Below are 54257 nucleotides of genomic sequence, written 5' to 3'. Positions count from 1 at the left end.
ACATAAAGTACTTCGAGGCCGGTAATGGCGGTGTGAAACGACGTATGGGCGAGTTGATCGGCCCTAACATCGATGGCCGTCCCGGTCCCCTGCGCAACGCCGTTAACGACCCAATGACCGCTCTTCGATCCCGGCGTCGAATCCCACAACTGGTACTTGGTGATGGCATCGCCGTCCGCATCAGATGCAGCGAACAATTGAGTAGCCGCAACCGACGAATCGAACCTGGCCATGACCGGCTGGGCGGTCACGACGGGCGCATGGTCAACGTGCGGGCTGATGCCGATGGCCTGCCAGCCTCCCCAGACCAGAGCAACCTGGCCGCTGACTTGGAGCGTTCCGGCTAGCGAGCCAAACACGTAGCTGGCCTGCCATAACTGCGCGCCGGTAATATGGATCTGGCTGTTGACCGCCTGGATTGCCCCGTTGATGACCCAGTGCCCATCGCCGTGGGTATTCCAGAGCGTGTATGCGGTTACGAAATTGCCATCGACATCCGTCGCCCCGAACAGATCAAAAGCGCTGACCGAGATTTGGCCGCGCTTTGCCGTCACATGCGATTTGACTGCCAGAACTGGCGCAAAACCGATCATAGGAAACAGGGGCCCCACGCAATTCAGGAATGATTATGCATAACGGGATGGCAATAAACGCGATTAACAAACTATCAACTATTGGGAACAATTGAAGCCCTGCAGCGCGCCGGTCGGACTTATTGCAGCGTTTACAGTTAATTGCGAAAATTCATTCACATCCGGCACGAACTGCCGGCAACGTTACTGCGCCGCCGCCCAGGCCTCGCGCAGCTGCCGCTTCAGCACCTTGCCATTGGCGTTGCGCGGCAGTGGCTCGGTGGTGACGTCGATGGTTTCCGGCACCTTGTAGTCCGACAAGCGCTCGGCGCACCAGGCGCGCAGATCGGCGACACTGGCCTCGCCCCTCGTCACCACGACGGCGTGGACGCGTTCGCCCAGCACCGGGCACGGCTTGGCGATAATCGCGCTCTCGAGCACGTCGGGGTGGCCTGACAACACAGACTCGACCTCGGCGGAATAGATCTTCAGGCCGCCGCGATTAATCATGTCCTTCTGGCGGTCGAACACGCGCACGAAATTTGCCTCATCGATCGAACCGAGATCGCCGGAATGCCAGAAACCGGCGGTAAAACTTTCCACCGTGGCCTTCGGGTTGTTCCAGTAGCCCTTGATGACCGAGCCGCCGTGAATCCAGATTTCGCCGACCTCGCCGCGCGGCAGTTCGTGGCCGTCCGGGTCGACGACGATGATCTGCGCGCCCGGACAGGGCAATCCGACGCTGTCGATATGCTGCGCGGTCAACTCGCCCGGCATCATGGTCGACGGCGAAGTGGTCTCGGTCGCGCCGTAGCAATTCGCCAGCCTGAGGCCCGGTATCTTGGCCGCCAGCCGTTCGATCGTCGCGATCGGCATCGGCGCGCCGCCAAAGCCGCCGATCCGCCAGCTCGACAGATCGGTGCTGTCGAAATCCGGCTGCAGCAGGCAGAGATTGTACATCGCCGGCACCATCACGGTGTAGGTGACGCGCTCGCGCGCCGCGAGCTTCAGATACTCCGCGGCCTTGAACTCCGGCATCACGATCAGCGTGCCCGCGCAGCGAACCATGGTCATGATATTGGCGACCACGCCGGTGACATGCCCGAGCGGCACCGCGGCAATCGAGCGATCCGCCGCGGTCAACTGCAGGCAGGACACGAAGACCATCGACGAATGGATGATATTGCAGTGCGCGAGCATCGCACCCTTCGGCTTTCCCGTGGTGCCCGACGTGTAGAGGATCATCGCGGTATCTTCTTCGCCGACCTCGGCAGGCGTTGCCGAGGCTGCGTGATCCAGCAGAGCGGCAAACTGCGAGGTGCTGCCGTCGTCGACCGACATCCGATGCTTGAGATCAGGCACATCACGCGCATCGGGCAGGCGATCGGCGAGCGTCGCCTCGTGAATCAGGAGCTTGGCGCCGGAATCGGTCAGCACATAGGCGATCTCGGGCTTTTGCTGGCGGGTCGACAGCAGCACCGTCACCAGCCCGGCATGGGCGGCGGCGAACATCGTCAGTACGAATTCGGTGCGGTTGCCGAGCAACACCGCGATGCGGTCTCCCGGCTGCAATCCGAGCCGCTGGAACCCGGCCGCAATCCGTGCCGATTGGGAGGCGACGTCGCGCCAGTTCATGCGGCGATCACCGCAGATCAACGCCTCGCCGTCAGGATTCCGCTCCGCGGCCTGCGATATCATTGCCCAGATCGTGGCGGGCCGATCGCAGAACGCCGGCACCACGCGATCGCCGAAGCGGGTCTCGAGCCGCATCGCCGGAATAGGATGTTGCGACCAGTCCAACGCTAGACTCCAACCACGGGGACGCCGATCACGACCGGATGGAACGCGAATGCGAGCGCGAGGTAGGCGACGACCCCGACTGCGATCGCGATCATATCGTTGCCGGGACCGCCGACCGGGATCGGTGGCCCGCCGGCGTCCGCACGGCGTTTCAGCGAGATGCGGTCGAACACCGCCCACGCCAGGAACGAGCCGAACAAAATGATCGAGCCGAGATCGCCGTTGGCGAGCAGGTGCGCGGCCGCCCATAATTTGACGCCGGTCAGCATCGGATGCTTCAGCGTGGTGTAGATCCGGCCGCGCATGTAGGCGGCGACGACGAGAATGATCGCGGGCAGCATCAGGGCTACGGCGATGTGCTTGAACGCGGTCGGCGGGCTCCAGACCTCGATCCAGCCCGTGGCGCGGTAACTGGCAAAGCCCCAAATGACCAGCGCCAGACCCGCGACCGAGGCCAGCGCATAGCCGATCTTGTAGCCGCCCTCGCCCACCGAGCCGATGATCCGTGCGCGCAATTCGCGTTGCGTGGTCAGCGTGTGGACGCCGAGAAACAGCACCAGGCCCAGGATCATCACCAGCAGTCCCATGATGTCGCTCTCCCTGCGCGCCTTGGCTGAACCCCTCGCCTATCATTTATAAGGCTCGGAGCGCAATGCGCTACCCGCCGCCGCGTCTCACGGCTTCTCGGCTTGCTTGCCCAAATCGCGATTATCGACATAGCGGATCGCGATCGGGCGCCCGGCCAGTGCGCCGCCGAGTTCGTCGGTGAATTTCAGCGGCTTGCAGGCATCGAGCGAGGCGTTGATCGCTTTTAAGTAGGTGGCGCGGGTATCAGCCGATACGCCGGCGGTGGCGAAGGTCAGCCGGGGTGCTGCGATGATTTCGCCGGATCGCTTGAAGCTGAAGCGCACCGAGATCTGCATGCCCTCGCGCGCGCTGTCGGCCGGCGGCGGGGTCCAGCAGGATCGCAGCGCCGCAAAGAGATCGCCGATGTTGTCGAGGTCGTGGTCAGGCTTTTGGTATTTCGCCGCCTGGTCCTTTGGCGGCACGCTTTCGATCGTCAGTTGCAGGTTCTGGCCGTAGGGATAATCGATCTCGGGAATGCACGGGCCATCGTTGAACACGCTGCAGAACGACGGCGTGCAGGGCTGGCCGTCGAGCACCCTGCAGGGCGCATGCGAAAACGGCGTGGCATCAATCTGACGCCGTGACTGGGCGTCGGCGGCGCTGATTGCCGCGAACGCCAAGACAAACGTCAAGGTCAGGCAGAGGATGATGCGCCGGAGCATGCACCGGTTTACCTAAAGAGCGGTCCAATCAAGTTGGTCCGCGCTTTGGTCGGGTTCAAGCCGGTCCGCGTTCACATCCCCGCGTTCATTTCCCTGATATCATCGCCGAAAGTTCCGCGATCAGCGCTTTTTCGCTGGGTTGGTCGAGGATACCGGTCGCATACAGCGAAATACCGCCATAGAGCGTGATGTAGATCTTCATCACGGCGCGGCGCCGCGCGGCCGGGGTTTCGATATCCTGGCAGAATATCCGCATCGCCTGCGTGATGACCCCGTGGACGGCGGTCTGCAGCTGCGGGTTATGCTTCATCGTCGCATGCGGGCGGCTGGTCATCAGCGCATAGAGCGCGCGGTTGGCCAGTGCGAAGCGGACGTATTTCGCGGTGTAGTCCTCCGGCGTGTTCGCCTTGACCAGAATCGCGGCCAGCCGGTTGTAGGCCTCGGTGGCGACCGCATCGAGCAGCGCCTCGCGGTCCCTGAAATGGTTATACAGCGAGCGGTGCGCGACGCCGACGGCGTCGGCGACCGCGCGCAGGCTCAACTGCTCATGGCCGGCTCTGGCCACCAGACGGGTGGCGGCTTTCAGCGTGGCTGATTTCAGGTTGCCGTGGCGATAGGTCGCCCGGCGCGGCACAGCGGTCATGCCCCTTCATACAAAGGCGTTGGCCGCGACGCCACTGTCGCGGCGCACGATTTTCCTCGCTTACGCCGATGCACGGTTCTTGACGCGATCCTCGCCATATTGCGCGGTGATGTCCTCGTCGATCATGCCGCGGATCATCTTGATCACAGCGCCGCGTGCCCGGGCCTTGGTGGCGGCATGGGCGGCCATGTTGAGCGTCGTAAGCTTCTCGGCCGCCTCCTCCGCGCTGCGCTCCAGCGCGTCAGCCGGCACCATGCGGTCGAAGAAGCCGGCGGTGACGGCTTCCGCCGGCCCGAACATTTCCGCCGTCATCACGACGCGGCTGAAATAGGCCGGCGTCAGCCGCTGCCGGGCGATCTCGATGGCAAACCGCGGCACCGTGAGCCCGATCGCGACCTCGTTCATGCCGATCTTGTAATTGCCCTCGGCGGCGATGCGATGGTCGCTGGACATGATCAGGAACGCCCCCATCGGATAGGCGTTGCCCTGGCAGGCCGCGACCACCGGGGTCGGAAACGACAGGATCCGCAGTGCCAGTTCGGCGCCGGCCTTCAGCATCAAATACTGCTCCTCGGCGCTGCCCCTGGCGAAGACGTTGAGGTCGAAACCACCGGAAAAGTGCTTGCCGCGCGCCTTCAGGATCACGACGGTTTTGTCGTTTTCCGCCTGGTCGAACGCCGCATGCAGCGCGTTCAGCATCGCCAGCGACATCACATTGGCCTTGCCGTCGTCCATCACGATGGTGCCGACGGAGCCTATGCGGGAATAGGTCGCAAGATCAGTCATGTTGGCCTCCCTGGTTTATAAGCATCCATTGGATACTTTAGCTGACAGACGCGCAAGACCGGCCTGGTGCAGCTAGACTAAATGCATACGGGCATCCACTGGATGCATAAGTGGTGAAGTAGAGCCACAACACAGGTGTCATCACCCGCGAAAGCGGGTGATCCAGTATTCCAGAGACGATCGTTGATTGATCGAGAGGCCGCGGCGTACTGGGTCCCCGGTCAAGCCGGGGACGACAAGAATGGGGCCGCGCGGCCCCTCACCCCTTCTTCTTCACATCCTTGATGTGGGAAAACACGACGCCCTCGGCGCGTTCTTTGGTATAGCCCAAATAGAACTCGTTCTTGGCGAGGAACACCGGATCGCCATCGACGTCGTCGGCGACGCCGGAACCGTTGGCCGAGATGAACGCGTCGAGCTTCTTGCGGTCGTCGGAAGAGATCCAGCGCGCCAGCTGGAATTCCGAGACTTCGAATTCGACCGGCAACGAATATTCGGCATCGAGCCGCGCTTTGAGCACGTCGAGCTGCAGCGGACCGACCACGCCGACCAGCGCCGGCGCGCCGTCGCGCGGGCGGAACACCTGCACGACGCCCTCCTCCGACATCTGCTGCAAGGCTTCCTTCAGCTTCTTGGCCTTCATCGCATCGGTCAGCCGGACGCGGCGGACGATTTCCGGCGCAAAGCTCGGCACGCCGACGAAAGTGAGGTCCTCGCCCTCGGTCAGTGTGTCGCCGATCCGCAAGGTGCCGTGATTGGGAATGCCGACGACGTCGCCGGCAAAGGCTTCGTCCGCCACCGAGCGGTCCTGGGCAAAGAAGAACTGCGGCGAGGACAGCGACATGTTCTTGCCGGTGCGCACCAGTTTCGCCTTCATGCCGCGGCTGAGCTTACCGGAGCACAGCCGCGCGAACGCGATGCGGTCGCGGTGGTTCGGATCCATGTTGGCCTGGATCTTGAACACGAAGGCGCTCATGCGCGGCTCTGATGCCTCGACCTTGCGCAAATTGCTTTCCTGCGCGCGCGGCTCCGGCGCGAAGCGCCCGAGGCCTTCGAGGAGATCGCCGACGCCGAAATTGCGCAGCGCGCTGCCGAAATAGACCGGCGTCAGATGGCCCTCGCGGAACGCCTCCAGCTCAAACGGCTTGCAGGCCTCCGAGACCAGCGCGAGCTCGTCCTTGACCTCGGCAACGTCGAGATTGGCGCTGCGGCCGGCGAGATCAGCGATGTCGATCTGCTGCGCCGCGCCGGTCTTGGCGCCGCCGCCCTCCAGCAGGCGCACGCCGCCGGTAGCGATATCGTAGGTGCCGAGGAAATCGCGGCCGCGGCCGACCGGCCAGGTCATCGGCGTGGTGTCGAGCGCCAGCGTCTTCTCGATTTCATCGAGCAATTCGAAGGTGTCGCGGCTCTCGCGGTCCATCTTGTTGATGAAGGTGATGATCGGAATATCGCGCAGGCGACAGACTTCGAACAGCTTTCGCGTCCGCGCCTCGATGCCCTTGGCGGCGTCGATCACCATGACCGCGGAATCGACCGCCGTCAGCGTACGATAAGTGTCTTCCGAAAAGTCCTCGTGGCCCGGCGTATCCAGCAAGTTGAACACGAGTCCATCGAATTCGAAGGTCATCACCGAGGTCACGACCGAGATGCCGCGTTCGCGCTCGATCTTCATCCAGTCGGAACGGGTGTTGCGGCGTTCGCCCTTGGCCTTGACCTGGCCGGCAAGGTTGATGGCGCCACCGAACAGCAGCAGCTTTTCGGTCAGCGTGGTCTTGCCGGCGTCCGGGTGGGAAATGATGGCAAAGGTCCGCCGCCGCGCCACTTCATCTGAAAGCGGCGACCGGGACGGCGATTCGGCTGGAACGGCAATGTCGGACATGAATCGAGCGTTTGGCAGGGAAAACGGGCGCAATCAAGGGCGAATTGGCAATTGCCGAAGCCGGATGCAAGCCCCATATCGAGCCCGGAAGGACGGCCTTCCGATCAACACCATGCGCGGGGACGACCCTGCCTTATCTGGAGGGTTTGTCATGGCTTGGGCTGTGTTGTTCACCGCCGGTCTCCTGGAAATCGGCTGGGCCATCGGCCTCAAATACACCGAAGGTTTTACCCGGCTGGTGCCGTCGGCGCTGACCTTGGCGGCGATGGCCGGGAGCATCCTCCTGCTCGGGCTGGCACTGAAGACCCTGCCGATTGGAACGGCGTATGCGGTCTGGACCGGCATCGGGGCCGTCGGCACGGCCATCCTTGGCATCGCGCTGTTCGGCGAACCCGCCACCGCCGCCCGCCTCGCCAGCATTGGGCTGATCGTTGCCGGTATCGTCGGGCTCAAGCTGGTCACCTGATCAGCGCAGCAGCACCACCGCCCAATAGGTGGCCGCCGCCACGATTCCCGAGGCCGGGATGGTGATGACCCAGGCATAGACGATCGAACTTGCCACGTTCCAGCGCACCGCCGAGACCCGCCGCGCGGCGCCGACGCCGACAATGGAGCCGGTGATGGTATGGGTGGTGGAAACGGGAACCCCGAGCCAGGTCGCCATGAACAGGGTCGCGGCGCCGCCGGTTTCCGCGCAAAAACCCTGCATCGGCGTCAGCTTGGTGATCCGCAATCCCATGGTGCGAACAATGCGCCAGCCGCCCATCAGCGTGCCGAGACCCATGGCCGCCTGGCACGCGAGCACCACCCAGAACGGGATCGAGAAGGTGGTGCCAAGATGCCCCTGCGAATAGAGCAGCACCGCGATGATGCCCATGGTCTTCTGCGCGTCGTTGCCGCCATGGCCGAGCGAATACAGCGAAGCCGAGACGAATTGCAGGATGCGAAAAGCACGGTCGACCGCGAACGGCGTCGAGCGCACCGAGAGCCAGGACACGATCGCGACCAGCACCAGTGCCAGCAGGAATCCGACCAGCGGCGACAGCACGATCGCCAGCAGCGTCTTGGAGAGCCCGCTCCAGACCGCCGCGGACAGGCCTGCCTTGGCGATCCCGCCGCCGAGCAGGCCGCCGATCAGCGCATGCGAACTGGACGAGGGAATGCCGAGCCCCCAGGTGATCAGGTTCCAGACGATGGCGCCGACCAGCGCGGCAAAGATCACCGTCGCATCGACAATGCTGGGCTCGATGATGCCGGTTCCGATGGTGTTGGCGACGTGAAGGCCGAAAAAGAGAAAGGCGATGAAGTTGAAGAACGCGGCCCACAACACCGCATATTGCGGGCGCAGCACGCGGGTCGATACGATCGTGGCGATCGAATTGGCGGCGTCGTGCAATCCGTTGAGGAAGTCGAACAGCAGCGCGACCGCAATCAATGCGAACAGAATGGGCAGGCCAAGCGCAGCATCCACGTGTTGGCCCTGCCTATACTTGTTCGATCACGATCGAGTTGATCTCATTGGCGACGTCGTCGAAGCGGTCTGAAACCTTTTCAAGATGCTTGTAGATCTCGGCGCCCACGATGAAATCCATGGTGTTGGCGTCGCGATGCTTGAGAAACAGTTCCTTCAGCCCGATATCGTGGAGATCGTCGATACGGCCCTCCAGCTTGCCGATCTCCTCGGTGATCGCGGTCAGCATCGCGACGTTCTGGCCGATCGATTGCATCAACGGCAAAGCACGGCCGACGAGATTGGCGCACTCGACGATCAGCGTTCCGATTTCGCGCATCGGCGGCTCGAAGGTGCGGACCTCGAACAGAATGACGGCCTTGGCGGTCTGCTGCATCTGGTCGATGGCATCGTCCATCGAGGTGATCAGGTTCTTGATGTCGCCGCGGTCGAACGGGGTGATGAAGGTGCGGCGGACCGCGGTCAGCACCTCGCGGGTGATGTTGTCGGCGTCGTTTTCGAACTGATTGACGCGCTGGCAGAACACCGGCGTCTCGTCGCCGCCGCGCAGCATGTCCTGCAGCGCCAGCGCGCCCTGCGCGACGGTCTGGGAATGGCGGGCAAACAGTTCGAAAAACCGCTCTTCCTTGGGCAGGAAATAGCGAAACCAGCGCAGCATCGGTCTATCCATCGTTTCGGAACGGCCGGGTCCCCGGCCTGTCACAAAACTGTCATAGACCATTCACACCGGAAGCGCGCGACGACGGACCCCGGAAAAGCGGTCATCCACCGCTTTGTGGGGCTGAAAATCGGCCGGAAAACGCCCCGCTTACAGCGAACGGCGGAAATAATGCGCGATCTCGCCCACCACGCCGCGACGGAACGTCAGCACGCAGGCGACGAAGATGACGCCCTGAATCACCGTGACCCACTGACCGAAGCCGGCCAGGTATTGCTGCATGGCGATGATCACGAAGGCGCCGACTACCGGGCCGAAGATAGTGCCGAGACCGCCGACCAGCGTCATCAGCACGATTTCACCCGACATCGTCCAGTGCACGTCGGTGAGCGAGGCGTTCTGCGCCACGAACACTTTCAGCGAGCCGGCAAAACCGGCGATCGTTCCCGACAGGATATAGGCCATCAGCTTGTACTGATCGGTCTTGTAGCCGAGCGAGATCGCGCGCGGCTCGTTCTCGCGGATCGCTTTCAGGACCTCACCGAACGGCGAGTTGATGGTGCGATAGATCAGGAGGAAGCCGCCGAGGAAGCCGACGAGGATGACGTAGTAGAGCACCGTCGGCTTGGCGAGATTGAAGAGGCCGAACAGATGGCCCTGCGGGATGCCCTGGATACCGTCTTCACCATGGGTGAACGGCGTCTGCAGATAGATGAAATAGAGCAACTGCGACAGCGCCAGCGTGATCATCGAGAAGTAGATGCCCTGGCGGCGAATCGCGACGACGCCGGTAATGACGCCAAGCCCGGCCGCGCCTGCAGTGCCGACCACAATTCCAAGCTCCGGCGACAGCCCCCAGACCTTCAGCGCATGCGCGGTGAAGTAACCGGCTGTACCAAGAAACATCGCGTGGCCGAACGACAAAAGCCCGCCATAGCCGATCAAGAGATTGAACGCGCAGGCCAGCAGCGCAAAGCACAGCGCCTGCATCACGAAGAACGGATAGATCCCGGTCAGCGGCACGATCGCCAGCAGCGCTGCCATCAGGGCGAATACGATCATCTCGTCGCGCACGGCGCGCGGTGATACCGGCAGTGTATCGTCAGTCAATGCGCTCATATCAGGCCGCCCGTCCGGTCAGACCCGTTGGCTTCACCAGCAACACCAGCACCATCAGGACGAATACCACGGTGTTTGAAGCTTCGGGATAGAAGTATTTGGTCAGGCCTTCGATCACACCGAGCGAAAAGCCGGTGATGATCGATCCCATGATGGATCCCATACCGCCGATCACCACCACCGCGAACACGACGATGATCAGGTCGGCGCCCATCAGCGGCCGGACCTGGTTGATCGGAGCCGACAGCACGCCGGCCAGCGCAGCGAGACCCACGCCGAGCCCGTAGGTCAGCGTGATCATCCGGGGAACGTTGATGCCGAAAGCACGTACCAGCGTCGGGTTCTCGGTCGCGGCGCGCAGATTGGCGCCAAGCCGCGTCTTTTCGATCAGGTACCAGGTGGCGAGGCAAACGATCAGTGAGAACACCACGACCCAGCCGCGGTAGATCGGCAGGAACATGAAGCCGAGGTTCATGCCGCCCTTCAGTTCATCGGGGATCGCGTACGGCAGACCCGAGGAGCCGAAATAATTCTGGAACACCCCCTGCACGATCAGCGCGATGCCGAACGTCAGCAGCAGCCCGTAGAGATGATCGAGGCCGGCAAGCCACTGCAGCATGGTCCGTTCCAGGATCATGCCGAAGATGCCGACCACGATCGGCGCGACGATCAACGCCGGCCAGTATCCGATGCCCGCCAGGTTGAGCAGGAAATAGGCGCAGAAAGCGCCCATCATGTAGAGCGCGCCATGGGCGAAATTGATGATGTTGAGCATGCCGAAGATAACGGCCAACCCCAGACTGAGCAGCGCATAGAACGAGCCGTTGATCAGTCCCACCAAGAGCTGCGCGTAGAGAGCTTGCATCGGTTTCGCACTCGAGTTCGTTGTGACGCGGTAACGCGAAAGCAGGCCCGCCGGCACAGTGCCGGCGGGCGATCGTCGTTACTTCTTTACCAGCGGACAGGCGCTTTCCGAAAGCGGCCGGAAAGCCTGGTCGCCCGGGGTGGTCCCGACCAGCTTGTAGTAGTCCCACGGCCCCTTGGATTCGGACGGCTTCTTGACCTCGAACAGGTAGGCCGGATGCAGCTTGCGGCCGTCGGCGCGGATGGTGCCCTTGCCGAACAGCGGATCGTCGGTCGGCGCCGCCTTCATTTTCTCGACGACCTTGATGCCGTCATGCGGATTGCCGCCCATCGCATCGACCGTCTTGAAGTAGTGGATCAGACCGGAATAGACGCCGGCCTGCACCATGGACGGCATCGCCTTGTTCTTCATGCGCTCGGAGAAGCGCTTGGAAAACGCGCGGGTGCCGTCGTTGAGATCCCAGTAGAAGGTCTCGGTGAAGTTCAGGCCCTGCGCCACTTTCAGACCAAGCGAGTGGACGTCGTTGATGAACAGCAGCAGGCCTGCGAGTTTCTGACCGCCTGCGACGATGCCGAATTCCGACGCCTGCTTGATCGTGTTGGTGGTATCGCCACCGGCATTGGCCATGCCGACGATCTTGGCCTTGGAAGCCTGCGCCTGCAGCAGGAACGAGGAGAAGTCCGACGAATTCAGGGGATGCCTGACGGTGCCGATAACCTTGCCACCCGATTTGACCACGACCGCGGCAGTATCGCGCTCCAGCGCGTGGCCGAAGGCGTAGTCCGCGGTCAGGAAGTACCAGGTATCGCCGCCGGCCTTCACCAGCGCCTGCCCGGTGCTGTTCGCCAGCATGTAGGTGTCGTAAACCCAGTGAATTGTATTCGGCGAGCACTGCGCATTGGTGAGGTCCGACGAGGCCGCGCCGGTATTGATCATGACGGCGTTCTTTTCCTTCACCAGGTTGTTGACCGCCAGCGCCACACCGGAATTGAGCACGTCCACGAAGACGTCGACTTTCTCGACGTCGATCCATTGACGCGCAATGGTGGTGCCGATGTCGGGCTTGTTCTGATGGTCGGCCGAGACCACATCGATCTTCCAGCCCTTGGCCGCAAGCCCGGAATCCTCGATCGCCATCTGGGCGGCGAGCGTGGAACCGGCGCCGCCGAGGTCGGAATAAAGACCGGAATTGTCGGTGAGTACGCCGACCTTGACGGTTTTGTCCTGCGCCAGCGCGCCGCTCGCGGCGAGTGTCAACGCCGTGCCGAAAAGAAGTGCAGAAATATTCTGTTTCATATTTTTCTCCCTGAATTTTCGCTTGCAGAAACGATGCCGATCAGACGCCGAGGTAGGTGTGAAGCTTGTCCATGTTGGCCTGCAGTTCCGAATTCGCGAAACCGTCGATGACCTTGCCGTGCTCGACGATGTAGTAGCGATCCGCGACGGTCGCGGCGAAGCGGAAATTCTGTTCGACCAGCAGGATGGTGAAACCTTCCGACTTCAGCCGCGCGATGGTGTGTCCGATCTGCTGGATGATGACCGGCGCCAGACCTTCGGTCGGCTCATCCAGCATCAGAAACCGCGCCCCGGTGCGCAGAATTCTGGCGATCGCGAGCATCTGCTGCTCGCCGCCCGAAAGCTTGGTGCCCTGGCTGTTAAGCCGTTCCTTCAGATTCGGAAACAGCTCGAAGATCTGATCGAGCGACAGGCCGCCTGGCTGCACGATCGGCGGCAGCAACAGGTTTTCGCGCACATCGAGACTTGCGAAAATGCCGCGCTCCTCCGGGCAGAAGGCAACGCCCATCCGCGCAATCCTGTCGGACGAGGCGCGCGTGATGTCCTGACCGTTGAAGCGAATCGATCCGGTGCGCTTGCCGATGATGCCCATCACCGATTTCAGCGTCGTGGTCTTGCCGGCGCCATTGCGGCCGAGCAGCGTGACCACCTCGCCGGCATTCACGTTGAAGTTGATGCCGTGAAGGATGTGGGATTCGCCGTACCAGGCCTCCAGATCCTGAACCGAGAGCACCTGGGTGCCCGCCGGCTTGGTGGTGGCTTCGGCCATTTTCAGATCAGCCATGACCGGCCCCCAGATAGGCTTCCTTGACGCGCTCGTCCTTGGACAGATCGGCATAATTGCCTTCCGCCAGCACCTGACCGCGCGTCAGCACCGTGATGATATCGGAAAGATTGGCGACCACGGAGAGATTATGTTCGACCATCAGAATGGTGTATTTCGCCGAGATACGCTTGATCAGCGCCGCGATCTTGTCGATGTCCTCATGGCCCATGCCGGCCATCGGTTCGTCGAGCAGCATCATCTCCGGATCGAGCGCCAGCGTCGTCGCGATCTCGAGCGCGCGCTTGCGCCCATAGGGCATCTCGACCGCCGGCGTGGTGGCGAATTCGCTCAAGCCCACATCGTTCAACAGCTCATGGGCGCGGCCGTTGAAGCGATCGAGGACGCTTTTGGAGCGCCAGAAATCGAATGAACTGCCGTGCTGGCGCTGCAGCGCGACCCGAACATTCTCCAGCGCCGTAAGGTGCGGAAACACCGCCGAGATCTGGAACGAACGCACCAGCCCGAGGCGAGCCACATCGGCTGGCGCCATCGCGGTGATGTCCCGCCCCTTGTACAGAATCTGGCCAGCCGAAGGCCTCAGAAACTTGGTCAAGAGGTTGAAGCATGTCGTCTTGCCGGCGCCGTTCGGCCCGATCAACGCATGAATGCTGCCACGACGCACCTTGAGAGCAACGTCGCGAACGGCAAAGAAACCCGCAAATTCCTTGGTCAATCCGTGGGTTTCGAGAATGAACTCATCGGCCAAACAAACTTCCCCCATCAGCCAGCTGCGAATGTCCCTCGCGCGGCCAATTATTTCCCTGTTCGGGCAGGGCTCTCCCGGACGTCTTGGAAACCGTCCCGGACCTGCCGCCTCCGGGCGGAATATGCCGTCAACGGCATGGATTAGGCAAGGCGGAAAGCTCGGCACGGCCAAAGCATTAGTGCCGGTTCCAAATCCGCCCTTAGTCGAATGGCGCGACTTGCGCGAAAGGCAGCTTGCCGCAGCGTCTTTCGCCGTACCAGCACACCGGAAAGCCGGCGTTAACGGTGTTTTGCTGCAATCAGGCCGTTTCATAGAATATTACCGCCCGGGGGCGGATCATCGCGCGATTTAGTCAGGCAGGGATCGCGGCCGTGGATTTTGCAAGCGCCGACCCATCAATCGTCAAATCGATCAAGCAGCGCGATTTGCTGAACACCTGGCTGCGGCTTTTTGCCCGCGACCGGTCGATACCCAGCTTGGAGGAATATCGGCCCGAGCGGATCGAGGACGAACTGCCCGACCTGGTTTTTTACACCGTCGATACCAGCGCACAGTTGCCCCGCCTCACGATTCAGAGCGACGGCACACGGATGTCGAGCGCCTATGGCCACAGCGGCAAGGGTCGCTATCTCGACGAGTATCTCGGTGCAAGGCTCGCGCCGATCGTGATGCCGGTCTATTACGAAAGCATCGCCCGCCGCCTCCCCGCCTACACCATCGCCAACATCGATGACATCTACGGGCGAATCGTTGCCTATGAGCGGCTGTTGCTGCCGTTCTCCGACAGCGGCAACGTGAGCCACATCATCGCGTCGCTGAAGACCATCTGCGAGGATGGCGGCTTCGAGATCAAAAATCTGATGCGCGGAAGCGACAAGCTGCCCGCGCCGATCGTTCGCACCATCATCGACCGCGATCTCTATCATCGCGCCCCCGGCCGCATTCCGTCCGGCGACGTGCTCGAATTCGGCTAGCGCTTGGCTTTCGACGCTACTTCCCTGGCGTAAATATCCGCCTTGAAGCCAACCAGCAATTTGCCGCCGAGGTCGAGCACCGGACGCTTGATCATCGACGGCTGCGCCAGCATCAGCGCCAGCGCCTTGCGTTCGTTCAGCCCTTCCCGATCGCTGTCCGGCAGTTTGCGGAACGTGGTGCCGGCGCGGTTGAGCAGGGTTTCCCAGCCGAGTTCGTCGGCCCATTGCTTGAGCTTGTCCTTCGCGATTCCCGCGGTCTTGTAGTCGTGAAAGTCGTAAGCGACGCCATGGCTGTCGAGCCAGCTGCGGGCCTTCTTCATGGTGTCGCAGTTCTTGATGCCGTAGATCGTGATGGGCATTTCAATGCATTCCGGATTGGGCGCTATTCGCTTCTGGCAGGGTCGCGGGGCTGGTTTTTACACACTACAGACCGCCGAATCCATCATAGACTGACGCGTCATTTGCAGGCTCGGGTCGTCGCATGGAATTCACCTTTTTGTTTCTGGCAGCAAGCATCGTCATGCTGGTCGCCTGGCGCGGCTCGCGCGCGCTTGCGCTGGGCCTATATGCCGCCACCATGATCGCCTGCGTCGCGACCTATCTGCACCACGCCACCGATACGCTCAAACTGTCGTTCTGAGCCGCGCATGACCCAGAGCCGCGCCATCACCCTGAACGCGCTCGGCCTCTACGCCGTGGCACTGGTGCTGGCGGCGGCGTTTGCGGCGCAACTGCTGCTGCACGAACTGCCCTGCCCGCTGTGCCTGCTGCAGCGCATCCTGTTTGCGATGCTCGCGATCGGCCCGATCCTCAACATCCGCTTCGGCCCGCGCCCCAGCCACTATGCGCTGTCATTGCTGGCAGCGGTTGCCGGCGCGGTCGCTTCGACGCGACAGGTGCTGCTGCACATCATGCCGGGAGACCCCGGCTACGGTTCGGCGTTGCTTGGCTATCACTATTACACCTGGGCCCTGATCGGCTTCATCGCCGCCATCGTTCTTCTCGCGGCGGTGCTGCTGTTCGACCGGCAGTTTGAAGATGATGGCGCAGCGTTGCCGCCAACCGGCGGCCTGTTCGCGCAGGCCGCCGTCTGGCTCGTGATCGGGTTGACTTCGCTCAACGTGATCTCGACACTGCTGGAATGCGGCTTCGGCGCCTGCGCCGATAATCCGGTCGTCTACGAACTACTCAGGCGGTTCTCCTAACCACGTTTCGGAATGTCGAGCCCGCGCTGAACCGCCGGCCGCGCGAGGCCGCGTTCCAGCCACACCGGTACGTGTTTCAGCGTATCAAACTCCACGAGTTCGCGCGCGCCGTAAAAGCCGATCAGATTGCGCACCCAGCCCAGCATCGAAATATCGGCTATGGTATATTCGTCGTCCATCACCCATTGCCGGCCGTTGAGGTGCATCTCCAGCACATCAAGCAAGCGTCTGGATTCGGCGACATAGCGCTCGAGCGGCCGCTTGTCGGGAAACTCCTTGCCGGCGAATTTGTGGAAGAAGCCGACCTGGCCGAACATCGGCCCGATCCCGCCCATCTGGAAGTGCACCCATTGAATGGTCTGCCAGCGGCGCGCAGCGTCCGCCGGCAGCAGCTTGCCGGTCTTCTCGGCGAGGTATTGCAGGATCGCGCCGGACTCGAACAGCGGAAGCGGCTTGCCGCCGGGCCCGTCGGGATCGAGGATCGCGGGGATCTTGCCGTTCGGATTCAGGGAGAGAAACTCTGACGTCTTCTGGTCGTCCTTGTTGAAGTCGACGAGATGCACTTCATAAGGCAGCCCGATCTCTTCCAGCATGATCGAGACCTTGACGCCGTTCGGCGTCGGCAGCGAATAGAGCTGAAGTTTTTCGGGATGTTTTGCCGGCCAGCGTTTGGTGATCGGAAAGGCGGAGAGATCGGACATTGAACTTGTTCTTTTCGTGGTTGTCGTTACGGCGGTAATGTACGAACCTTGCCGCGCATAACAAGGGTCGGCACCGCCAATGACGGATCATCCAATACCAGAGAAGCTGGGGCTGACCGACGCGGAGCTCGCGGTTCATCCGACCGTGTTCGCGGCCGACGCGCTAAGGGACCAGGTGGTGCTGGTGTCGGGCGGCGCCGGCGGCATCGGCCGCGCAATCGCCTGGCTGTTTGCGCGATTGGGCGCGCATGTCGCCGTGGTCGGGCGCGACCAACCCAAGCTCGATGCGCTGGTGGCCGAAATGGCCGGACGTGGCCTGAAAGCCTCGGCCCACACGACCGACATCCGGGAGCCCGATGCAGTCAGCGCGCTATTCGACACGGTCTGGTCCATCAATGGCCGGCTCGACATTCTCGTCAACAGCGCCGGCGGGCAGTTTCCACAAGCCGCGATCGACTTTTCCGTGAAAGGCTGGAACACCGTCATCAATACCAACCTCAACGGCACCTGGTACATGATGCAGGCGGCAGCCCAACGCTGGCGCGACCGCAAGCATCCCGGCAGCATCGTCAACATCGTGGTGGTGACCACGCATGGCCTCTACGGCATCGCGCATTCGATCGCGGCGCGATCCGGCGTGATCGGGTTGTCGCGCGCGGTCGCCGTCGAATGGGCGCCGCTGAACATCCGCGTCAATTGCGTGGCACCCGGCGCGATCGAGACCGAGGGCTGGAACGTCTACACGCCGGAGGCCCGTGCGGCCTATCCGCGCTCGAACCCGATGATGCGTGCGGGCTCGCCATGGGACATCGCCGAAGCCAGCGTCTTCCTTTGCGCCCCATCCGGCAAATTCATCACCGGTGAAACGCTGACGGTCGACGGCGGCGGCCAGCTCTGGGGTGAGACCTGGACCACCGGCAAGCCGGACTATTTCGGCGGTGACAAGTGAAAACGCGATAGCCGAACCCGCATGCCCCGCTATCGTCTCGCCATCTTCGACTATGACGGCACGCTCGCCGACTCGATTCCCTGGTTTCGATCGGTTTTTCAGGACCTGATCGCGCGGTTCGGGCTCGCACCCGTCAGCGCCGAGGAGCTGGAGGGATTGCGCGGGCTGTCGGGCCGCGAAATTATGACCCGCCTCAAAATGCCGATGTGGAAACTGCCGGCCATCTCGCGCGACATGCGGCGGCGCAAGCTTGCGGCGGCCAGCGAGATTTCCCTGTTCGGCGGTGTGCCAAAACTGCTCGCCGACCTGCAGGACCTCGGCATCAAGACCGCGATCGTCAGTTCGGACAGTGAAGCCTCGGTCCGGCTCGGGCTGGGCCCCGCCACCGCCCTGATCAGCCGCTTCGACTGCGGCGCCTCGGTGTTCGGCAAGCACCATAAGTTCCGCCGCGTCGCACGCCGGCTCCAGATCGACCCTTCCAACACCATCTGTATCGGCGACGAACTCCGCGACATCGAAGCCGCCAGCGCCGCCGGTATGAATTCGGGCGCGGTCGCGTGGGGCTATGCCCTGCCCGTCGCATTGCAGGCAGCGCGGCCGACGCATTTCTTTGGCTCGATCGAGGAGATGACGCAGAGGCTCTCCAATCCCTGACGTGGTGCCGTTCCTCCGCTCGGCGTCACGCCATCCTGCCCCGCAAGCTGTCCGCGAGCGCGGAAAGCATATTTGCAAGTTGTCCAGCGGCTTCCGGTGACGGCAGCGGCATCTTCAGGTTTTGCACGCCGGTGGCAGGATCGCGCTCAATCCACGGATGCGGCGCAGCGTCGGGATTTTTTGCAGATGCCAGAGCGGCAATAAACTGACCACCAATCTGGGCCAAGGCTTGCCATGGATCGGGCTTCGGACTGCGCGGCGGTGCCGCGGACCCGTCGACACGCGCGATCGCCGTTTCACCCGCGTCAACGCTTGCATCCGCGCCTGCTTCGCGCGCGACGCCTGCGTCGTAGACCGCAGCATCACTAGTCACTTCCTCGGCCGATGTCACGGCCTCGCCTTCGCCCATGCTCCCGGTAACGCCTTCCACCTCCTTCATGAAGCGGTTGAGGCGCGAACCACCGAGCGAAATCTCACTACCCCCGCCGTCGAGAATTCCGGCCGACAAGGAGCGCTTGAACGCCAGCACCGAAAGCATGCCCTCCTCGATGGTGCCCTTTGAGACGAAATTGATGACCTGCACCGGCCGCGCCTGACCGATGCGGTGGATGCGGGCGATACGTTGTTCGAGCACCGCCGGATTCCACGGCAAGTCCATGTTCACCAAGGTCGAAGCATTCTGCAGGTTGAGTCCGGTGCTGCCTGCATCAGTCGACAAAAACACGCGGCAGGCAGGGTCGTCACGAAACCGCTCGATCAATGCCGGCCGTTTCTCCGACGGGATGCCGCCGTGGAAGCTGACGTAGCCCACGTTCCGCGCTTCGAGCCGGCGAATGACGATATCATGGGTCCGCGTCCATTGCGAAAACACCACCGCCTTGGCCTCGGGGTCGGCGAACAATTTATCGAACAGCGCCGCCAATTCATCAGCCTTCACGCCATGGTCGGTTTCCTGGTCCAGCAGATAGCTGCTGTTGCACGACATGCGCATGTTCTGCAGCGCGCACGTCAGCCGCCGCTGGTCCTTGTCCGACAGAAACTTGGTCTTGCGCCAGCGCTGAACGATTTTCGCGACCACATCGGCGTTTTGCTGGTGTAGACCCATTTGCATTTCGGTCATCGGCACCAACAGGTTCTGGTCGGTCCTGCTGGGCAGTTGCCGTAGCACTTCGGACTTGCGCCGGCGGATCATGACCGGGGCCAACGATTGGCCGATCTTCTGCAACTCCTTATAGCCGGTGACGCGCCCGGCTTCGTCCTTGACCTGATGCTCGTGCAGCAGCTTCCAGGTTGGCCCGAGCCGGTGCTGGTCGACGAACTGAACGATGGAAATGAGTTCTTCTAGTTTGTTCTCCAGCGGCGTCCCGGTCAGTACGATGGCGTAGGAACTATCGATCCGCTTCAGGGCGCGGGCCGCGATGGTATTCCAGTTCTTCACCCGCTGCGCTTCATCGACAATGACCAGTTCGGGTGCCCAGGCATCTATTAGGTCGAGATCGGCCTTGAGTTTCTCGTAGTTCGTGATCTTGCAGAAGTCGTCCAGGGCGTAGTCCTTCTGCCGCTGCGGCCGGCCACCGTTGATGACCCGAGCCGCGTTTTTACCTTGTCGTCCCGAAAACCGCGCTATCTCGCTTTGCCACTGGTACTTAAGCGAGGTCGGGCAGATCACCAGCACTTTCGTAAGGCCAAAGTGCCGCGCCAGTATTTCGGTGGCGGCGATCGCCTGTATGGTCTTGCCCAATCCCATATCGTCGCCGATCAATGCGCGGCCGGCGCGTACCGCAAACAGGGCGCCCTCGGCCTGGTAAGGATAGAGCGGTACCTTTAGCAGTGACCGCAGCTTGGGATCGGCAGCGCCGCGCGGAAACAGCTGATCGAGTTTCGCGGCTCGCCGGACGGCATCCCGCCTTCCCGCGACAAAATCGAGCGCATCGTCATAGGCACGTAATTCATGACCGCTGTTCGACGCGATCGCCATGAAACGTTCGAGTTCGTCAAATCGGTCGTCCGGCAACATCCCGCTGTGTTCGACATCGAACAAGCCGGCGGCGGCTTCGCGCACCGTCGTTGGGCAGTCCGTTCCGGCGCGAAAATGCACACGGCGCATACCTTCATTGCGCAAATACAGCTCGGAGAATGCAGGCTGATAGCCGCGCGCGAACGCGCTGCGCGCGCCGCGCTTTTTCTCCAGCCGATCAAGCGTGAATTCGATGTGCTTGCAAGTTCCCAACTCGCTAGTGGCATAATCGGGGCATGAACAGAAATTACCACCCGGGCCCCGCCCCCTGATTGCCACACGATAGCTGGATTTCGAAACGGGATTGCTGACCCGAAACTCAGAGAAAAACGGCTCGCTGGTCAGATTCTCAAGCCCGAAAGCCTGCTCGCGGCCGAACTGACGGCGCAAGCCTCGTTGCCAGTCGACGGGCGATAGATCGGTGGGCGCAGCGGTGCGCGAGAGTTTGAGTTCCTTACTCGGCCTTGGTGTGGAATTCGGGTTTTGGCGTGCGGATTTCATGGCAAAGCGATCCGTTCGGGGAGCAGTTGGTCGCGAGACGCTAAGAGTAGGCCTGGACGACGGCAATAGCCGGAAGTCCAGCATCCCATTCGTATTGTTTTCGGGAAAGTTCTACCGAGGAAACTTCAACAGATTTCATCACGCCCGCTTCTGCAGCACCGTCACATGCAGCCCGCGACGGATTTCCATGCCTTGCCGGCGATACAGCGCGATCGCGGATTCATTGTTCGAAAACACGTGCAGGAACGGGATTTCCCCCCGCGCCACGATTCCGCGGGCGACGGCGCCGAGCAGCGCCTGCGCGTAGCCTCGGCCGCGGTGGGATGGGTGCACGCACACCGCGGTCATCTCGGTGTAATTGCCGGGCTTCATCCGCTCGCCGGTCATCGCGACGAGTTGGCCATCGACCCTGATCCCGAGGAACGTTCCGAGTTCATGGGTGCGCGTACTGAACGGACCGGGTTTTGTCAGTTCGACCAGCGCGATCATCTCTGGTACATCGGCGGCGCCGAGCGTGACGATCTCCACGCCGGGAAGCGAGCTTTCCATTGGTGTGCCGACCATCTGCTCTCCGGTTTCGGCGAGCAGGATTTTGAATTCATCCGGCGCGGCGACCGCGTCCGGTGTAAACAGCACGGCGATCTCGGATCCGGACATCAGCGCGCCAAGTGCGGCAAAACTCTCGGGCGACATGTCGGTCATGTCAGCGAACGGCGCGATCGTCGGCGGGAAGCGCCGCGCCACAGTGCCGCCTTCCGCCAACGCCTGCTGCCGGGTCGTCAGAGCGCTCCAGACGGGCTGATCGAGCGGATGGGTCATGGCGTTGTCGATCCACTCAGAGCACACATCCGTAATGCGCCGATGACACCAGCCGGATGTATTTGTCGTGCACCGAGCCACGCCGCACCTGCGCCGCATCAGGCGCGCGCCAGTCGGCCATGCGCCTTGCGATCTCCTCCGGCGGCACATCAAGGGTCACGGTCCGCGCGCCGGGATCGATCACAATCGCATCGCCGTCGCGCACCGCGGCGATGGGACCGCCGCGCGCCGCCTCCGGCGAGACGTGGCCAATCAGGATGCCGTGCGAGACGCCGGAGAAGCGCCCGTCGGTGATCAGCGCGACATCCTCGCCGAGGCCCTGCCCCTGCAACTGGATCGTCAGCATCACCATTTCCGGCATGCCGGGCCCGCCGACCGGGCCGACATTGCGCACCACGATCACATTGCCGGCCACGATCTCGCCTGATCGAATCGCGGCCATGGTGGCGGCCTCGGATTCGAACACCCGCGCCGTGCCGCGGAATTGTCCGTTGTCGAGCGTCTTGCCCGACAGTTTGAGCAGGCAGCTTTCCGGCGCGAGATTGCCCTTCAGGACGGTGATGTGATTGTTCGGCGGGGCGACCGGACGGGACACCGGGGACACGATCTGCTGCGGGCCGATCTGCTCCAGGGTCGGGACATCGGCGAGATTTTCCGCCAGCGTCTTGCCGGTCACCGTCATGACGTCGCCATGCAGCAGGCCGTTGCGCAAGAGTTCCTTCATCACGACGGGCACGCCGCCGATCGCATGCAGGCTTCCCATCGCAAACGGTCCATGCGGCTGCAGATCGGCCAACAGCGGCACCCGCTCCCCGACCGCCTGAATGCGCTCGATGCCGACCGGCACCTGCGCCTCGCGCGCGACCGCGAGCAGATGCAAATACATGTTGGTCGAACCGCCCATCGCGTAGACAGTGGCGATCGCGTTCTCGAACGCGCGCTCGGTCATGATGTCGCGCGGCCGGATGCCGGCTTCCATCAGGCGGTACAGCGCATCGACCGAAGCGCTCGCCTGCGCCCGGACGTCGGCATGGATATCGCTGCCGGCGTGGTAATCGGCGGGATGCGAGGCGCCGCGTGGCAACATCATGCCGATGGCTTCGGCGATCGTGCTCATGGTGTTGGCGGTGAACATCGCGCCGCAGGTGCCGCTGCCCGGCATCACGTTGCGCTCGATCTCGGTCAATTCTTCCGACGAAATGCGGCCGGAATCGTTGGCCGCGCGCGCCTCCGCGTAATCCATGATGGTCAGGTTGTTGCCCTTGCCGGCCCAGGCCCCGAACGACACCCGTCCCGGCGAACTGGTGCCGGGATAGAGCACCAGCCCGAAGGCGTTGGTCCGCGCCAGCGGCATCAAGGCGGCAGCGCCGGTCTTGTCGCAGCCGGAGATCACGATCATGGCGTCGCCATGGTGCGCGTAGTGCCCGATCTCGAAGCAGTCGGCGACCACGTCGCGCGACGCCAGGCTATAGCCCGCCGTCGGCGTGCCCTGCGTCAGCGCATCCGAAACCGCGGGCGCCCCCACGATCAGGCCCTGCCCGCCGCGCTCGGCGAGGAGTTCGACCAAGAGATCCGTGATGGCGCGCACGCGGTTGTTGCAGCGATGCGCATTGGTGTAGGCGCTGGCGATGGTCACCACCGCGCTGGATATTGCCGCGCGGTCCGGCTCGAAGCCGGCGGCGCGCAATTCGACGCGGGCGTTCTTCCAATAGGTGCTGCTGTCCTCAACCATTATTGCTCATTTGCCCCTTGCGTGCTGATCGAACGTGCTGAGCACGGCGAGCGTCAGCGCCGTGATCCCGGTCTGGATGGTCGGCTTCGGCACCGGTGCAAACAGCGGCGAATGATTGCCCGGCAGCGGCGTTCCGCTCTTGTTGGCCGTCGTCCACTTTTCCGGCTCGTAGACCCCGATATTGAACATCATCGACGGCACGCCGGCGCCGGCAAACTCGGAAAAATCCTCGCTTGTCGTGTTCGCGGGCGTCAGCCTCAGCCGGTCGCCGAACGCCGCCTTCAGCGCCTTCTCGGCGGTCGCGACCACCGCAGGATCGTTGATGACGGCCTTGGTGCCCTCGCCGATCCTGATTTCAGGTGCCGGCGCATCCGACATCGCGGCCACCGCCTTCGCCGTCCGTTCGATCCCCGCCAGCATTTTGGCGCGCACCTCCGGCTTGAAGGAGCGGATGGTGCCGAGCAGCTGCGCATCGTCAGGAATGATGTTTCCGGCGGTGCCGGAATGGATCGAGCCGATGCTTATCAGGCCGAATTCGGTCGGGTCCTTTTCGCGGCTGATCACGCTCTGCACGTCGACGATGAAGCGTGCGGCTATCATCACGGGATCGATGGTCCGGTGCGGCATCGCACCGTGACCGCCGCGGCCGTGGAATTTGATGTAGAGGCCATCGACATTCGATGAGCCGACGCCGACGCGATAGCTGACATTCCCGTATGGACCGCCGCCGGCATGCAGGGCGAACGCGAAATCGGGCTTCTTGAATCGCGTGAACAGGCCATCGGCCAGCATCGCCTTGGCGCCCTGCACGATTTCTTCGGCCGGTTGCGCGATGAACATCAGCGTGCCCTTCCACTGATCCTTCAGCCCGACCAGTGTTTTCGCCGTGCCGACCCAGTTCGCCATGTGAATGTCGTGGCCGCAGCTGTGCGCCACGAACGTCTCCCGGCCGTTCCATGTGGTCTTGGCCTTGCTCGCGTAGTCGAGGCCGGTTTTCTCTTCCATCGGCAGCGCGTCGAGTTCGGTGCGCACCATGATGGTGGGACCGTCGCCGTTGTTGTAGATCGCGACCAATCCGGTCTTGCCGACCTTCTCGGTGACCTCAAAACCGAGCGCGCGCATCTCGGCGGCGAGCTTTGCGGCGGTATTCACCTCCTGGAAGGCGAGTTCGGGATGGGCGTGGAGATCCTTGTAGAGCGCGTCGAGTTTTGGGTAGTCGGTCTCGAATGATTTTTCGATTGCAGCCTTGAGCGCGGGGACGTCGATCTCGGCATGAACAGGCCAGAGCATGAGGGTGCAGAGCGCGGCGGACAGGAGTAAGGATTTGGCAACGTGTTTCATGGCGACGCTCCCTGGTTATCCCGGCGCTGTTCTTATCGGCAGCTTGGACGACGGCTTCTCGGGTGTCTAGCCGGTTTTGCCATCGTCAAAGCTCACGATCACGGCAGCGTTGGCCATGATGATGGAGTCGCCACCCTGCTCGGCTGGAATCTCGAGTCCGCCCTTGACCGCGGTTACCGTCACGGTGCCGTAAGGAAGTTCTTTTGCGACCGCCGCGGTGTCGACCGTGCCGGGATCCGGCACGGCGATCGTGACATCGACGAACATGTCACTTGCGGTCTTGCCGAGCATCCGGAAAAAGCCGAGGCTGGAATGGCGGATCGCGTCGGAGACCGCGCGCCTGGCGGCCTTGGTGGAATCCTTGCCATGAACATCAACGCCCATGCCCATTTCGGTAATACAGCGCACGCGTGCCATTGGATTTTTTGCTTTCGTTGGAGTGCGAGGGATATCAGTCGTGGCGGAGAGTTTCGCGCCATGGCGGTCCGAAGGCAAGCAGCCGACCGAAAGCGACGAAGCAACCCGCTCTTTCTTGACGCGGCGAGACGAGCAAACCGATCACTGGCGATCCCTGAGCGTCCGAATAGCCGTCGTCAGGCGATCGATCTCGTCCTCGGTATTGTAATAATGCGGCGAGGCGCGCACGATCGAGGGTAACGCGCGCCGCGTCGCGTCGAGTAGCGTGCTCGCAGGGTCCGACGTGCTGACATTGATTCCCGCGCCGGCCAGATGCGTCTTCACCGCATCGGCCTCAAAGCCCAGGACAGAGAATGTGACGATCGCCGCCGCATGCGGTCCGAGGTCATGGATCGTCACGCCCGGAATCTGGCCAAGCCCGGTGCGCAGCCAGCCGGCCAACGTGCGGCAACGCGCGGCAATCAGCTCGATTCCGATCGCCCGCGCGTAGTCCACCGCGACACCAAGCCCTAATCTTGCGGCGTAGTTGTTCTCCCAAGTCTCGAAGCGACGGGCGTCGGGCCGAAGCTGGTAGCGATCGGGCGCCACCCACGGCGCGCCGAAATGATCGATCATCGGTGGCTCGAGCTCGTCCAGCAGCTCGCGACGCACATAAAGGAATCCGGTCCCGCGCGGACCGCGCAAGAATTTGCGTCCCGTCGCTGAAAGCATGTCGCAGCCAAGCGCCGCGACGTTGACTGGCATCTGTCCGACGGCCTGACACGCGTCGAGCAGATAGGGAATCCCGTGCGCCCGTGCAATGCGGCCGACGGCAGCCGCAGGATTCACCAGGCCGCCATTGGTGGGCACCCAAGTGATCGCGATCAGACGCACGCGATCGTCGAGCATCCGCTCCAGCGCTTCCGGATTCAGCACGCCATTTGCGTCATCAGGGATGATCTCGATCACCGCCCCCGTGCGCCTGGCGACCTGCAGAAACGCAACGTAGTTCGCCGCGTATTCGGCCCGCGCGGTCAGGATGCGATCGCCGGCGCGCAGTGGCAGGGCGTAAAAGGCCATTTGCCAAGCCACCGTGGCATTTTCGGTCAGCGCAATCTCATCCCTGGCGGCGCCGATCAGACCGGCCACACTGTCGTAAACGCCGTCAAGGCGTGCTGCAGCCTCGGCGGCCGCCTCGTAGCCCCCGATCTCGGCCTCTCGCCTGAGGTAGTCTGTCATCACCTGCAGCACCGGCAAGGGCATCAGGCCGGCGCCGGCATTGTTGAGGTGGACACGGCTGACAACACCGGGCGTCTCAGCGCGAAGGCGTTCAAGATCAATCGACATGAGCGATCCGGTTTCAGACGAACTGAGAAAGCCTACCAGACCAGCCCCCGGAGGGGTGGATTTGGCATAGCGAAAAAAAGAAACAGACCGTGTCGGATTTCCGCCCACTCGTTCGTCCTGCCAATGAGCCCACGCCCACGCCGGCCGATAATCCTCGCTAATCTGCCTGTCGACCCCGCCCGGACCACCGCCTGCCTCCAGCCTGCCCATTCAACCCAACCCCTAAGGAAATCCGTCATGACTTCCATCACGCCGTTCCTCTGGCTCGATAACAACGTCCCCGAGGCGGTCGCCTTCTACAAGTCGGTGTTTCCCAACGCCAAGGTCGAAATCGTCAATGATTTCATGGCGAGTTTCGAACTCGAGGGGCAGAAGTTCAACGCTCTCAATGGCGGCCCCAAGTATAAATTCAACGAGGCAATCTCCTTCTTCATCAGCGTCGAGACCCAGGAACAGGTGGACTATTTCTGGAGCAGGCTGACCGCCGACGGCGGCGAGCAATCGCAATGCGGATGGCTCAAGGACAAATTCGGCCTGTCCTGGCAGGTGATCCCCACGGCGCTGGGCCGTTACCTCGGCGATCCCGATCGCAAAAAGGCCGATCGCGCCATGCAGGCCATGATGAAGATGCAAAAGATCGTCATCGCCGACCTCGACGCCGCTTTTGCCGGCTAATCCGAAAAAGGAAACCGAATGGGCAAGCTTCAGCTCGCGTATCGCTGCAGCGAGCACACCAACAGCGAGGCCGCCATGCATGTCGTCGTCACGAAATCCTGAGCGGGATCGACAGCGCCGAGGAGTTGCGTTCGCTTCGCGACAGGCCGCGAACGCACGGCCGATTACCAGGGCGAGGAAATACTAGTCTCTCGGGCCGCGAGGCTACCGCCCTGTCTGCTCGATCCCGGGAATGCCGGCAATCCGCTCGGCGAGAAAATCGACCAGCAGCCGGACCCGGGCTATGCCGGTGCGCTCCGGGACAATCAGCATGCTCAAGGGCACCGGTGGCGGTGAGTAGTCAGGCAGGATCACCTTAAGCCGGCCGGCCGCCAAGAGATCATCGACCAGCCATCGATGGGTGGGCGCGATGCCGCGTCCCGCGACCATGGCCTCGCGCGCGGCTAGTCCATGATCGACCCGAAAACGACCGGCGATCGGCACCAAATGATGCTCGCCATTCGGCCCTTGCAAAGAGAGCGTGGCGCTGCCTGCGATGTTCGACATCCGGATGCCGTCGTGGCCGATCAGGTCCTGTGCAACCGACGGGGTGCCGCGCGCCGCCAAATAGTCCGGTGACGCCACCATGAGACGCCGGCTCTGGCCGAGCGACCGCAGCTTCATCGAACTGTCGGTGAGCGGGCCCAGCCGAAGCGCGATATCGACGCCCTCCCGCACCAGGTCGATGCGCTCGTCGGTGAGGCTAAGGTCTATTCCGATGTCGGGGTATCGGTCCTGAAAGGCGAAGACCATGTGGCTTACGTGGAGGACGCCGAAAGCCGCCGTGCAGGATATCCGGATCATACCGGCCGACGCGCCGCGGGTGCCGCGGGCCTCATCGCCGGCCTGCTCGAGCAGGCGCAGGATCTGGACGCAGTTGGCGTAATAACGGGCGCCCTCGTCGGTCATCGTGACGCGCCGTGTGGTTCGGCTGAGCAAGGGCACGCCGACGGCTTCCTCCAGTTCACGCAGATGCCGCGTGATGGTCGACTGCCCAATTCCGAACTCGCGCGCCACCGCCGACAGATTGCCGCGCTCCGCCACGCGGACGAAGCTGCGCATGCGCTCAAGGCTGACGTCCGATTTATCCATTATCCGGCACAATCTTATGCATTACCGGCATGTAGTGGATGACAGCGGATTTGCTACCTCAAGGGTCCATTTTCCAGTCAGGGATCGCAAAGGATCACAGACCCATGAAAGTCCTGCTTGTTTTTGCCCACCCCGAACCACGCTCGCTGAACGGTGCGCTCCGTGACGTCGCCGTCAGCGAACTCAAGGCGCAAGGCCACGAGGTGCTGATATCGGATCTTTATGCCATGCGCTGGAAATCCGAGGTCGACCGTGCCGACTTCCCCTCGTTCTCACCCGACACCCGGTTCAAACCGGCCGCGGCCTCAGGCGAGGCGTTCGCCGCCGACACACTGACCGACGACGTGAAGGCCGAAGTTGACAAGCTGCTGTGGGCGGACGTCCTGATCCTGCAGTTTCCGCTGTGGTGGTTTGCGATGCCGGCGATCCTCAAGGGCTGGGTCGATCGCGTGTATGCCTATGGATTCGCCTATGGCGTTGGCGAGCATAGCGACAAGCGATGGGGCGACCGCTACGGTGAAGGGCGCCTGGCGGGGAAACGCGCGATGCTGCTGGTGACCACCGGCGGATGGGAGGAGCATTATTCCGACCGCGGCGTCAACGGGCCGATCGACGACCTGCTGTTCCCGATCAATCACGGCATCCTGTATTATCCGGGCTACGACGTGCTGCCGCCGTTCGTGGCCTATCGCGTCGATCGGTTCGATGAAGCCGCTTTCGAACCCGTTGCCGAACGCCTGCGGATGCGAATGCGGACACTCGCGACCACGGTACCGATCCCCTATCGGCAGCAGAATGGCGGCGACTATCTGATCCCGAGCATGCAGTTGCGCCCCGGGCTGGGTGATCCGGATGCGGGCGGCTTCGCGCTGCACGTGAACCGAAGGAACGGCCGGCCGATGCGTGATGCCGAGCAGAATCTTGCCGGCGACCTGCCCGCCGCTCGCGAAGATCGCGTCCCCGAAGCCGTGATCGCGCGGATCGCGGCTTCGGAAGAAGCGATGCAATGAAGGCAGTAATCCGGGCGTGTCACGACGCCCGGGTTTGCCTTTAGGTCATGCCGAGGCCGGGATCGGCGTAGCCTGCGTATTGGGACCAGCCTTCGGGAATGGCTTGAAGGTCATCGCGATCAGGAACGCGCCAAGTCCCATGGCCCAGGAGCCGACATAAAGCCACGTGTAGCTGCCAAGGGTATCGTAGATCAAACCGCCGGCCACCGGTCCGGTGGCCATGCCGAGGCTGCCCGCCATCGCGGTGCCGCCGATCACGGTGCCCATCATCTTGAGCGGGAAATTCTCGCGGGCGATCGCGGCATATAACGGCATGGTGCCGGCATAGATAAAGCCGAACACCGCCGCCACCGCATAGAAGCCGGCAAGGTCACGGACGAACACATAGGCCAGCGCGCCAAAAGCCTGGACCAGCAGCCCCGCGACGAGAACACGCTTGGCGCCCAGCCTGTCGCCGAGGATGCCGAACGCGATGCGGCCACCGAGCCCGGTTAGCCCTTCGAGGCTGTAGATCGACACCGCGGCAATCAGCGGGATGCCGCAGCTGACGGCGTAGCTGACGGTGTGGATGATTGGTCCCGAATGGGTGGCGCAGCAGAAGAAATTGGTCAGCAGCAGGATGATGAACTGGGGCGATCGCACCGCCTCGCCTACCGACATCTCGGCCTGCGCACCGCCATTTTCCGGAGCAGCGGTGTTGGCCGCCGCAAGCGCCGGCGGGCGTCGTACCAGCAGCGATACCGGAATCATGATCGCGGCAACGATCGCCGCCACGATCTGCAGCGTCGTTCGCCAATCGTGGAACGAGACCAGCCAGGCCACCAGCGGCGCCATGGTCATGGGCGCTATTCCCATGCCGGCCGACACCAGCGAAACCGCAAGGCTGCGATGGGTGTCGAACCAGCCGGTGACGCAAGCCATCATCGGTGCGAAGATCGCGGCAATCGCACCGCCAACCAGGACGCCGAACACGAACTGGAATGCCAGCAGCGAGGTCGCCATGCTGGCGAGCAACAGGCTTGCCGCCAGCACCGTCGATCCCGCCAGCACCACCGGCAGCGGCCCGAACCGGTCGGACAGGTTGCCCCAAAGCATGCTGCAGCACGCCATCGCCAGGAACCCAACCGTCATCGCGCTCGACACGCCCGCGACCGACCAGCCGGTATCACGCGTGATCGATTGCAGCAGCACCGGCAGCGAAAACATCGCCCCGATCGCGACGCAGCCCAGCGTGCCGCCGGCGGCGACGATGACCCAACGATAGCGAGAATGGTCCATTACAAATCTCCATTTTGGCGTTTCTTCGTTCAAGACGAACGGGAAGCGCCAAAGGCGACATGATCAGGATAATTTTTTGGAGCTCGTGGCCGGTTCAGGAACTGGCAGCAGGTGGCATCTTGTCGAACTTCGGCAAGGTGGGATCGAGATCATCCCAGGCATGACCGCGGATTCCGTAAGTGATGGCCTGTGGCTTGAATTGTCCGGGATCGTCGAGGCTCGCCGCGTGCACGGTAATGACGTCCGGCATCGCCGCATACGTCAGGTAAACCGGCGATCCGCAGGCCGGACAGAAGGCGTGGGTCTTCACATTGCCGCTGTCGGCGACGACGTCGCATTGCGCCGCCTTGCCTTCGAGTTTTACGCTCTTCCTGTCCATGAACGACAGATAGGAGCCATGCCCGGTGCCACTCCTGCGCTGACAGTCCAGGCACTGGCAGTGGTTCATGAAGACGGGTTCGCTGGAAATTTCGTAACGGACCGCGGCGCAGGCGCAGCCGCCGGAAAAAGCCTTGTTCATGTTATTTCCTTTCAGTGGGGGTGATGCGAACCAGTTTGAATGACGAACACGGGATCAACACCGGCGGACACTGTTTCGCCGTTGAGAAAGCAGCTTCAGCCAGGGCGCCAAATGAAAGGCGCTCATCAACAAATACATTGGAACCATTCCGCTCAGCGGCGATGCACCACACAGCGCATCGAGCGATCCGCCGCCAAAGACAGAAGTCAGCAACGCCATGATCGCGAAGGTCGGCGCGGCCGCGAGGTAGAGAAAATCGGCGGCGCTGATGATCGCTGTGGTGCCGTTATCACGAGAGTTCGAGGCGGAGCCGCGCGTGACGGCCTGAGTCTCGCTCATGGTTTTCTCCTGCAGCAAAGCGCAGTTGCGCGGCAGCTACCTGCTCGCCACCGCTCGCGCAGCACCGCGCGAGCGATGGCTTACGTCGCCGGACTAACCGCTTTGTTTCCGCATCGCGGCCTCACCGGCGTCCGACACCTCGACCCATTTCTTGTCGGGCGCAGCGTCCGGGGCGTAACTGTCGTGCCAGTTCCACCACTTATACGTCGGTGTCTGCGGCGTGCCTTCCGGAGAATCCTCCCAGACCTCCTGGCGGCCGAGCGCTGTGATGTCGAGATAGTTCCAGGTGCCTCCCATCTGCTCATCGCCGCGGTTGTTGATGAAGTAGGTCCGGAAAACCTTGTTGCCGTCGCGGATGAACACGTTGGTGCCGTGCCATTCGTCGACGCCGAAGTCTTTGTCGAAGCTGTCGGTGATGGTGCACCAGGGTATCGTCCATTCCATGCGCTTCTTCAGGCGTGCGATGTCCGCCTGCGGCGCGCGCGACACGAACACCAGCGTGGTGTCTCGGGCATTCAGATGGGCGACGTGGGCGACCTGATCGGCCACCATCGAGCAGCCGCGGCAGGCATGCTCGGGCCAGCCGAACACGCCGGGCTCATAGAAGGCGCGATAGACGATCAGCTGACGGCGACCCTCGAACAGATCGACGAGGCTTACCTTGCCGCGAGGACCTTCGAACGCATACGACTTCTCGACGGCCATCCACGGCATCCGCCGGCGCTCGGCGGCCAACGCGTCACGGGCGCGGGTATGGGCCTTCTCCTTCACCAGCAGTTGCTGCCGCGCCGCTTCCCACTCTTTTGCCGATACGACATGAGTCTTCATTGCCAGAGTCATAGCTAGCCTCCTGTTTGTTGCGATGCTTGTTGCGTTCCGCGTCGTGCTGCGGCGTCAGGCCGGAAGCCGCCGGTCGTATTCCTTCTGCAGGCGGCTCCAGCCTTCCCAGAACGGCGCCGGCTCGTTGCCAGTGGCGCGAGCAACAAGAACATCGAGATGCATATGCCAGCCGGCGCTGACCTTGAGCATGGTCGAGCGATCGGGCAGCCGGCGATGGATCACCGTCAGCAGCACGCCCTGCCCCTTCGGCTCCAGCTCAAACGTCACGTCGCCGCTGTTGTTCCAGGCGATGGAAAGCCTGCGCATCGGATCGCATTCGGTGATCCGGCTCTGCATGCGGTGTTCTTCGGGGAAATCGGCCGGCCGCTTTCCTGGCGGGTCGTTGAGTTCCTCGTTGCGCCAGACGAATTCGACGGGCGCGCCGACCTTCATCTCCATCGCGCCCGCCGCCAGCCATTTGCGGCGCAGTTCGCTGTCGGTGAGATAGGCCCAGATGCGCTCGATCGGGCCGGGCAGCAGCCGCTGGATCTTCAGCGTGGTCGGTTCGATCAGCTCGCCATAGGCATCGGGTGTGGTCTTCATATCCATCGTTCTACTCCTTCGCCGCTTTGCTTTTCTTTGCGTTCGCCTCGTCCTCGGCGCGCAATAGGGATTCCAAGGTGTCGAGCTTTTCGTTCCAGAAGCGCTCGTAACGCCGCAGCCATTCATTGGCTTCCGCGAGCCGTGCCGCCTGCAGGCGGCATAGATGACTGCGGCCATGGATCGTACGCTGCACCAGGCCGGCATTCTCAAGGACGCGCACATGCTTGGAGGCGCCCGCAAAACTCATGTTGTATGGGGTCGCCAATTCGCCGATCGTGAGTTCCCGTTCCGCAAGCTGACCCAACATGGCCCGCCGCGTCGGATCGGCCAGCGCATGAAAGACGGCATCGAGATGGGCGCGTTGTTCAACCATGTGGTTCAACATAACGGCCGGAGCGCGATTGTCAACTGATCGGTTTAATTTATTTGGCGTGATGCGGCGGAGTACTTTGTTCCGCGAAGGCGGCCATCGGTAGTTCACATCGGGCTGCCAACGCCGACGCCGCTCAAGAACAGCGTCGGCGCGTCGGTTCCAGCGCCCGCCAAAACGGGCTGTGAGTGCGTCCGACTAGGCCGGGAAGAACTGATAATCGACGATGATCCGGCCCTCGTCGTCGACGATCAAAAACTCCAGGCCTCTTGCCAGAACGTTGTCACCATTGGCGGGCAGCATCTCCCAATAGAACGTAACGACGTCGCGCAGGCGGCGTGCGCCGGGTGCCGCGCGAAACCGGTTGCCGTCGTCCCTGACATTTTTCTCGTGCGATCCTCGAACCCGCTTCTCCAATTCCTCGTAGCCGCGCACTTCCCGCGCGGCGACGTAATGCTGGCCGTTCGGCACCCAAAGCGCCGCGATGGCATCCCGCCGGCGCTTGTCGTCCTTTTCGTTCCATACGGCGACGTATCGATCGGCCAGTGTCTGGGGGTCGAGCATCTTTTTCTCTCCATTTGGCGATTTGGGGTCCAGCGCGAGCGCAGGGATCGCAAGTACTGCGCTCACCAGAAGTCCGAGCAGGTAGTGATAAGTGCTGGGCATGTTCCACCTCGGGGTTTGCGGTGTGAGTTCGAACAGGACGCGGCAATTGCGCGCCGCCACGAGAATTCGCTTGAGCGGGCGCGGAAATCGATGACCCCACAGGTCAAAAAAGCGATGGCTTCGCGCCGCGAACTTGACCTCCGAGGTCAACTTGACCTCCGAGGTCATTGAGCCCGGCCGGACTGGACCCTAGACTCGCTAAATGACTGCTCATCAGCTCCCCTTCGGGATCCTGCTTCGGCGCTGTCGCGCGCGGCGCCGCATGACACAGGCCGACCTCGCATACGCGGCGGGGAGTTCGACCAGGCATCTGTCTTGCCTTGAAACCGGCAGGTCGCAGCCGAGCCGCGAAATGATCGCGCGACTTGCCGAATATTTGGATATCCCGCTGCGCGATCAGAACATGTTGCTGCTCGCGGCCGGCTTCGCCCCGGCCTTTCCGGAACGCGCGCTGGCGGAATTGGAGGCGGCAAGGAACGCCATCGATAGTGTGCTGATGGCACATAAGCCGTACCCGGCCTTCGCCGTCGATCGGCACTGGAATGTGGTGCTGTCCAATGCGGCGCTTCCACAACTCTACGAAGGCTGTTCAGCGGATCTTTTGCGCACCCCAATCAACGCCATGCGTCTCATCCTGCATCCGGCTGGAATGGGTCCCAGAATCCTGAATTTCGCGGAATGGCGCGCGCATTCCCTGAGCGTCCTTCGCCAGCAGATCGAGGCGCGGGCCGATCCGATCATACAGGGGTTGCACGCAGAAATATCCGCCTACCCCGTCCCGCCCAATTCCGAACCGCCCGGTGGCCTCGAAGCTTCGCAGCGTCTGGCGACACCGCTTCGTATCGCGACCCGTCTGGGCCCGATGTCATTCCTGAATACCGTTACCGTTTTCGGGACTCCCAATGATGTGACATTGGCGGAGATCGCGTTGGAAATGCTCTTCCCCGCTGATGCGACGACGGTTGAGGTTGCGAAACGCATGGTGCAGGAGCAGGCCCTGCCTCAACTGAACGATACGATGAGCAATAGCGGCTCGCTTGTTCGCGACCGGGTGGCCTGACACGGAGCCATTGTCGAAAGCCGCCTTCCGGGCAATCGGCCGCCCCACCTTGTATCAATTCTCCGGCACGGTGTAGACGTCGCAGGGCGCAGCGATGCCGCGCAGCGGATGCGTTCCGAGCGGAATCAATTTTGATGTGATCTCGGTCGCGACCGCGCCGGAAATCAAAACCGTTCGGCCGAGCGGCCGGCAAAGCCCCTCGAGCCGGCTGACCAGATTGACGGCGGGACCGATCGCGGTGAAATCCAGCCGGTCGGCCGCCCCGACATTGCCCCACAGAATTTCGCCAAGGTGCAGCGCGGCACCGAAGCTGAGGGAGGGCAACCCCTGCTCTCGCCTGCTCCCATCAAGATGCTCCATGCCGGCCTGGGCGGACGTGACCGCGCGCAGCGCCGCATTGCAAGCTTCGCCGGGCCTGTCGCCGGTGACCGGAAAGATCGCCAGCATGCCATCGCCGATAAATTTCAGCACCTCGCCGCCGAAGGCGTGAACGGCGCCGGCCATGCAATCGAACCAGGCATCCAGCGCAGAGATGACGGAAGCCGGCGGCGAAGTTTCGGAAAGCGCGGTGAAGCTGCGCAGATCGGCATAGAGCAACGCAGCACGGATGGTTTCGCCGACATCGCGCCGCAGCGGTCCTGCCAGCACGCGCGCTGCGCTGCGCCTCCCGAGATAAGCCTCAAGCGTTGCGGTCAATGTCGCGCGCGCCGAAAGGGCGGCGAGTGGCGCGGAGGCAAACCGGGCGACCTCGCGCAGCCGGCCGAGTTCTGCTTCCGTGAACTGGCGCGGACCGATCCACGAGAGCACCGGTCCATCCGACCGCGAGCCCACAGCATCTTGATGCACCGCGCCGCCTGCGAGTCCGGCCAGCCAGCGGCGACCGGCATCGCCGGTGGAATCCTGCTGTCCTGCGCTTGCGAATGCCGCCGGTGCAAATCCCACCGCCTCGATCACCACGCCGTTGTCGGCCCGCCACAGCCAAGTGCGGCGGGCAATAATCGGGTGCGGGACCGCGAGCGTCAGGGCGCCGCCGGCAAGCGGCAGGTCATCGGCAATCAAGTGCGCACCGAGTTCGGCAAGGAACCGGTCAGCCCCCGGTGAAGCGCCGGCCGCATCGACCAGCCATGTCAGCGTCGAATTGAGTTGCATGGACCGATCATGTGACAGCGGCGCTTGATTGTCATCAACCACCCTTGGTAAATCCGCGCGCGGGCATATGTTGGCGTAAGGTTGCCCCTCCGTCAGGCCAACGACCAACGAGGTTTTCGATGACTGAATCGTTTGTGCTCCAGCGCGAGACCCACATTGCGGCGCCACGCGCCAGCGTGTTCGCCTTCCTGACCGATCCGGACAAGATCGTGCAATGGATGGGGACCGAGGCAACGACGGAGATGCATCCGGGCGGACTTTATCTTTTGAAGGGCGTTGGCAGCGCCGTGGCGCGCGGCGCGTTCCGCGAGGTCGTGCCGGTGCACCGCCTCGCCTACAGCTTCGGCTGGGAAAGCAATGACGAGGTGCCGCCGGGATCAAGCCTGATCGAAATCGACTTGATCGAACAGGACGGCGGCACGCTGCTGCGCATGACCCATAGCGGCCTGCCCAACGAGGCGACCCGCGCCAGCCATGACAAGGGTTGGGCACATTATCTCGACCGGCTGACATCAGCCGCGGCCGGTCGCGATCCCGGTCCCGATCGGGGGCCGAGCGGCACACGCAGCGCGTGAGGCCTGGCGCGACAGAGCGAAGTCGTCAGCGGCGCGCCATCCACAGTCATAAATCCGGGCATTCCCGAGTTCGAGCCAAACAGCGGGCTGCCGCATTCTCCGCAGAAGAGCCGCGTGACTGTGTTTCCAGCTTCGCTTGTCAGAATAAAACGCGCGGGATTACCGGCGATGCTCACGCCACTTTCCGCGAACATCGCCCCTGAAGTGTGGCCGGCGCCACTGAACCTTTGACAGTCCCGGCAATGGCAATGAGCAACGACGACGGGGTCACCTTCGATGGTGTAAGTACACGCCCCGCACAAGCATCTGCCAGCCAGCATGTCGTTCTCCCCAAGTAACTTTGTCAGCCGCCGGGGCCAACTACCACGGACTTACGCAAGCCTGGCCAGTTCCGTTACTTCGGGCAAAGGCTTTTCCGCAATCACCGATCCGCCAGTTTGCATCCCGGCTGCGGCGCGATCGCGCCCAGCGTGCGGACGGTAACGAGTTCGGTCCCCTGCGTCCTGGCGATGAACATGTTCATCGTCGCATAATGATTCTGGTCGATCGTCACCGGCCCGGTCGGCGATGGAAAGACCAGACCCGCCATCGCGTCGATGATGGCTTCCTTGTCGACCTTGCCGGTTTTCTCGATCGCGTTCTTCAGCGCGATCAGCGCGTTGTAGTGCGTCATGACATAGTTCGACACCAGCACGTCGGCGCCGCCCTCAGTGCGGACCTTGGCGACGAACGCCTTGATGGCGGGATCGTCGCTGGTCGCAACCGAAGGCACCGCCGTGTACATGTTCTGGCCCTTGCCGCGGAAAATGCCGAGATCGATCTCGGACAATCCGAGGAAGGCGACGGTCGTATCCTTGAACAACCCCTTGTCGTCGGCCTGCCGGATGAAATCGATGCCATCGCCTTTCAGCGCGAATAGCAGCACCTTCGGCTTGGCCGCCGCCACCTGCGCGATCAGCGGGCCGAAGTCCGTCTCGGTGCCTAACGTATATTGCGTGCCGACGACTTTGCCGCCGAGCTTCTCGATCAGCGGTCTTGCAATATCGAACATCTGGTGCGGCCAGACCCTGTCGGCCCCGAACAGGAAATAGGTGTTGCCGAAAGCCTGGTTCACGTAGGGCAGCAACTGGCCCATGTCCTGGTTAGGCACCGTCGAGAACGAGAACACATAGCGGCTGCATTTGCCGCCTTCGAAATTGGTGGCGTAGAGCAGCGGCGTTTTCAGGCTCTCGGCGACCGGCACGATCGCATTGAAATTTTGCGAGGTGACGGGGCCGACCAGCGCCACAACGCCATCGCTTTGAATCAGCCCCTGCGCGGCGGTGACAGCCGATGCCGGCCGCGTCTTGTCGTCGGCATAGATGACCTGGACCGGCCGGCCGAGAATGCCGCCCGCCGCGTTGATCTCCTTGGCCGCAAGATCGAGCCCGAGCTTGGCCTGCTGCCCGTAGAGTTCGACACCACCGGAAAACGGCAGCACCGCGCCGACGCGGATCGGTTCGGCGGCATTGACGCCGATCAGAGGGCTGAGGCCTGCGCCGCATACCAGCAGCGCGAACGCCACGCGCTTGATTGACCACAGTGCCATGCGCGCCCTCCACGACCGAGAATCGGTTGCGGCGAGACTACAAGGGATTCACCGGCCATGCAGCCGCACGGATTTACGCGGCCGCGAGCGTCCGGCTGGAGAACTCGCTGGTTTTCAACCGGCCGACCAGCGCCGACAGTTCCTCGACCTCTCCCGATGTCAGATCGGTCAGCGGCGAGCGCACCGGGCCGGAATCACGGCCGATCACCTTCATCCCGGCCTTGATCATCGAAACCGCATAGCCGCGCTTGCGGTTGCGGATCGCGAGCAGCGGCATGATGAAGTCGCGCAGGCCCGCCTGGACGGTCTCGCGGTCGCGCCGCCGCACCGCCGCATAGAATTTGGTCGAGAACTCGGGGACGAAGTTGAACACGGCGGAGGAATAGGTCGTGACGCCCATTTCCAGATAAGGCAACGCGAACGTTTCGGCGGTCGGCAATCCGCCGACATAGGTCAGCCGATCGCCCATGCGCAGATGAATCCGCGTCATCTGTTCGATGTCACCGACGCCATCCTTGAACCCGACGAGGTTCGGGCAGCGTTCGCAGAGCTTTTCGATCGTGTCCTCGGTGAGGATGGCGTTGTCGCGGTTGTAGACGATGACACCAAGGCTGGTCGCCTTGCAGACCGCCTCGACATGCGCGGCCAAACCCGCCTGCTCGGAGAACACCAGATAAGGCGGCAGCAGCAAGATGCCGTCGGCACCGGCGCGCTCGACGGCGGCCGCAAGTTCGGTCGCCATCGCCGTGCCATAACCGACGCCGGCCAGCACCGGCACGCGGCCAGCGGTCTGCTGCACCGCGGTTGCGACGACGTCGACGACTTCGGCCGGCGTCAGCGAGAAGAATTCACCAGTGCCGCCGGCCGCGAACAGCCCTGCGACCTCATAGCTGCACAGCCAGTCGAGATGGGAGCGATAGCGCGCGGCGTCGAATTTGTTTGATACGTCGAACGGCGTGACAGGAAACGACAGCAGCCCGTTGCCGATCGTCAGCGCCATCTCCTTCGGGGTCATTCTGCTCATCGTGACGGTCCTCGCTGCGGGAGGCTGAGAATTAGACCAGGCTCGATGCCGCGGCAGACCAATTGCTGGATCGAATGATCCATTGATTGGATGGCTCAGGCGCCAGAGCGTTGTCCGTTCCGATGGAATCGGAACGGGCTCTGGCTCTTGATTTGACGTGTTTTCTTAACGCGAACCGGTGTCCACTTCGCTGGAAAACGCTCTAGCGGCAAGATCGCGGGCGATCGACGCGATCACCGGCAGCAGCGGATTATCGTTGTCGTCCCGCCAGACGAAGTAGAGTTCGGCCGCCCGTTGCTGATCATCCGCCAGCGGCCGCAGCGCGACGCCCTTGAACTGCAGTTTCTCCGCTGCTTCCGGCACCAGGGCAACGCCGACGCCGGCTTGCACGATGGCCAGGATCGAATGGATCTGCGCGAGGTGCTGGACGTAGAGCGGCGCCAGTGCGGCGCGCGAGAAAAGCTCCACCAACAGGTCGTGGAAGTAACGGGCCTCGTAAGGCGCGTAAGTAATAAAAGGTTCGGCCGCAAGGTCCGGCAGGCTGATCGTCTTCGCCTCCGCGAGCTTGTGACCGGCGGGCACGGCCGCGATCATCCGTTCGGCCTTGACCCGGAAAAACTGCAGGCCGACGCGCGGGATCGGCGGCCGCAGCAGGCCGATATCGATTTCGCCGGCGCCGAGCCGCTTAAGCTGGTCGCCGCTGACCATCTCTTTCAGGATCAGCTCGACATCCGGCAATTGCTGGCGGCACGCCGCGACCAGCTCTGGGACATAACTATAGGACGACGCGGCGGTGAAGCCGATATTGACCGAGCCGGCCTTGCCTTCGGCGACGCGCCTCGCCAGCAGCGCCGCACTTTCCGTCAGCTTCAGGATCAGCCGCGCTTCGGTCAGAAAACTCTGTCCGGCTGGCGTCAGCCGGACCAGGCGATTGCCGCGCTGAAGCAGTTGCACACCCAAAATCCGTTCGAGAATCTGGACCTGACGGCTCAGCGGCGGCTGCGTCATGTTCAGCCGGGCCGCGGCGCGGCCGAAATGCAGTTCCTCGGCCACCGCCACGAAGCAGCGCAGCTGGCTCAGTTCGAACATCCCGCTCCCTTTATTCCTTGCCGCATCCCGGCATTCGTTGCCGCATACCGGCTCCGCCTCGCCAGCCTAGCGCATCTCAGCAATATGATCCAAAATTGGTATCGGACCATCCTCATTCTGGTTCGCCATTGGATCGATCATCGCTTATCGTGCCACCAGCGCGGCCAAAGACCGCGATGCGCGACGCCGCAGAGCGCTTGCGCGAATTCGACCGGAGGACAAACATGTTTCCACGTTTCGGGCGCCGCGCCGCCCTCGCCGCCGCCGCAGCCATCCTGTTCAGCCAACTGCCCGGCGCCGCTTCCGCCCAAAACTTCGACCGGCCGGTCCGAATCATCGTGCCGTTCGCGCCAGGCGGAACCTCCGACATCCTGGCGCGGCTGATCAGCCCAAAATTGTCGGAAGCGATCGGCCAGAGCGTCGTGATCGAGAACAAGCCCGGCGCGTCCGGCAATCTCGGCGCCGACGCCGTCGCCAAGGCGACGCCTGACGGCACGACGTTGCTGCTGACGGATCTCGGTTCGCTCACGACGGCGCCCAGCCTGTTTTCGAACCTGACCTATAGTCTCGAAAAGGACCTCGCCCCCGTCACGATGGTAATGTTCGGCCCCTATGTGCTGGCCGTGCACGAATCGATCCCGGTCAAAACAGCCGCGGAACTGATCGCCTATGCCAAGGCCAATCCCGGCAAACTCGCCGTCGCCAATTCCGGCGTCGGCGGCGCCAATCACATCACCGCTCTGGTGATGCAGAAGGAACTTGGCATCCAGTTCAAGCACGTACCCTACAAGGGCGGTGCTGCGGCCACGCGCGCCGTCGTCGCCGGCGAAAGCGGCGCGCTCATCAATGGCGCATCGGCCACCCTTCCTTTCGTGAACAACAAACAGCTGATCGGCCTTGCCGTCACCGGCGAGAACCGTGTCCCCTCCGCGCCCGATGTGCCGACCTTCAAGGAAGCCAAGCTGCCCGGCGGCGAGTTCGGCACCTGGCAAGGCATTGTCGTGGCCAGCGGCACGCCGCCGGCGACCATCGCGCGGCTCAATACCGAGATCAGCAAGATTCTGCAGTCGCCCGAAATCAAGGCCAAGATCGCCGAACAGGGCGGTGAAGTCCGTGCCGGCACCCCGGATGCGTTGGCGACCTGGTTGAAGGACTCAACAAAGCGCTGGGGCGACATCATCCGCGAAGCCGGCATCAAGGGCGAGTGACGGGATCGATACTGGCGATGCGAGGCCTGCGATGAACGCCCGCCGAACGGACTGGCAGGATCTGCTCTTCGGGCTGTTCCTGATCGCTGTCGCAGCAATCGCGCTGGCGGCAACGCGCACTTTGTCGGGCGGCAATGCCGCCGACATGGGACCCGGCTACATGCCGCGCGCCATCGCCGTCATGCTGCTGGGCTTCGGGCTCTGGTTCAGTGTCCGCGGCATCCGCCGCCCCTTCGTCGGAATTGCGCCGGTCCGACTACAGCCGCTGCTCGCGATCACGGCGTCGGTCGCCGTGTTCGCATTCACCGCCACGCGCTTCGGTCTGGCGCTGTCGTCGTTCGCCGCGATCCTGATCGCCAGCCTCGCGACGCGCGAAGCGCGGCCGATCGAAACCCTGCTGTTCGCACTGGGGCTCTCGGCGGCGGCGGTGCTGCTCTTCGTCAAGGCGCTGGCCTTGCCGGTGCCGATCTGGCCTGGAGCATGGTTCTGACATGGAGCTTTTCGACAATCTGCTGATGGGGCTTTCGACCGCCCTGCAGCTGAACAATTTGCTGTTCTGCCTGATCGGCGTCGTGATCGGCACCGCGATCGGCGTGCTGCCCGGCATCGGACCGATTCCGGCGATCGCGCTGCTGCTGCCGTTCACCTTCGGCCTGGCGCCGCCCTCGGCCATGATCATGCTGGCCGGCATCTTCTACGGCGCGCAATATGGCGGCTCGACCACGGCGATCCTCGTCAACGTGCCCGGCGAAACGTCTTCGGTCGTCACTTGCCTCGACGGCCACGAGATGGCCAAACAGGGCAAGGCCGGGACCGCGCTCGCGATCGCCGCGATCTCGTCGTTCTTTGCCGGCACCGTCGCAACCATCGTCATCGCCGTGCTCAGCCTGCCGCTGGCGGCGCTGGCGCTGAAATTCACCGCGGTTGAATATTTCAGCCTGCTCGTGCTCGGCTTGATCGCCGCCGTCGTGCTCGCGCACGGTTCGGTCGCCAAGTCGCTTGCGATGGTGCTGCTCGGCATCCTGCTCGGCCTCGTCGGCATCGACGTCAATTCGGGCGCGCCGCGAATGACTTTCGGCATCCCCGAGATCTCCGACGGGCTCGACTTCGTACCGGTCGCGATGGGCATGTTCGGCCTCGCCGAGATCATCGCCAACCTCGAGCGCCCGGCCATCATGCGCGTCGTCAGCCAGTCGATCCGCAACCTGATCCCGAGCGGCGCCGATCTGCGCGCCGCCTTCCCGGCGATGGTGCGCGGCACGATGCTGGGCTCCGTCCTCGGCGTATTGCCGGGCGGCGGCGCAGCACTGCCGCCGTTCTCTTCCTATGCGCTGGAGAAAAAACTCGCCCGCGATCCCTCCCGCTTCGGCAAGGGCGCGATCGAGGGCGTCGCCGGGCCCGAGGCCGCGAACAATGCCGGCGCGCAGACCAGCTTCATCCCGCTGCTGACACTCGGCATCCCCGCCAATGCCCTGATGGCGCTGATGATCGGCGCGCTGATGATGCAGGGCATCCAGCCCGGGCCGCAGATCATGCGCGAGCAACCCCAACTGGTCTGGGGCGTCATCGCCAGCATGTGGGTCGGCAATTTGATGCTGCTCGTGATCAACCTGCCCCTGATCGGCGTATGGGTCTCGATGCTGAAAATTCCCTACCGGTTGCTGTTCCCCGCAATCGTGCTGTTCTGCTGCATCGGCACCTTCGGCCTCGCCAACAATCTGTTCAACGTCTGGCTGATGCTCGGCTGCGCGCTGATCGGCTACTTCTTCATCAAGGTCGGCGTCGAGCCAGCGCCGCTGCTGCTCGGGCTCGTGCTCGGCCCGCAACTGGAGGAAAACTTCCGGCGCGCGATGCTGCTGGCGGACGGCGATTTTTCGGTGTTCCTGCGCCGCCCGATCAGCGCCACGCTGCTCGCCCTCGTCGCGGTGCTGTTCCTGCTGATGGTATTCCCGGCGATCCGGCGCAGCCGGCAGGAGGCGCTGGCGGAGTGAGGCGAGCCCACCTCATTTCTTGTCACTTCCTGCCTTGCGGGTAAATCGTCTCGCCGCGCTTGAGCATCGCGACGAATGTCTCGACCTTTTTCTTCCTTCCGGCTTCGGTTTTCATGTTGTGCGTTCGAAATGCCAGCGCGAACCGATTCTGCGCACTGAGTTTTGCCAGCATGGCCTTTGCCTTCGGCTCGGCATCGATCGCGGCCTTCAGATCGTCGGGAATCTTCATGTCCTTTCCGCTCTTGTAGGCGCGCGCCCAGCGCCCGTCGGACTTGGCCGCGTCCGCTTCTCTTAGCCCATGGGCGGTCATCCGGCCTTCGTCGATCAGCCGCGCGACGTTATCGACGTTGATCTGGCTCCAGATGCTTTTCCTCGTGCGCGGCGTGTAGCGCTGCATATAGCTCTTGTCGTCAAAACCCTTGCGCTGGCCATCGATCCAGCCCCAGCAAAGCACCGCGTCGATGGCTTGTTTCGGCGTGATCGATTTCAATCCGGAATCCACCTTGTGGATCTTGATCCAGATTTCGTCTTCCTTGTCGTGGTGTTTGCCGAGCCATCTGTAGAAGCTCTCCGCGTCCTTGAATTCGCGGATCTTGTCGGGACTGATTTTAGCGGGTGCCATTTCGATGCTTCTTGCGATGCTCTAGGCCTTGCGGCGCCAGCTTACACACCTCCCTGAGCATTCTGGAAATTCGCGAAGCTTCCTTTTGAATTGGCTGGGGAAATCGCGGTTGTGGCGCCTCTTTTTCATTCGCAGGTCGGCCGCGCGGACACGAATATGTGAACGATATATCGCATGCGATTAAATCGGACGCATTGACTTTCGATGTCGCCAGCGCCTTATACATCGCACACGAATAGATCGCATCCGATCTATCATTCAAAGAGAGAAGGACCATGACCCATGCAAGCAAGACCCCGGCGACCGCCATGAAGCTCGAGGTCGTCGTTATCCCGGTCTCCGACGTCGATCGCGCCAAGGCGTTCTATGCCAGCCTTGGCTGGCGGCTCGATGCCGACTTCGCCGACGGCAAGGACTGGCGCGTCATCCAGTTCACGCCGCCCGGCTCCGGCGCTTCGGTGATCTTCGGCAAGAACGTCACGGCGGCGGCCCCCGGCTCCGCCCAGGGACTCTATCTCGTCGTTTCCGACATCGAGGCCGCGCGCCGTGAATTGCGCGAGCGCGGCGTCGACGTCAGCCAAACCTTCCACGCCGCCGACGGCGTGTTCACCGGCAAGGACACACCCTTCCTGCTCGGCCGCGATCGCGTCAGCGGTCCGGATCCGGAGCGTCGCACCTACCAGTCCTACGCTTCCTTCAGCGATCCCGATGGCAATGGCTGGCTGTTCCAGGAAGTGACCGCCCGCGCCCCCGGCCGCATCGAAGGCGACACCACGTTCTCGTCGTCATCAGACATCGCAAGCGCGCTGCGCCGCGCGGCGGCCGCCCATGGCGAACACGAAAAGCGCAACGGCGGCCAGCACGATGTGCACTGGCCGGACTGGTACGCCGATTACATCGCCAAGGAGCAGGCCGGCGAGCCGTTGCCGCTGTAAGCCACCTCTATCCCACGCGGACCGGCCGGGTCCCGGCCCGGTCCACGTCGATCCACGAAATTCTTGAACCCAAGGGAGAATCGATATGAGCAACTATCTGTTGAAGACGATACGAGTTGTCGCGAGCGCGGCGTTGATCGCTGCAAGTGCCTTCGCGCTTCCCGCGGCACAGGCCCAGCCATCCGGCATCAAGCGAACCGACCTGCAGCGGCATGATCTCAGCGCCAGCGGACGCGAGGTAGTCCAGGTGCGCGTCGACTTCGCCCCGGGCGCGGCGTTCGGCAGTCACAACCATCCGGGCGAAGAGGTCATCAACGTCCTCGAAGGCGCGCTGGAATATCAGATCGAGGGCAAGCCATCGGTAACGCTCAAGGCCGGCGACGTGCTGTTCATCCCGGCCGGGACGGTGCACTCGGCGCGGAACGTCGGCAGCGGCACCGGCAGCGAGCTCGCTACCTACATCGTCGAGAAGGGCAAGCCGCTGCTGACGCTGGTGAAGTGACCCCACGAGGATTACTGCGATGATCCAGATCGTTCTCGCGTTTGCGGCAGGACTGCTGACGGCGGCAGCGCCGTGCATCCTGCCGCTGCTTCCGATCCTGCTCGGCACGTCGATCGGCCAGCAAGGAAGTTGGCGGCCGCTGTTCATCGTGAGCGGCTTCGTCATCGCCTTCGCCGGCTTCGCGCTGCTGTTCGGCGCGTTCCCAACGGTGTTGGGGCTGTCGCATGACAGCTTGCGGAAGATTTCCATCGCGCTGCTCGCCAGCTTCGGTGTCCTGATGCTCTGGCCGCAACCCTACGAATGGCTTGCGGCGCGGTTGAGCGGGCTCCTGTCGCATGCGGATGGCGCGGTGCGGGCCGCCGGACCGGGCAATTTCGGCGGCCTCGTTCTCGGATTGTCGCTCGGCGTGTTGTGGACGCCCTGCGCCGGGCCGGTGCTCGGCTCCATTCTCACGCTGATCGCGACGTCGGAAAACCTCGCGCGCGCCGGCGTGCTGCTCGTCACTTACGCCATCGGCGCGGCGATCCCGATATTGCTGATCGCTTATGGCGGGCAATACGCCACCACCCGGATGCGCAGGATCGTGCCCTACACGCCTGCCCTGCAGCGCAGCTTCGGCGCAGCCGTGCTGCTCGTCGCGTTCGCCTTCTACACCCAATACGACACCATCATCATGGTGTGGCTCTCCGACTTCTACCCGGGCCACCAAACAGGACTATGACCATGCGCAAGTTTCTCACTGTCATTGTGCTTCTGATCGTCGGCTTTCTCGTCGTCGTGCAATACGGCCCGTCGCTAAGCCGCGGCGAGCAAACCACATCGAGCGAGCGGCGCACCGCGCCGGAATTCCAGGGGATCTCGGCCTGGCTGAATTCTCCGCCGCTGACGCTGCAAAGCCTGCGCGGCAAGGTCGTCCTGGTGCAGTTCTGGACCTATTCCTGCATCAACTGCGTGCGCACCCTGCCCTATGTGACCAGGTGGTATGACACCTACAAGGACAAGGGTTTTGTCGTGGTCGGCGTGCATACGCCTGAATTCGCCTTCGAGCGGGAGACGGCGAATGTCGAAACCGCCATCAAGCGCTTTGGCATCAAATATCCGGTGGCGCAGGACAATCAGTATCGCACCTGGCGCGCCTTCGGTAACCAGTATTGGCCGGCCGGATATCTGATCGACCGGTCCGGCACTATTGTCGCGACGCAATTCGGCGAAGGCGGCTACCAGCAGTTGGAGAACACGATCGCCCGCCTCGTCGGTGAACCCGCACCGGCTGCGCAGGCCAGCGATCCGGATCTTGCCGGCATCGAAACGCCGGAACTCTATCTTGGGTCGGAGAAGAATGACGGCGCCATCGTGGCATCGCAGGATTCCGTCGCCGGCGAACGATCCTACGCGCTGCCGGACAGCGTGCCGCAAAACCATTTCGCCCTCGAAGGCCGGTGGAAACTCAGCGGTGATCGCGCCACGTCGGCGGCGGACGCCGTTGAAATCCTGCTCCGCTTCAATGCGCCCAAGGTCAATCTGGTCGCGGGCAGCGCGTTGCCGCAAGCCGTCTCCGTCACCGTGGACGGCACGCCGCAACCGCCGGTCACCATCGATGGAAGCCGGCTTTATCCCCTCTATAGCGGAAGCAGCGGCGAGCATGTGTTGCGCCTGAGGGTGCCCAAGGCCGGCCTGAGCGCATATGCCTTTACGTTCGGTTGATCGACCAGGTCCCGCCGCGCGCCACTGGCGCAGGCCGACTAGGCCGTGAACCCATAAATCTGTCGGGCGGACGGCTTACGAGGTCCGCTATGCCCCGATAACCGGCGTATTGTTGCACAGCAGCGAAACGACGCGACGTGCCAAAAAGCGATATGGGACACGCCTCAACCGAAAGAGGCCGCTAACTGAAGCGACCCTACGTGGGCGGATTTAGATCGCCGTTTGTCCAGCCCGCCAATCCCGCCTTCATTGGATCGGAGCAGATCATTCTCGTTTCGACGTGGTCACATTTCGCGCACATCCCCTTGATCTGCCCGGAGCTCAATAGGCTCTGTCCCCGCTAGATGCGGAAGGCGGCGGTGATGGAACTATCGTGATGCATGGAGCCGCAACTCGTTGGTCAATATTGCTCATATCCGAAAAAGAATTTCACCCGTCGTTTGCGAATTAGACACTCCCCGATTCAAATTCGGACAATTGGTGTCAAATACGGACAGCACCCGGCCGACCAGTACTGTCCTGGGACGCCCCAAGACGCCCAACGCCCCCAAGCTGAATGAATGCCTGGTGGCGCTGCGCTAGAACTGGAAATTGCAATACCCCAGTACAATACATACGCCGGCAATACTGCTAAGGTTGCGTTGCCCACAGGCATTTCTTTTGGGAACGATTGCTGCAGGGGCCACTTGATCTTGCACGACCGGGCGCAACGTCCCCCCACCTTGCATCCGATGAATATAGAACGGCTCCAGTCGCTGCCCCGCCGCTGGGGCCGCTTCTTTGGCACGGTTACATGACACCGTCGAACGGCGGATATCGAACTGTGCTTGCCTTTCGTCGGTCTAACGTCAACGGCGGAAATCACGCACCTGGACCGCGACGCCAACGGTGCCGATAGTGTTGAAAAAGTCTATCTTGCCGCCGAGCGAAATTTCTTCCGGGCCGCTGGTGCGTTTTGCCCGTCGCGACGTGAGAGCCCACATCGTTTCCCACAAAGACCACGGACCCTTGCAACGTCACTATGGAGCTTTGCCGTGGTAGAGGCGTCGGAAAATCAACTCTTGCGAGATTGTCTTTCGATTTCCGTTCTTACGGTTCGCTCTTGATCTCAGGCTTGTCGTACAAGACTGCATTCAACAATGAACTGTTGACTTCAATTTTTCCGTTGTAGCTGATGAAGCCAAGCTTACGGAATTTATTCATGAAGAAGCTTACGCGCGATCGGGTCGTACCGATCATTTCAGCAAGTGTCTCTTGGCTGATATTGGGAATGATCGGTTGCGGGCTGCCTTCCTTGCCGAAATTCGCTAGCAGAAGCAGTAGGCGCGCCAACCGTTTTTCACTGGAGTTGAAGAGCTGGTCGATCAGGTCTTCCTCAATCCGGCTATTGCGGGTCAACAAATAGGCCATGAACATCTCGGAAAACTTCGGTTGATCGTGAAGCACAGCGAGCATCGCCGACTTCGTGATAGCGGTGACCAGACAGTCTTCCATCGCGGTCGTGGTCGCAATGCGCATCGAATGACCGTTCATGCAGCCTTCGCCAAAGAACTGGCCCGATCCAAGAATCCCGACCACCGCCTCCTTGCCTTGGTCGGATATGACAACAACCTTGACCCGGCCTTTTTGAATGTAAAAGACCGCGTCTGCCGGGTCTCCCTGGGCGAAGACGACCTGATCCTTGCGAAATTCAAGGATGGTCTTGCCCTCGCCCACGATGGCAAGAAACGTCTTGGGATCAAATCCAGCCTGATCGGTATGGTTCGCCATTTCCAGTTTGGTTCCGCGGCGGGAAATCTACCTTAGCCATATTGGCCGCAGTTGTCACCGCGTAGCGATACCGACTCGCTGGTCAATATTGCTCACAATCCAAAGGAATTTATCGCATCATTAGCGAGACAGAGCCGGAGTCGGAATCCACCTCGCGGGAACTATGTCGAGAGCGGGTAGTTGTCGCTGATCATCCCGCAAATCTTCCGCTCACATCGACAGGAACCCCCAGAGGAGTTCACTATGAACAAGACTGTTATCTCGCTTGCGCTCGGCGCTGGCGCGTTGTTCGCCACCGCTGCCTCGGCAGCTCCGCTCGCACGTGGTCTCGCGGTTATTCCAGACAACGGCATCGAAAACGTCCGCATGGTCTGTAACGAATACGGGCGCTGTTGGCGGGAACGTGGTCAGCGCCGCGTTATCGTTGAGGATTCGTACAACTATGCGCCGCGCGAACGCTACATCGAACGGCGCGGATACAACGATGGTGGATACTACAACAATGGTCCGAGCGTCGGAATCGGCGTTGGTCCGGGCGGCGTAGGGATTGGCTTTGGAGCCGGTCCGCGGTGGTAAGGTTATGATCTCGTGATCTGATGAAGTAGGCCGCGGAGAAAATCTGCGGCCTACTTGTCGCGCTAAAGCAGAGGAACAGGTTATGAATGGAATTATCTATATTGTCGGTCTCGTTGTCGTCGTCGGCGTAATCCTTTCGTTTTTTGGTTTGCGATAGGACGCCGGCCCCCAAGGCTCCTAGGTCCGCTTTACCCGTTCCAGGAGTGCTCCCGCTTTATCCAACAGGGGCGTATTTTGACCGATGCACAAACCCCAGATGAGTTCTTCCAATGAACATTCTCCCCGTCGATCGGGCGCTCAGCCTGTACGATACTCTTGCAAACCGTTCCGAGACCAAGGGGGCCCGTGAACGGCTTTCCAGGCACTTGATGAAATTGTATATCGCGGGCGAAAAAGACGAGCACCGCTTGACGGTGCATGGACTATCGTACCTTCGTGAGTTCGACCGGGCAATGGACTCCGGACACCTGAACAAGTGGCTGCCGGATTAGCGCTTTTGCGCTTGTCGCTGCTTCCGTAGAGAATTGCGCCGCATAATTCTTGCTTTCGCGGCACGGACCGCATCCATCCTGCCCTGTTGGGTTTTCGGCAGGGGCGTCTTCTTTTCTTCACCGATCGTTGACACCGTGGCCGGCAGCTGATTTCGCGCGGTCGAGCTGTGCTCGAAAGGCTGCATGCTCATTGGGCCAATTGATGGTGACTTGCTTGCCATCAAGGACAACTCGTTGCGACCGAGTTCGTTCAATCGATCGCCAGGCGGTTCCCTTGCTACGAGACATGCGGACCGACGAAACCGCTATTCCCCCTCGAGGAAGTGCCCAAGCGCCCTAAACGGGCGCAACCTGTCACAAACGATCTTCAGGATGGCCAGCATCGGAACGGCCAGGATAGCGCCAAGCAGGCCCCACATCCAGAACCAGAACGCCAGCGACAGGATGATCAACACCGGATTCAGCGTGAAGCGCCGCGCAAGCAGCATGGGCGTCAGCGTTTCACCCTCCACGAGGTGAATGCCGAAGTAGAGGACCGGCGGCAGCAACGCCCACCATAGGCTTTCGAAACTCAGCATTCCGACCAGCACGAAGATGCAGACCCCGCAGAGCGGCCCCAAAATTGGGATATAGTTGAGGAGGAAGGCTGTGGCGCCCCACAGCAAGGGGTCTCCAAGGCCGCAAAGATACATAGCGGCCGCTGTCGTGAGACCCACTGCGGCATTCATGGCCGTGATTGTCAGCAGATAGGCCGATATATCCTCCTGAACCTGCTGAGAGATATCGACGGCCTGTCGCTTGTTGCTGAATGTCGGCAGAATTTCAACGATGCGTCGAAGGAATATGTCGCCCGCGACCAAAAGAAAATACAGCACGAGGATGGTCGTGAACAGGCCATCGAGCACGGAGCGCGTCCCTGCAAAAAGCGCGCCCGTTATGCCAAGATCGCGGCGAACCGAAACGATTGAACCCCGGCCAGGGGGAGCGTCCGCAGCCTGCTCGGCCTGTTCGATAACCTTTTGCAACGCCTGGATCGGCCCTTTTATGACCTCCAGGTGTGCCTCCAGCCGCGGGATCCCCTCGGGCAACCGTTCGGCCCAAGTCACGGCCGGTACCGATAAGGCCGCCACGAGGCCTACAAGGGCTCCAATGACCAGGACGACGGCGAAGAGCGCTCCAAAAGCGCGGGGAAAATGCAAACGCCCCAAGAGCCGGACCGCGGGTTGAAGAAGAAGATTCAACACGAAGGCGAGCACAACGGGTAGGACGATCGCGCTTGCCACATAGAGCGCCGCCAACACACCCAACGCAAACAAACCGCCGAGGAAGAACGTCTGCGGATTGGACGGCAGCGGCATCTCCGTCTCGTCGCCGGCCTCCGTCGCCGCAGCATGAGACTCCGGCAGATCAACATCCAGCATCGACGGCAAGGAGGGACGCTGTGACGGCGGTATGGCGACAACCATCGGTTTTCCCTCTCAATCTGAGCCTATGACCGCTTTCGATGACCATCAAGCCCGCTTGGCCGAGTTCGTCCCAAGGATGCGTGGCATCCAGGAAACGTGACCGGAGGAATAGATTCGACCTGAAATTCCAGGGATCGAGCTTTGCTCTCCTCTGTGGCGCAATCAAACGGAACTTGAAGCAGCCTAAGGGACAACGAGGAAGGTTCTGGCGGTATTGCACTTAGCGCATTCAAAGGTGCGTAAGTCGAAACCGGATTTGTCCGGCTCAATGCAAGCCAACCTCATCGGTTTGCCGCATCCGGAACAGTTCAGAATTCCGATCTCCGCAACGCTAAAAAGTGGATCGGGTTGAGTGGACAGCATGATACTCCCCTTGGAGCGGGCGGGAGCGCAACACTCTCAGTCACCGACAGATGCCAGGTGGGACGGTGATGGAATCATATGACGCCCGCAACACTCAAAACGCTGGTCAATATTGCTCACATCCCCAAAGAAATTAATGCATCCGAGGCCGACATCGCGATGGCGCACCGGTACACCGAGGCCAGCCGGGAGGCGTTGGCGCGGTGCGACCGGAAGGAATGTATGATGCTGCAAAGAGGCCGCAAACCGAGACGGCCTTATTCTGGCTCGCGGTGAACAAACTGGCGATAAATCTCTCGGCCGACTTCGTTGACAACCAATATTTCAAGGTCCTGATCGTCCCGCAGGCTTTTATCGCGGAAGTCCTGCGCGATCTCCTTGCAATGCTTGATCGCTTCAGCATTCGTGTTGAACTCAATGCCGACGCGATCTCTATTCGGAACGCCGTCTTTCATATCGAAAAAGAACTTTTGCACGATTAATCCTCGATCCCATGGACTTCTGCCGATCCAGCTGTATGGACGGCCAGCCAGTTCCTGTCCTTAGAGAGGAATCGCATCGAGGTTGCTATTTGCCGGTGCTCGTTACGAACAGGTCCGGGCGGGAACGAGCGCGAGAACTTGAGTATCTTCCGGCGCAGTTCGTAAAGCTCGGCCATGGTGTAGCGTTTGGTTTCGACGTCCGGTTGACGATTGGCGGAGTGCACGATGCTCACCCTTTGGATCAGGCTGGGACTTATTTTGGCACTTGCAGCCCGGGCGACAAGAGCCATTCATTCACATGCGAGGCGGTTTCAGCCTGACGCGCCTTTCGTATCATGGCATCGCGCTCAGGTCCGGGCCGGAGCGCTTGTGCCGCTTCTTTCAATCGTAAGGCGTGTAGCGCCAAGCGATCTTGTAACGGCAGTTTAGGTTGGCAGGCTTGGGTGTAAGGCATAATTGCCCTCCTGATAACGGCGGGAGCGCGACACTCTCAGTCACCGATCGTTGCCCAATGGTGGGGCGGTGATCGAACCAGCATACTCTTTGAGTTTCATACACCCTGATCAATATTGCTCACCTTCAAAAATTAGGATTCCTCCCCATGACAATTAAGGGCCCCGCAGCGATGGGCTCAAAAAAGAGAGGCGGCTCTTGAGCCGCCCTTCCAGTTTGCCTGTAATTCGGGATTGCCTGACGAATTCGTTTAACCCTCGATGATGTAAACGATCTCGTGGGTGTGCGGGCGAAGAACGAGATACTTGCCGCGCACCAAGATGAAATCGTATCCACGCCATTCCGGATAGATCTCCACGATGCGAGACGGCATCGGGTGATAGCGGACACCGGCCGGCACCGCCGTTCCGATTGACAGATTGAAGTTCACGTTTGTGACTTCCTCGACCTTCTCTTGTTTGATCGCCGAGGTGATCTGGGTGCGCTTTTCGACCGGAGGCGCGGCGGTTGCCGAGGTTGCGGCATTGCCGGTCGTCTTGCTGTCAGAGGTCGACGGCTTGGTCTCGGCAGTCGGGTTTTTCAGGTCCTTGGAGGTAGTCGTCGAATCCGGCGCTTTCGTTTTGGCGTCGGGCTTCATCTCGCCGGCTGTCTTGCCATCCGTGGCCGGCTTCATTTCGGCGGTCGGATTCTTCGTGTCCTTCGACGTGGCGGTCGGAGTGGTTGAATCTGAAGTCTTCGACTTGCCGTCAGCTTTCATCTCGCTGGTCGTTTTTCCATCCGGCTTGCCCTGCGCGTGTTGAGGCACATCCTTCGATGCAGCGCCGGGTGTTGCGGTCTCGGCGCCCTTTGCCGCGGGTGCATTCATCGGCGCCGCTGTATCACCTTTAGGCGAGGCGGCAGCCGGAGACTCCGAACTCTTGGCTGCGCCCTGATTAACACCTTGAGCCGTCGCAAGCCCGGTCGCGGCAAATAAGGCCGCAACAGCGACAGATACCATCAACGTTTTTCTCATTTGATTTTTCCAATTCGCATTTGAATATATGCGCCGACAAATGTCGGCCACAGGGGGGAACGGCCCTAGCAACTTATAGTTCCGCGTCAATCCTTGAGTTGGGGAGATGCATGGCGAACAATGCGACTAAACTCCCGCCGATCAAGTTCTGCAGAGCTAACGTTCGTTCGGTCGCAGAACATTTCAGCCGTCGGGTCCCGACCACGTCAACGCGCATTCAGGCGACACGGTTCACTCAGA

The 54257-nt window shown here is 62.1% G+C and carries 60 protein-coding genes (1 of these 60 running past the window's edge); 19 read left to right on the top strand and 41 right to left on the bottom strand.

Annotated features, from left to right (window positions below):
• From ACSQ84_RS05660 to ACSQ84_RS05630, 7 genes are all read right to left on the bottom strand, one after another.
• Positions 1 to 593, bottom strand: the start of a protein-coding gene (locus ACSQ84_RS05660) for a hypothetical protein (protein WP_436210634.1). 2044 nt of this gene lie to the left of the window's left edge; only the first 593 of its 2637 coding nucleotides appear in the window; its start codon is at positions 591 to 593; the stop codon falls past the left edge of the window.
• Positions 594 to 776: 183 nt separating this feature from the next.
• Positions 777 to 2372: a class I adenylate-forming enzyme family protein gene (locus ACSQ84_RS05655; RefSeq protein WP_436210633.1), complete on the bottom strand. Its 1596-nt coding sequence runs from the start codon at positions 2370 to 2372 to the stop codon at positions 777 to 779.
• A gap of 2 nt (positions 2373 to 2374) precedes the next feature.
• On the bottom strand, positions 2375 to 2959 hold the full coding sequence (locus tag ACSQ84_RS05650) for an NnrU family protein (RefSeq protein ID WP_436210632.1): 585 nt from the start codon (positions 2957 to 2959) through the stop codon (positions 2375 to 2377).
• 87 nt (positions 2960 to 3046) lie between these two features.
• Positions 3047 to 3661 carry a hypothetical protein gene (locus tag ACSQ84_RS05645; protein ID WP_436210631.1) on the bottom strand — a complete coding sequence of 205 codons (615 nt, stop codon included), beginning with the start codon at positions 3659 to 3661 and terminating at the stop codon, positions 3047 to 3049.
• A gap of 85 nt (positions 3662 to 3746) precedes the next feature.
• Complete coding sequence (locus ACSQ84_RS05640) at positions 3747 to 4304, bottom strand: TetR/AcrR family transcriptional regulator (protein WP_436210630.1); 558 nt, start codon at positions 4302 to 4304, stop codon at positions 3747 to 3749.
• A gap of 60 nt (positions 4305 to 4364) precedes the next feature.
• Entirely contained in the window at positions 4365 to 5090 is a 726-nt protein-coding gene (locus ACSQ84_RS05635; protein ID WP_436210629.1) for a crotonase/enoyl-CoA hydratase family protein, read from the bottom strand.
• Positions 5091 to 5349: 259 nt separating this feature from the next.
• A complete protein-coding gene (locus ACSQ84_RS05630; protein WP_436210628.1) occupies positions 5350 to 6969 on the bottom strand; it encodes a peptide chain release factor 3 in 1620 nt (539 codons plus the stop codon).
• A gap of 151 nt (positions 6970 to 7120) precedes the next feature.
• Between ACSQ84_RS05630 and sugE the strand changes: the two genes are divergently transcribed.
• Entirely contained in the window at positions 7121 to 7435 is a 315-nt protein-coding gene (gene sugE, locus ACSQ84_RS05625) for a quaternary ammonium compound efflux SMR transporter SugE (protein ID WP_212034055.1), read from the top strand.
• Here the strand turns inward: sugE and ACSQ84_RS05620 are convergent, their stop codons facing one another.
• The 7 genes from ACSQ84_RS05620 to ACSQ84_RS05590 all read right to left on the bottom strand — a co-directional run bounded on the left by ACSQ84_RS05620 (position 7436) and on the right by ACSQ84_RS05590 (position 13910).
• Positions 7436 to 8440 carry an anion permease gene (locus ACSQ84_RS05620; protein ID WP_436210627.1) on the bottom strand — a complete coding sequence of 335 codons (1005 nt, stop codon included), beginning with the start codon at positions 8438 to 8440 and terminating at the stop codon, positions 7436 to 7438.
• Positions 8441 to 8453: 13 nt separating this feature from the next.
• Complete coding sequence (locus tag ACSQ84_RS05615) at positions 8454 to 9098, bottom strand: DUF47 domain-containing protein (protein WP_436210626.1); 645 nt, start codon at positions 9096 to 9098, stop codon at positions 8454 to 8456.
• 150 nt (positions 9099 to 9248) lie between these two features.
• Positions 9249 to 10217 carry a branched-chain amino acid ABC transporter permease gene (locus ACSQ84_RS05610; protein WP_436210625.1) on the bottom strand — a complete coding sequence of 323 codons (969 nt, stop codon included), beginning with the start codon at positions 10215 to 10217 and terminating at the stop codon, positions 9249 to 9251.
• 1 nt (position 10218) lies between these two features.
• The gene (locus tag ACSQ84_RS05605) at positions 10219 to 11082 is read right to left on the bottom strand and encodes a branched-chain amino acid ABC transporter permease (RefSeq protein ID WP_436210624.1); all 864 of its coding nucleotides are present in this window, start codon (positions 11080 to 11082) and stop codon (positions 10219 to 10221) included.
• A 78-nt stretch (positions 11083 to 11160) separates the two neighbouring features.
• Positions 11161 to 12378 carry an ABC transporter substrate-binding protein gene (locus tag ACSQ84_RS05600; protein ID WP_436210623.1) on the bottom strand — a complete coding sequence of 406 codons (1218 nt, stop codon included), beginning with the start codon at positions 12376 to 12378 and terminating at the stop codon, positions 11161 to 11163.
• A 40-nt stretch (positions 12379 to 12418) separates the two neighbouring features.
• Entirely contained in the window at positions 12419 to 13162 is a 744-nt protein-coding gene (locus ACSQ84_RS05595) for an ABC transporter ATP-binding protein (RefSeq protein WP_436210622.1), read from the bottom strand.
• Positions 13155 to 13910, bottom strand: a complete 756-nt coding sequence (locus ACSQ84_RS05590) for an ABC transporter ATP-binding protein (protein WP_436210621.1) — start codon at positions 13908 to 13910, stop codon at positions 13155 to 13157. Before ACSQ84_RS05590 ends, ACSQ84_RS05595 begins: the two co-directional genes overlap by 8 nt.
• A 371-nt stretch (positions 13911 to 14281) precedes the next feature.
• Here ACSQ84_RS05590 and ACSQ84_RS05585 point away from each other — a divergent pair, with 371 nt between their 5' ends.
• On the top strand, positions 14282 to 14884 hold the full coding sequence (locus tag ACSQ84_RS05585) for a hypothetical protein (RefSeq protein ID WP_436210620.1): 603 nt from the start codon (positions 14282 to 14284) through the stop codon (positions 14882 to 14884).
• Here ACSQ84_RS05585 and ACSQ84_RS05580 read toward each other — a convergent pair.
• The gene (locus tag ACSQ84_RS05580; RefSeq protein WP_436210619.1) at positions 14881 to 15243 is read right to left on the bottom strand and encodes an ArsC family reductase; all 363 of its coding nucleotides are present in this window, start codon (positions 15241 to 15243) and stop codon (positions 14881 to 14883) included. The genes ACSQ84_RS05585 and ACSQ84_RS05580 overlap by 4 nt on opposite strands.
• Before the next feature lie 122 nt (positions 15244 to 15365).
• Here ACSQ84_RS05580 and ACSQ84_RS05575 point away from each other — a divergent pair, with 122 nt between their 5' ends.
• Positions 15366 to 15524: a DUF5993 family protein gene (locus ACSQ84_RS05575; protein ID WP_436210618.1), complete on the top strand. Its 159-nt coding sequence runs from the start codon at positions 15366 to 15368 to the stop codon at positions 15522 to 15524.
• Between the two features lie 7 nt (positions 15525 to 15531).
• Positions 15532 to 16089, top strand: a complete 558-nt coding sequence (locus tag ACSQ84_RS05570; RefSeq protein WP_436210617.1) for a disulfide bond formation protein B — start codon at positions 15532 to 15534, stop codon at positions 16087 to 16089.
• On the opposite strand, the gene ACSQ84_RS05565 is transcribed toward ACSQ84_RS05570, so the two are convergent.
• Positions 16086 to 16790, bottom strand: a complete 705-nt coding sequence (locus ACSQ84_RS05565; RefSeq protein WP_436210616.1) for a glutathione S-transferase N-terminal domain-containing protein — start codon at positions 16788 to 16790, stop codon at positions 16086 to 16088. The two genes, ACSQ84_RS05570 and ACSQ84_RS05565, sit on opposite strands and share 4 nt — an antisense overlap.
• A gap of 79 nt (positions 16791 to 16869) precedes the next feature.
• Here ACSQ84_RS05565 and ACSQ84_RS05560 point away from each other — a divergent pair, with 79 nt between their 5' ends.
• Both ACSQ84_RS05560 and ACSQ84_RS05555 read left to right on the top strand, forming a co-directional pair.
• A complete protein-coding gene (locus ACSQ84_RS05560; protein ID WP_436210615.1) occupies positions 16870 to 17739 on the top strand; it encodes an SDR family oxidoreductase in 870 nt (289 codons plus the stop codon).
• Positions 17740 to 17760: 21 nt separating this feature from the next.
• A complete protein-coding gene (locus ACSQ84_RS05555) occupies positions 17761 to 18393 on the top strand; it encodes an HAD-IA family hydrolase (RefSeq protein ID WP_436210614.1) in 633 nt (210 codons plus the stop codon).
• 25 nt (positions 18394 to 18418) lie between these two features.
• On the opposite strand, the gene ACSQ84_RS05550 is transcribed toward ACSQ84_RS05555, so the two are convergent.
• The 6 genes from ACSQ84_RS05550 to ACSQ84_RS05525 all read right to left on the bottom strand — a co-directional run bounded on the left by ACSQ84_RS05550 (position 18419) and on the right by ACSQ84_RS05525 (position 26546).
• Positions 18419 to 20911, bottom strand: coding sequence for a DEAD/DEAH box helicase (locus tag ACSQ84_RS05550; RefSeq protein WP_436210613.1), 2493 nt, complete (start codon positions 20909 to 20911; stop codon positions 18419 to 18421).
• 138 nt (positions 20912 to 21049) lie between these two features.
• The gene (locus ACSQ84_RS05545; protein ID WP_436210612.1) at positions 21050 to 21730 is read right to left on the bottom strand and encodes a GNAT family N-acetyltransferase; all 681 of its coding nucleotides are present in this window, start codon (positions 21728 to 21730) and stop codon (positions 21050 to 21052) included.
• 16 nt (positions 21731 to 21746) lie between these two features.
• Positions 21747 to 23462: a dihydroxy-acid dehydratase gene (locus ACSQ84_RS05540; protein ID WP_436210611.1), complete on the bottom strand. Its 1716-nt coding sequence runs from the start codon at positions 23460 to 23462 to the stop codon at positions 21747 to 21749.
• 6 nt (positions 23463 to 23468) lie between these two features.
• Positions 23469 to 24803 (bottom strand): amidohydrolase, encoded by a 1335-nt coding sequence (locus tag ACSQ84_RS05535; protein ID WP_436210610.1) that lies wholly within the window; start codon positions 24801 to 24803, stop codon positions 23469 to 23471.
• A gap of 66 nt (positions 24804 to 24869) precedes the next feature.
• Entirely contained in the window at positions 24870 to 25220 is a 351-nt protein-coding gene (locus ACSQ84_RS05530; protein ID WP_436210609.1) for a Lin0512 family protein, read from the bottom strand.
• 141 nt (positions 25221 to 25361) lie between these two features.
• On the bottom strand, positions 25362 to 26546 hold the full coding sequence (locus ACSQ84_RS05525) for an aminotransferase class V-fold PLP-dependent enzyme (protein ID WP_436211186.1): 1185 nt from the start codon (positions 26544 to 26546) through the stop codon (positions 25362 to 25364).
• A 237-nt stretch (positions 26547 to 26783) separates the two neighbouring features.
• Between ACSQ84_RS05525 and ACSQ84_RS05520 the strand changes: the two genes are divergently transcribed.
• On the top strand, positions 26784 to 27221 hold the full coding sequence (locus ACSQ84_RS05520) for a VOC family protein (protein WP_436210608.1): 438 nt from the start codon (positions 26784 to 26786) through the stop codon (positions 27219 to 27221).
• Between the two features lie 204 nt (positions 27222 to 27425).
• Here ACSQ84_RS05520 and ACSQ84_RS05515 read toward each other — a convergent pair whose 3' ends face one another.
• Complete coding sequence (locus tag ACSQ84_RS05515) at positions 27426 to 28352, bottom strand: LysR family transcriptional regulator (protein WP_436210607.1); 927 nt, start codon at positions 28350 to 28352, stop codon at positions 27426 to 27428.
• Between the two features lie 104 nt (positions 28353 to 28456).
• Here ACSQ84_RS05515 and ACSQ84_RS05510 point away from each other — a divergent pair, with 104 nt between their 5' ends.
• On the top strand, positions 28457 to 29362 hold the full coding sequence (locus ACSQ84_RS05510; RefSeq protein ID WP_436210606.1) for an NAD(P)H-dependent oxidoreductase: 906 nt from the start codon (positions 28457 to 28459) through the stop codon (positions 29360 to 29362).
• 45 nt (positions 29363 to 29407) lie between these two features.
• Here ACSQ84_RS05510 and ACSQ84_RS05505 read toward each other — a convergent pair whose 3' ends face one another.
• The 7 genes from ACSQ84_RS05505 to ACSQ84_RS05475 all read right to left on the bottom strand — a co-directional run bounded on the left by ACSQ84_RS05505 (position 29408) and on the right by ACSQ84_RS05475 (position 34107).
• Positions 29408 to 30640 (bottom strand): MFS transporter, encoded by a 1233-nt coding sequence (locus tag ACSQ84_RS05505; protein WP_436210605.1) that lies wholly within the window; start codon positions 30638 to 30640, stop codon positions 29408 to 29410.
• Between the two features lie 94 nt (positions 30641 to 30734).
• Complete coding sequence (locus ACSQ84_RS05500) at positions 30735 to 31160, bottom strand: GFA family protein (RefSeq protein ID WP_436210604.1); 426 nt, start codon at positions 31158 to 31160, stop codon at positions 30735 to 30737.
• A gap of 54 nt (positions 31161 to 31214) precedes the next feature.
• Positions 31215 to 31499, bottom strand: a complete 285-nt coding sequence (locus ACSQ84_RS05495) for a hypothetical protein (protein ID WP_436210603.1) — start codon at positions 31497 to 31499, stop codon at positions 31215 to 31217.
• Positions 31500 to 31592: 93 nt separating this feature from the next.
• On the bottom strand, positions 31593 to 32339 hold the full coding sequence (locus tag ACSQ84_RS05490) for a DUF899 domain-containing protein (RefSeq protein ID WP_436210602.1): 747 nt from the start codon (positions 32337 to 32339) through the stop codon (positions 31593 to 31595).
• 54 nt (positions 32340 to 32393) lie between these two features.
• The gene (locus tag ACSQ84_RS05485; protein ID WP_436210601.1) at positions 32394 to 32927 is read right to left on the bottom strand and encodes an SRPBCC family protein; all 534 of its coding nucleotides are present in this window, start codon (positions 32925 to 32927) and stop codon (positions 32394 to 32396) included.
• Between the two features lie 4 nt (positions 32928 to 32931).
• Complete coding sequence (locus ACSQ84_RS05480) at positions 32932 to 33402, bottom strand: ArsR/SmtB family transcription factor (RefSeq protein ID WP_436210600.1); 471 nt, start codon at positions 33400 to 33402, stop codon at positions 32932 to 32934.
• An 87-nt stretch (positions 33403 to 33489) separates the two neighbouring features.
• Positions 33490 to 34107, bottom strand: a complete 618-nt coding sequence (locus ACSQ84_RS05475) for a hypothetical protein (protein ID WP_436210599.1) — start codon at positions 34105 to 34107, stop codon at positions 33490 to 33492.
• Between the two features lie 52 nt (positions 34108 to 34159).
• On the opposite strand from ACSQ84_RS05475, the gene ACSQ84_RS05470 reads away from it, so the two are divergent.
• Positions 34160 to 35017, top strand: a complete 858-nt coding sequence (locus tag ACSQ84_RS05470; RefSeq protein WP_436210598.1) for a helix-turn-helix domain-containing protein — start codon at positions 34160 to 34162, stop codon at positions 35015 to 35017.
• A gap of 54 nt (positions 35018 to 35071) precedes the next feature.
• Here the strand turns inward: ACSQ84_RS05470 and ACSQ84_RS05465 are convergent, their stop codons facing one another.
• Complete coding sequence (locus ACSQ84_RS05465) at positions 35072 to 36166, bottom strand: adenylate/guanylate cyclase domain-containing protein (RefSeq protein WP_436210597.1); 1095 nt, start codon at positions 36164 to 36166, stop codon at positions 35072 to 35074.
• A gap of 119 nt (positions 36167 to 36285) precedes the next feature.
• Here ACSQ84_RS05465 and ACSQ84_RS05460 point away from each other — a divergent pair, with 119 nt between their 5' ends.
• Positions 36286 to 36741 carry an SRPBCC family protein gene (locus tag ACSQ84_RS05460; RefSeq protein WP_436210596.1) on the top strand — a complete coding sequence of 152 codons (456 nt, stop codon included), beginning with the start codon at positions 36286 to 36288 and terminating at the stop codon, positions 36739 to 36741.
• Here ACSQ84_RS05460 and ACSQ84_RS05455 read toward each other — a convergent pair.
• The 4 genes from ACSQ84_RS05455 to ACSQ84_RS05440 form a co-directional block, all read right to left on the bottom strand.
• Entirely contained in the window at positions 36660 to 37061 is a 402-nt protein-coding gene (locus tag ACSQ84_RS05455) for a GFA family protein (RefSeq protein WP_436210595.1), read from the bottom strand. The two genes, ACSQ84_RS05460 and ACSQ84_RS05455, sit on opposite strands and share 82 nt — an antisense overlap.
• 101 nt (positions 37062 to 37162) lie before the next feature.
• Positions 37163 to 38329 (bottom strand): substrate-binding protein, encoded by a 1167-nt coding sequence (locus tag ACSQ84_RS05450; protein WP_436210594.1) that lies wholly within the window; start codon positions 38327 to 38329, stop codon positions 37163 to 37165.
• 73 nt (positions 38330 to 38402) lie between these two features.
• Positions 38403 to 39353: a 5-dehydro-4-deoxyglucarate dehydratase gene (gene kdgD / locus ACSQ84_RS05445; protein WP_436210593.1), complete on the bottom strand. Its 951-nt coding sequence runs from the start codon at positions 39351 to 39353 to the stop codon at positions 38403 to 38405.
• 165 nt (positions 39354 to 39518) lie between these two features.
• Positions 39519 to 40442: a LysR family transcriptional regulator gene (locus ACSQ84_RS05440; protein WP_436210592.1), complete on the bottom strand. Its 924-nt coding sequence runs from the start codon at positions 40440 to 40442 to the stop codon at positions 39519 to 39521.
• Between the two features lie 224 nt (positions 40443 to 40666).
• Between ACSQ84_RS05440 and ACSQ84_RS05435 the strand changes: the two genes are divergently transcribed.
• The 3 genes from ACSQ84_RS05435 to ACSQ84_RS05425 are packed head-to-tail and all read left to right on the top strand — an operon-like array spanning position 40667 to position 43641.
• Positions 40667 to 41650: a Bug family tripartite tricarboxylate transporter substrate binding protein gene (locus tag ACSQ84_RS05435; RefSeq protein WP_436210591.1), complete on the top strand. Its 984-nt coding sequence runs from the start codon at positions 40667 to 40669 to the stop codon at positions 41648 to 41650.
• Positions 41651 to 41681: 31 nt separating this feature from the next.
• Positions 41682 to 42140 carry a tripartite tricarboxylate transporter TctB family protein gene (locus tag ACSQ84_RS05430; RefSeq protein ID WP_436210590.1) on the top strand — a complete coding sequence of 153 codons (459 nt, stop codon included), beginning with the start codon at positions 41682 to 41684 and terminating at the stop codon, positions 42138 to 42140.
• A gap of 1 nt (position 42141) precedes the next feature.
• Entirely contained in the window at positions 42142 to 43641 is a 1500-nt protein-coding gene (locus tag ACSQ84_RS05425) for a tripartite tricarboxylate transporter permease (protein ID WP_436210589.1), read from the top strand.
• Positions 43642 to 43663: 22 nt separating this feature from the next.
• On the opposite strand, the gene ACSQ84_RS05420 is transcribed toward ACSQ84_RS05425, so the two are convergent.
• On the bottom strand, positions 43664 to 44263 hold the full coding sequence (locus tag ACSQ84_RS05420) for a YdeI/OmpD-associated family protein (RefSeq protein WP_436210588.1): 600 nt from the start codon (positions 44261 to 44263) through the stop codon (positions 43664 to 43666).
• 275 nt (positions 44264 to 44538) lie between these two features.
• Between ACSQ84_RS05420 and ACSQ84_RS05415 the strand changes: the two genes are divergently transcribed.
• From ACSQ84_RS05415 to ACSQ84_RS05400, 4 genes are all read left to right on the top strand, one after another.
• A complete protein-coding gene (locus ACSQ84_RS05415) occupies positions 44539 to 45198 on the top strand; it encodes a VOC family protein (protein WP_436210587.1) in 660 nt (219 codons plus the stop codon).
• A gap of 85 nt (positions 45199 to 45283) precedes the next feature.
• Positions 45284 to 45700, top strand: a complete 417-nt coding sequence (locus ACSQ84_RS05410; RefSeq protein WP_436210586.1) for a cupin domain-containing protein — start codon at positions 45284 to 45286, stop codon at positions 45698 to 45700.
• Between the two features lie 19 nt (positions 45701 to 45719).
• Positions 45720 to 46421: a cytochrome c biogenesis CcdA family protein gene (locus tag ACSQ84_RS05405; protein WP_436210585.1), complete on the top strand. Its 702-nt coding sequence runs from the start codon at positions 45720 to 45722 to the stop codon at positions 46419 to 46421.
• 2 nt (positions 46422 to 46423) lie between these two features.
• A complete protein-coding gene (locus ACSQ84_RS05400; RefSeq protein WP_436210584.1) occupies positions 46424 to 47404 on the top strand; it encodes a thioredoxin family protein in 981 nt (326 codons plus the stop codon).
• 1089 nt (positions 47405 to 48493) lie between these two features.
• Here the strand turns inward: ACSQ84_RS05400 and ACSQ84_RS05395 are convergent.
• Positions 48494 to 49174: a Crp/Fnr family transcriptional regulator gene (locus ACSQ84_RS05395; RefSeq protein ID WP_436210583.1), complete on the bottom strand. Its 681-nt coding sequence runs from the start codon at positions 49172 to 49174 to the stop codon at positions 48494 to 48496.
• 243 nt (positions 49175 to 49417) lie between these two features.
• Here ACSQ84_RS05395 and ACSQ84_RS05390 point away from each other — a divergent pair, with 243 nt between their 5' ends.
• Together ACSQ84_RS05390 and ACSQ84_RS05385 are read left to right on the top strand one after the other, a co-directional pair.
• Positions 49418 to 49750 carry a hypothetical protein gene (locus ACSQ84_RS05390; protein WP_436210582.1) on the top strand — a complete coding sequence of 111 codons (333 nt, stop codon included), beginning with the start codon at positions 49418 to 49420 and terminating at the stop codon, positions 49748 to 49750.
• A gap of 269 nt (positions 49751 to 50019) precedes the next feature.
• Positions 50020 to 50241, top strand: coding sequence for a hypothetical protein (locus ACSQ84_RS05385; protein WP_436210581.1), 222 nt, complete (start codon positions 50020 to 50022; stop codon positions 50239 to 50241).
• A 305-nt stretch (positions 50242 to 50546) separates the two neighbouring features.
• On the opposite strand, the gene ACSQ84_RS05380 is transcribed toward ACSQ84_RS05385, so the two are convergent.
• The 4 genes from ACSQ84_RS05380 to ACSQ84_RS05365 all read right to left on the bottom strand — a co-directional run bounded on the left by ACSQ84_RS05380 (position 50547) and on the right by ACSQ84_RS05365 (position 54017).
• Positions 50547 to 51707 (bottom strand): AI-2E family transporter, encoded by a 1161-nt coding sequence (locus ACSQ84_RS05380; RefSeq protein ID WP_436210580.1) that lies wholly within the window; start codon positions 51705 to 51707, stop codon positions 50547 to 50549.
• Between the two features lie 620 nt (positions 51708 to 52327).
• Positions 52328 to 52546, bottom strand: a complete 219-nt coding sequence (locus tag ACSQ84_RS05375; protein ID WP_436210579.1) for a DUF6894 family protein — start codon at positions 52544 to 52546, stop codon at positions 52328 to 52330.
• 2 nt (positions 52547 to 52548) lie between these two features.
• Complete coding sequence (locus ACSQ84_RS05370; protein WP_436210578.1) at positions 52549 to 52842, bottom strand: hypothetical protein; 294 nt, start codon at positions 52840 to 52842, stop codon at positions 52549 to 52551.
• A 413-nt stretch (positions 52843 to 53255) separates the two neighbouring features.
• Positions 53256 to 54017, bottom strand: coding sequence for a DUF1236 domain-containing protein (locus ACSQ84_RS05365; protein WP_436210577.1), 762 nt, complete (start codon positions 54015 to 54017; stop codon positions 53256 to 53258).
• Positions 54018 to 54257: the final 240 nt, after the last annotated feature.

The sequence above is a fragment of the Bradyrhizobium sp. LjRoot220 genome, from assembly GCF_964252915.1.
Lineage (GTDB): Bacteria > Pseudomonadota > Alphaproteobacteria > Rhizobiales > Xanthobacteraceae > Bradyrhizobium.
The sequence above is the reverse complement of the archived record's forward strand: the minus strand, read 5'-3'. Positions and strand labels throughout refer to the sequence as shown.

Excerpts from the sequence above, each read along its gene's own strand:
- ACSQ84_RS05650 (WP_436210632.1), bottom strand. The coding sequence starts at position 2,959 with ATGGGACTGCTGGTGATGATCCTGGGCCTGGTGCTGTTTCTCGGCGTC.
- ACSQ84_RS05645 (WP_436210631.1), bottom strand. The coding sequence starts at position 3,661 with ATGCTCCGGCGCATCATCCTCTGCCTGACCTTGACGTTTGTCTTGGCG.
- ACSQ84_RS05640 (WP_436210630.1), bottom strand. The coding sequence starts at position 4,304 with ATGACCGCTGTGCCGCGCCGGGCGACCTATCGCCACGGCAACCTGAAA.
- ACSQ84_RS05635 (WP_436210629.1), bottom strand. The coding sequence starts at position 5,090 with ATGACTGATCTTGCGACCTATTCCCGCATAGGCTCCGTCGGCACCATC.
- ACSQ84_RS05630 (WP_436210628.1), bottom strand. The coding sequence starts at position 6,969 with ATGTCCGACATTGCCGTTCCAGCCGAATCGCCGTCCCGGTCGCCGCTT.
- sugE (WP_212034055.1), top strand. The coding sequence starts at position 7,121 with ATGGCTTGGGCTGTGTTGTTCACCGCCGGTCTCCTGGAAATCGGCTGG.
- ACSQ84_RS05615 (WP_436210626.1), bottom strand. The coding sequence starts at position 9,098 with ATGCTGCGCTGGTTTCGCTATTTCCTGCCCAAGGAAGAGCGGTTTTTC.
- ACSQ84_RS05610 (WP_436210625.1), bottom strand. The coding sequence starts at position 10,217 with ATGAGCGCATTGACTGACGATACACTGCCGGTATCACCGCGCGCCGTG.
- ACSQ84_RS05605 (WP_436210624.1), bottom strand. The coding sequence starts at position 11,082 with ATGCAAGCTCTCTACGCGCAGCTCTTGGTGGGACTGATCAACGGCTCG.
- ACSQ84_RS05600 (WP_436210623.1), bottom strand. The coding sequence starts at position 12,378 with ATGAAACAGAATATTTCTGCACTTCTTTTCGGCACGGCGTTGACACTC.
- ACSQ84_RS05595 (WP_436210622.1), bottom strand. The coding sequence starts at position 13,162 with ATGGCTGATCTGAAAATGGCCGAAGCCACCACCAAGCCGGCGGGCACC.
- ACSQ84_RS05580 (WP_436210619.1), bottom strand. The coding sequence starts at position 15,243 with ATGCCCATCACGATCTACGGCATCAAGAACTGCGACACCATGAAGAAG.
- ACSQ84_RS05575 (WP_436210618.1), top strand. The coding sequence starts at position 15,366 with ATGGAATTCACCTTTTTGTTTCTGGCAGCAAGCATCGTCATGCTGGTC.
- ACSQ84_RS05570 (WP_436210617.1), top strand. The coding sequence starts at position 15,532 with ATGACCCAGAGCCGCGCCATCACCCTGAACGCGCTCGGCCTCTACGCC.
- ACSQ84_RS05565 (WP_436210616.1), bottom strand. The coding sequence starts at position 16,790 with ATGTCCGATCTCTCCGCCTTTCCGATCACCAAACGCTGGCCGGCAAAA.
- ACSQ84_RS05560 (WP_436210615.1), top strand. The coding sequence starts at position 16,870 with ATGACGGATCATCCAATACCAGAGAAGCTGGGGCTGACCGACGCGGAG.
- ACSQ84_RS05555 (WP_436210614.1), top strand. The coding sequence starts at position 17,761 with ATGCCCCGCTATCGTCTCGCCATCTTCGACTATGACGGCACGCTCGCC.
- ACSQ84_RS05550 (WP_436210613.1), bottom strand. The coding sequence starts at position 20,911 with ATGAAATCCGCACGCCAAAACCCGAATTCCACACCAAGGCCGAGTAAG.
- ACSQ84_RS05545 (WP_436210612.1), bottom strand. The coding sequence starts at position 21,730 with ATGACCCATCCGCTCGATCAGCCCGTCTGGAGCGCTCTGACGACCCGG.
- ACSQ84_RS05540 (WP_436210611.1), bottom strand. The coding sequence starts at position 23,462 with ATGGTTGAGGACAGCAGCACCTATTGGAAGAACGCCCGCGTCGAATTG.
- ACSQ84_RS05535 (WP_436210610.1), bottom strand. The coding sequence starts at position 24,803 with ATGAAACACGTTGCCAAATCCTTACTCCTGTCCGCCGCGCTCTGCACC.
- ACSQ84_RS05530 (WP_436210609.1), bottom strand. The coding sequence starts at position 25,220 with ATGGCACGCGTGCGCTGTATTACCGAAATGGGCATGGGCGTTGATGTT.
- ACSQ84_RS05525 (WP_436211186.1), bottom strand. The coding sequence starts at position 26,546 with ATGTCGATTGATCTTGAACGCCTTCGCGCTGAGACGCCCGGTGTTGTC.
- ACSQ84_RS05520 (WP_436210608.1), top strand. The coding sequence starts at position 26,784 with ATGACTTCCATCACGCCGTTCCTCTGGCTCGATAACAACGTCCCCGAG.
- ACSQ84_RS05515 (WP_436210607.1), bottom strand. The coding sequence starts at position 28,352 with ATGGATAAATCGGACGTCAGCCTTGAGCGCATGCGCAGCTTCGTCCGC.
- ACSQ84_RS05510 (WP_436210606.1), top strand. The coding sequence starts at position 28,457 with ATGAAAGTCCTGCTTGTTTTTGCCCACCCCGAACCACGCTCGCTGAAC.
- ACSQ84_RS05505 (WP_436210605.1), bottom strand. The coding sequence starts at position 30,640 with ATGGACCATTCTCGCTATCGTTGGGTCATCGTCGCCGCCGGCGGCACG.
- ACSQ84_RS05500 (WP_436210604.1), bottom strand. The coding sequence starts at position 31,160 with ATGAACAAGGCTTTTTCCGGCGGCTGCGCCTGCGCCGCGGTCCGTTAC.
- ACSQ84_RS05495 (WP_436210603.1), bottom strand. The coding sequence starts at position 31,499 with ATGAGCGAGACTCAGGCCGTCACGCGCGGCTCCGCCTCGAACTCTCGT.
- ACSQ84_RS05490 (WP_436210602.1), bottom strand. The coding sequence starts at position 32,339 with ATGACTCTGGCAATGAAGACTCATGTCGTATCGGCAAAAGAGTGGGAA.
- ACSQ84_RS05485 (WP_436210601.1), bottom strand. The coding sequence starts at position 32,927 with ATGGATATGAAGACCACACCCGATGCCTATGGCGAGCTGATCGAACCG.
- ACSQ84_RS05470 (WP_436210598.1), top strand. The coding sequence starts at position 34,160 with ATGACTGCTCATCAGCTCCCCTTCGGGATCCTGCTTCGGCGCTGTCGC.
- ACSQ84_RS05465 (WP_436210597.1), bottom strand. The coding sequence starts at position 36,166 with ATGCAACTCAATTCGACGCTGACATGGCTGGTCGATGCGGCCGGCGCT.
- ACSQ84_RS05460 (WP_436210596.1), top strand. The coding sequence starts at position 36,286 with ATGACTGAATCGTTTGTGCTCCAGCGCGAGACCCACATTGCGGCGCCA.
- ACSQ84_RS05455 (WP_436210595.1), bottom strand. The coding sequence starts at position 37,061 with ATGCTGGCTGGCAGATGCTTGTGCGGGGCGTGTACTTACACCATCGAA.
- ACSQ84_RS05450 (WP_436210594.1), bottom strand. The coding sequence starts at position 38,329 with ATGGCACTGTGGTCAATCAAGCGCGTGGCGTTCGCGCTGCTGGTATGC.
- kdgD (WP_436210593.1), bottom strand. The coding sequence starts at position 39,353 with ATGAGCAGAATGACCCCGAAGGAGATGGCGCTGACGATCGGCAACGGG.
- ACSQ84_RS05440 (WP_436210592.1), bottom strand. The coding sequence starts at position 40,442 with ATGTTCGAACTGAGCCAGCTGCGCTGCTTCGTGGCGGTGGCCGAGGAA.
- ACSQ84_RS05435 (WP_436210591.1), top strand. The coding sequence starts at position 40,667 with ATGTTTCCACGTTTCGGGCGCCGCGCCGCCCTCGCCGCCGCCGCAGCC.
- ACSQ84_RS05430 (WP_436210590.1), top strand. The coding sequence starts at position 41,682 with ATGAACGCCCGCCGAACGGACTGGCAGGATCTGCTCTTCGGGCTGTTC.
- ACSQ84_RS05425 (WP_436210589.1), top strand. The coding sequence starts at position 42,142 with ATGGAGCTTTTCGACAATCTGCTGATGGGGCTTTCGACCGCCCTGCAG.
- ACSQ84_RS05420 (WP_436210588.1), bottom strand. The coding sequence starts at position 44,263 with ATGGCACCCGCTAAAATCAGTCCCGACAAGATCCGCGAATTCAAGGAC.
- ACSQ84_RS05415 (WP_436210587.1), top strand. The coding sequence starts at position 44,539 with ATGACCCATGCAAGCAAGACCCCGGCGACCGCCATGAAGCTCGAGGTC.
- ACSQ84_RS05410 (WP_436210586.1), top strand. The coding sequence starts at position 45,284 with ATGAGCAACTATCTGTTGAAGACGATACGAGTTGTCGCGAGCGCGGCG.
- ACSQ84_RS05405 (WP_436210585.1), top strand. The coding sequence starts at position 45,720 with ATGATCCAGATCGTTCTCGCGTTTGCGGCAGGACTGCTGACGGCGGCA.
- ACSQ84_RS05400 (WP_436210584.1), top strand. The coding sequence starts at position 46,424 with ATGCGCAAGTTTCTCACTGTCATTGTGCTTCTGATCGTCGGCTTTCTC.
- ACSQ84_RS05395 (WP_436210583.1), bottom strand. The coding sequence starts at position 49,174 with ATGGCGAACCATACCGATCAGGCTGGATTTGATCCCAAGACGTTTCTT.
- ACSQ84_RS05390 (WP_436210582.1), top strand. The coding sequence starts at position 49,418 with ATGAACAAGACTGTTATCTCGCTTGCGCTCGGCGCTGGCGCGTTGTTC.
- ACSQ84_RS05385 (WP_436210581.1), top strand. The coding sequence starts at position 50,020 with ATGAACATTCTCCCCGTCGATCGGGCGCTCAGCCTGTACGATACTCTT.
- ACSQ84_RS05380 (WP_436210580.1), bottom strand. The coding sequence starts at position 51,707 with ATGGTTGTCGCCATACCGCCGTCACAGCGTCCCTCCTTGCCGTCGATG.
- ACSQ84_RS05370 (WP_436210578.1), bottom strand. The coding sequence starts at position 52,842 with ATGGCTCTTGTCGCCCGGGCTGCAAGTGCCAAAATAAGTCCCAGCCTG.
- ACSQ84_RS05365 (WP_436210577.1), bottom strand. The coding sequence starts at position 54,017 with ATGAGAAAAACGTTGATGGTATCTGTCGCTGTTGCGGCCTTATTTGCC.